This is a genomic window from Duncaniella sp., assembly GCF_029056165.1.
GTDB lineage: Bacteria > Bacteroidota > Bacteroidia > Bacteroidales > Muribaculaceae > Duncaniella.
In genome coordinates this window covers 1-57,671 of record NZ_JAIDBW010000024.1, presented here as the reverse complement: position 1 = coordinate 57,671, position 57,671 = coordinate 1, and the positions used below count along the sequence as shown (strand labels likewise).

The window sequence follows — 57,671 nt, the reverse complement described above, 5'->3', positions numbered from 1 at the left end:
AGCTAATGAGAACGCGATGAAACTTGCATCGTTCCATACCGGCAAGAGCAAGATCCTCGCATTTGACAAGGCTTTCCACGGCCGCACATCAGGCGCGGTAGCCGTAACTGATAATCCCAAGATCCAGTCACCGTTCAACTCTACCGAAAATGTTGAGTTCGTACCCCTCAATGACATCGAAGCTGTCGAAGCTAAATTTGCCACCGGTGAATTTGCAGGTGTAATCGTCGAAGGGATTCAAGGTGTGGCCGGTATCCGTATGGTTGACGACTCCTTCCTCCGTCGTCTCCGTGAGCTTTGCACCAAGTATGGGGTAGTGATGATCCTTGATGAAATCCAGTCGGGCTACGGCCGCACCGGTCGTTTCTTTGCTCACCAGTATGCAGGAATCCGCCCCGATATCATTACCTGTGCTAAAGGTATCGCCAATGGCTTCCCGATGGGAGCGGTGATTATTTCTCCGGCCATCAAGCCGGTCAAAGGAATGCTCGGCACCACCTTTGGCGGAAGTCATCTTGCCTGTGCGGCCGCTATTGCCGTGCTCGACGTGATGGAGACAGAGAACATGATTTCAAATGCGGCGGCGGTTGGCGAGTATCTCATTGAAGAACTCAACGGGCTTGCAGCCGATCATCCGGAGATTATGGAAGTCCGCGGACGTGGCCTGATGATCGGTATCGAGATCAAAGGCTCGGCACCTGAGCTGCGCAAGCGTCTGCTTTTCGACAAGCATATCTTCACTGGTGGTGCCGGCGAACATACAGTGCGTCTTCTTCCTCCCCTGTCGCTTCCGCGCAGTCATGCACGCCGCTTCGTAGAAGCTTTCAAGGAAGTCCTTGAAGGAAAATAATCCATCAATATAGTTGAATCCTCACAACCTCTAAAATCCCTCCCGAAAAAATGCGCAATTTCACTAACGTCTCCGATATAGGACCTCTTGATCTCGCTGTCAAGGAGGCTCTTCAGGTCAAGGCTGACCGTTTCGCCTATTCACATCTGGGCAAGAACAAGACCCTGATGATGATTTTCTTCAATTCAAGTCTCCGCACCCGTCTAAGCACGCAGAAGGCTGCCATGAATCTCGGAATGAACGTCATTGTACTCGACGTGAATCAGGGCGCATGGAAACTGGAGACGGAGCGTGGTGTCATCATGGACGGTGACAAGGCCGAGCATCTTCTCGAAGCCGTTCCCGTCATGGGTTCTTACTGCGACATCATCGGTGTGCGTTCCTTTGCCGGTCTTAAAGATAAGGCCGAGGATTACGAGGAGCGTGTCATCAACCAGTTCATCCGTTATTCTGGCCGTCCCGTATTCAGTATGGAAGCAGCCACACGCCATCCTCTGCAGAGTTTCGCCGATCTCATAACCATCGAGGAATTCAAGACCAAGGAACGTCCCAAGGTGGTCATGACATGGGCACCGCATCCCCGCGCGCTTCCGCAGGCCGTCCCCAACTCCTTCGCTGAGTGGATGAACGCTACGGATTATGATTTTGTGATCACTCATCCCCACGGCTACGAGCTTGCTCCTGAATTTGTCGGCAAGGCACGTGTGGAATATGATCAACGCAAGGCTCTTGAAGGTGCGGACTTCGTCTATGCGAAGAACTGGTCAGCTTATGCTGATCCTAACTATGGCAAGGTGCTTTCGACTGACCGCGACTGGACTGTCGATACGGAGAAAATGGCTCTTACGGACAACGCGTTCTTCATGCACTGTCTCCCTGTGCGCCGCAACATGATTGTGACGGACGATGTTATTGAATCGGAACGCAGCATCGTGATCCCCGAAGCGGCCAACCGTGAGATCTCCGCACAGGTGGTTCTGAAGCGTATTCTTGAAAGTCTCTAAGATCGGTTATGGAAAGCATCAAGGTTATAAAGATTGGCGGTAACGTCGTTGACAATCCCGAAGCACTCGCGCGCTTCATCCGTGATTTCGTCAGTCTCCCCGGCAAAAAGATACTTGTCCACGGAGGAGGTAAGGAGGCCACTCGCATGAGTGCGAAACTCGACATCCCGACAACTATGATCGAGGGACGACGTGTCACTGACCGCGCCACGCTGGATGTAGTCACGATGGTCTATGCCGGTTTGGTCAACAAACGCATCGTGTCGATGCTTCAGGCTGCCGGTTGCAACGCCATAGGTCTTACCGGGGCGGATGGCAATGCCATCACGGCTACCCGCCGTCCGGCAAAACCGATAGACTACGGTTTCGTTGGCGATATTGCTCCCGAAGGAGTCAATTCCGGACTCATCGCCTCACTGCTTGACGCGGGAATCACTCCGGTCTATTGCGCGATTACGCATGACGGTGCTGGGACATTGCTCAACTGCAATGCGGACACGATCGCATCGTCCGTTGCAGTCGGTGCTTCCCGTATAGCTCCGACAGATCTGATATTCTGCTTCGAGCAACCGGGTGTAATGGAGGACATCGAACGTCCCGATTCCCTGATCAGCAGCATTACTCCTGCTGTCTATGCTGATCTCCGCGAACGTGGCATTGTCAATAAAGGAATGATTCCAAAGATCGATAATGCTTTCAAGGCTATTGAGCGCGGTGTGGCAAGTGTCACCATAAAGCATTCCGATGCTCTCACCATTGACCGTGGAACTGTCATAACTGCATAAAAGGATAGTATCACTGATTAAATAAATCTGTAGCCACTCTGCCGGATGAAACCTACGCACGCAATCGAACTCCTTTCCGGGATGATAGCCATTCCTTCTCTGTCAAGACAGGAGGAGGGGACGGCTGCACTCATTTTCGACTATCTCGCTGCCAACGGTGCTTCACCGCATCGTTTCCGCAATAATGTCTATGCTTTTTCGGAAAATTTCGATCCGTCGCGTCCTACTCTCCTACTAAACTCCCACCATGACACGGTGAAGCCGGCGGCTTCATACACGCGTGATCCGTTCCTCCCCGTCATTGAGGACGGACGGCTCTACGGACTCGGTAGCAACGATGCCGGTGCATCTGTCACGTCGCTCATACAGACATTTCTTGACATGCGCACACTCCCTTTGCGGTTCAATCTCCTCCTTGCAATAACCGCAGAGGAGGAGGTAGGAGGCGAAAACGGTATGCGGGCTTTCCTGCCGCATATCGCCGAAGAGGGGGTGAGGATCGATTGTGCGATCGTGGGTGAACCGACGGGTATGCAGGCGGCTGTGGCTGAACGCGGACTGGTGGTCCTCGACTGCCTTACTCCCGGAGTGACCGGCCATGCGGCACGTGGCGAGGGTGTCAATGCGATCTATCGTGCGATCGCTGATATCAATGCCCTGCGCGATTTCCGTTTCCCGACCGAATCAAGCATCCTCGGTCCGATAAGTGTCAACATCACCCAGATCAATGCCGGCTGGCAACACAACGCCATCCCCGATGAATGCAAGTGGGTGGTGGATATACGCACTACGGATGCCTATACCAACGAGCAGACGGTCGATCTCCTCCGCGAAGCAGTGAGCTATTCGACTCTCACGCCCCGGTCAACGCGCGTACGCGCATCGGTCATCACCGACACGCACCCGCTTGTCAGGAGCGCGATAGCTCTCGGATGCGAGACATTCGTATCGCCGACCACAAGCGACATGTCGCTCATGTCTGATTTTCCGTCGCTTAAGATCGGACCCGGACAGTCGTCGCGCAGCCATTCGGCTGATGAATTTATACTCCTCCCCGAAATCGAAGCTGCAATTCCTCTTTACCGCCGTTTGATCGAATCGCTTCAGCTGTAATCGCTAAAGTAGTGACATACTGACATAACGGCAAATTCAAATCATCCTAAAAAAACTCACCACACAGATATATGAAACTCTGGAGCAAGGGCTTCGAGCCCGATAAAATGATTGAGGAGTTCACCGTCGGCAACGACCGTGAACTTGATCTGCGCCTCGCGCGTTACGATGTCCAAGGCTCTATGGCCCATATCAGAATGCTTGAAAGCATCGGGCTACTTACCTCTGAGGAGCTTGACGTGCTCCTGAAGGGTCTCGGAGAGATCGCTGAGATCATCGAACGCGGCGAATTTACCATTGAGCCGGGTGTCGAGGATGTCCATTCACAGGTGGAGTTCATGCTCACGGCAAAACTTGGCGATGTTGGTAAGAAGATCCATTCAGGTCGCTCGCGCAACGATCAGGTGCTCGTGGATCTGAAACTTTTCATGCGCGATGAGCTGCGCCATGTAGCCGAAGCTGTCAAGCGGCTCTTTGACCGCCTGCAGACACTGAGCGAGGAGTATAAGGATGTCCTTATGCCGGGCTACACTCATCTGCAGGTTGCCATGCCCTCATCATTCGGACTATGGTTCGGTGCATACGCCGAATCGCTTGTGGATGACATGCAGATGCTCGTGGCCGCCTACAACGTTGCCAATCAGAATCCCCTCGGATCTGCTGCGGGCTATGGGTCGTCCTTCCCTCTTGACCGTGAGATGACCACCCGTCTGCTCGGTTTCGAGACACTTCATTACAATGTCGTTGCGGCTCAGATGTCGCGCGGAAAGACCGAGCGTGCGGCCTCGATGGCCATCAGTGCTATTGCATCAACCCTCGGACATCTTGCAATGGACGTGTGCATGTGGATGTGTCAGAATTTCGGATTCATTTCTTTCCCTGATGAGCTTACGACCGGGTCATCAATCATGCCCCATAAGAAAAATCCCGACGTGTTCGAGATCATGCGCGGAAAGTGTAACCGTCTCCAGTCCATTCAGAACGAGATCGCACTACTTACCGCCAATCTCCCACTCGGTTATAACAGGGATCTCCAGCTGCTCAAGGATATCATCTTCCCGGCTACGACAGAGATGATCGGCTGTCTCGACATGGCTGATTTCATGCTCCAGCACATACGTGTGAAGCGCGACATAATCGATGATCCGCGTTACGACTATCTCTTCACCGTCGAGGAGGTCAACCGCCTTGTGCTCGATGGGATGCCTTTCCGTGAAGCTTATAAGAAAGTGGGGCTTGAAGTGCAGGATGGTACTTACAAACCTGTCCGCAGTGTCCACCACACCCATGTGGGATCGATCAATAATCTCTGCACCGCACAGATAGCCTTGAAATTCCAGAAGCTCTACGATAAAATCGCAGAGTGAATCATTCAATAAAAAAACTTGTACGTGAACAATAGATGTCTGTGAAAAGTTATTATTTTTGTAACTTGAAAACTGTAACACATCACTAACATCATTAATATTTTCACACTTATGCTAAACAACAAAGTACAGGACGCACTTAATGCGCAGATCAACGCTGAGTTCTGGAGCGCGTATCTCTATCTTTCAATGGCACTTCACTTTGAGGCAGAAGGTATGCCCGGTGTAGCCAACTGGTTCAAAATCCAGTTTCAGGAAGAACAGGCCCACGCTACCATCTTCATGAACTATGTCAATCAGCGTGGAGGCCGCGTAGAGCTCAAGGCTATTGATGCAGTCCCCACCTCATGGGAATCACCCCTTCAGGCATTTAAGGATACACTCGAACACGAAAAGCAGGTGACCTCACTCATCAACAACCTCTATGCACTTGCTGAGGCTGAGAAGGATTACGCTACCCGCGACCGTCTCAACTGGTTTGTTAGCGAACAGGTTGAGGAAGAGGATAACTGCCGCACACTCATCGACAAGTTCTCTCTTATCGGTGACAACGGCATGGGTCTCTATATGCTCGATCAGGAGCTCGCATCACGCACATACGTTGCTCCCGCCGCCCTTGCAGAATAAATTTCCCGCCTATAGCTTATTACTGTAAGTAATAGGCTTTGTATGAAATAATAAATCCAAGTAGAATGTCAAATGAAAGGTATTTTGATATCCTACTTGGATTTGCTATTTGTAATATCGTAATCTTTTATTATTTTTGTTAATCAGAAAAAAATACGTCCCTTAGACACAGGTTTTTATTATATCCTCCATTTATGTACGAACGCGAAAAATATAATCTTCTTATAGAGGCAATAAAAGCTAAGGCCGGAGAGATTCTTCCGGCGGGATCGCAGGTGGCTTTATATGGATCGCGGGCAAGGGGAGATGCCCGCCATGATTCCGACTGGGATATTCATATTCTCATTCCCGGAGAAGAAAAGCTTTCCCTTGATACGATTGACAGATATGCGAGCCCGATTGAACAGATCGGCTGGGAATTCAATGAATTCATCTGTGCACGTCTTTATTCATTTGCAGGATGGTTAAGACGAAGCTTTATGCCGTTCTATAAGAACGTAGAACAGGATAAAATCATAATCTTCCAAAACTGATTCATAATGACTTTATCTAACGAAGATCGTAAAGCTATCATAAGCTATCGCATAGAACGCTCACATACGGCATTGACAGAAGCTGAATATGTGGCCAAAGGAAACTTTTGGAATCTTGCGGCAAATAGATTGTATTATGCGGCATTCTATATTTGTGAGGCTCTGCTTTTGGACAATCAGATATCTACTTCAAGTCACGCAGGAGTCAGTAGGATGATAAATCTTCACTTCATAAGAAACGGAATACTGACAAAAGAAGATGGAGTGCTGCTTGGACGACTATTCAGAATGAGGCAGACGGGTGACTATGATGATCTCTCCGATTGGACGGAAGAGGAAATATTGCCTATGTTTTCTGATGTGAAGGATCTAATATCCAAAATACAGAACTTGATTAAATTCGTATAGAATTTTCAATCCCGCACCATATTCAATCGATTGGATATTACGCATGGGATGGTTTATTATGCGGGATTGCATACCGGGATTTCACGTTTTGTCGGCTGTGGGATCTTGAATCCGAGGCGGGCCACTATTATACTCATTATAGGAGTGAGGAAATTGAATATACAGCAGGGAAAATAAGCCAGCGTGCTCACGCCGAGCACTGTCGATTGGGTCAGACCACATGAATTCCACGGGATTAGTACTGATGTCACGGAGATAGAATCCTCCATCGAACGGCTCAGCAGACGGCTTTCAAGACCATTGCGGCGATAAAGTGAACGATACATATTTCCTGTGATTATAAGCGACAGGTACTGGTCTCCCGTGCAGCAGTTCATGGCAAGTCCGCTGCAGACAGTCGCACCGACTATGCTCGTATGGCGACGCAGTCTGTGTGTGAAAGCGTCAGTGAGCTTGGCAAGCATACCTGTGCCTATCATCACACTTCCGAAAAACATGGCACTGAGCACAAGATAGACTGTCGGGAGCATACCGAGTACACCCCCGGTGCTGACAAGATTATCGAGGGAATCGTTACCGGTCTGTAATGCCACTCCGCTCCATAGGTTTGTCAGAAGTGCAGTAACACCCATTCCGTCATGCGACTGGAACACAAAGATCCCTATCGCTCCCAGCATGGAGGCAGCGAGAAGCACGATCAGTGTCGGCAGGCGGAGTATAATCATTATCATGGTTATGGCCGGAATTACAAGCGTCCAAGGCGATAGATTGAATGTCGAGCCGAGTGCACCGAGCATCGGGCCGGCCTCGGCCGTGTGCTCACCACCATTGGTCAGACCAACCGTCAGGAACACAATCAGGGCTATACCCATCGCCGGGACAGTTGTAAACATAAGATAACGGATATGCTCGAAAAGATCCACACCGGCGGTGGATGATGCCACAACTGTCGTATCGCTCAGTGGCGACACCTTATCACCGAAATAAGCTCCGGAAATGATTGCTCCGGCAATCCAAGGATCGCTGTAGCCCATCACCTGACCTATACCCATGAACGCCACTCCAAGAGTTGCGATCGTGGTCCACGAGCTTCCGGTCAGCACGGATATGACCGAGCATACCGCGCATGTGATCACCAGAAATAGCTTGGGGCTTAATACTTTTAGACCGTATGATATCAGGGTAGGCACGACGCCTGACAACATCCATGTGGTAGCCACCAACGCTATGCACAGCAGTATAGGTATTGCAGGGAGGATCTGCGAGGCACTCCGTTTGAATCCAACTGAAAGACCACGGCGTGAAGCCACACCTCCGACCATTGAAAGTCCGAGTGCAACCGCTGTAGATGACAGTAGGATAAACGGTCCGATTTCAGAGACTGCGTCAGCACCGCTCGTGACTATGACAGTGATGAGGGCGACGAAAAGAAAACTTACGGGGATAAGTGAAATCAATAATGACGGTCGGTTCACACCGCCGAAGACACGCTGTCTGTTCAAGGTCTGTCGTAATGTATGATAATTATTGATAATACAAGTGACCCGGATCAATAGATGGAATAAGGGTTGTACGGGGCACTTGCTTGATAAATTCATTACAAAGTTACAGTAATTCCTTGAAATCCCCTACAATATATTCAACAAAACACCCTAAAACCTTTAAATACTTGTTAAAATCATATTATTTTGAAGAGGTGGCAACCTTAACTTTGCAGAGATTAACTCCGGATATCGGGGACGAGGATAACATCGGTTGCGGATTTCAAGAGAAGGTAAGCATTATTCCGTAGATTACTGGGAATTTCTTGTAGAAGAGGATATAAAAAATCATTCTCTTCAAGAGTGCAGAATGAAGAGAATGATAGAAGATTCATAAGATAGCCGCAAGCCGGAAGCGGTTTACAATTGTCCCAGTTCGACCATTGTGGCTACGCGCTCTACGATTGCATCCTTGCGGTCGGTCTCCGGTTTATAGGAGGTCTTGAGATTGACACCGAAGAAACGTCCGAATGTCTGCCAGAAGCCTGCTCGGAATGACCCGAGAAAAGCTTTGAGGATGTTGTAGCTCGACTGGTTCGTCTCGCGGTTGATGAGCTTGATCAACATCTGGGCTTGCGATTTGGTGAATTTTTTAAGCGCAGGTTTGTACTGCTCGAACACTGCACCCTCCATCTTCTTCAGATGTTCCTCACGCTCTTTCTGAGTCGGAAAAGTCTCGATATACTCGTAGGTCTCGATCAGGGTCTCGCAGATGAGCTTTGCGTAGGGGAGGGTTTTCTTGACATCGCGCACGGTCTTCCAGTAAAATTCCTCCTCCTTCTTGTTTTTGAACTTCAATGGAGGATAGACGGTCACGTCCGCAAGTACAAGCATGAGTGTGTTTTCCCCCTCGTCGCCATCAAAATAGTAATAGCCCTGAAGGGGTTTCACACGGCCTGAGCCGACTTTCACCGGCCCTAAATCTTCGGGATCATCCACAGGCATGGCAGGATTGCCGTATGCGCCGAGCGCACACAGAGCCGTGAGGATGATGGAGATTATGTATTGTCTATAGGATTGTGTCATACAATATTATAACACACGAGAGCGAATTTTTATTGTTGCACGAGGCGCGAACTTCCAAAATCATGCTTCTGATGGTCCGTGGGGCACGGGAGGATAATCTACGGTGTAGTGCAGACCGCGGGATTCCTTACGTTCCTTAGCCTGACGCATGATGAGGTAGCCAACGTTGATAATGTTGCGCAGCTCGCATATCTCGCGTGAAGCCTTGGACTGCTTGAACAGTTTCTCGGTCTCCTCATAGAGTATGTCGAGTCGATTCCATGCCCTGTCGAGGCGCAGATCCGAACGCACGATACCGACGTATGTTCCCATGATCTGATTGACCTCCTTGATACTCTGTGTGATCAGCACCATCTCCTCGGTGTGGCGCGTGCCCTCGTCGTTCCATGCCGGGATATCCGTACGGAAATCATAGTGTGGAGCGTTTTCGACTGCATGGCGTGCGGCGGCGTCAGCATAGACCACAGCCTCGATGAGTGAATTTGAGGCCAGACGGTTGCCTCCGTGGAGACCGGTGCATGAGCATTCGCCGACTGCATACAGACGTTTGATGGACGATTCGGCATTTCCATCCACCTTGATTCCTCCGCAGAGATAGTGGGCGGCCGGGGCAACGGGTATATAGTCCTTCGTAATGTCGATGCCCAGTGACAGACACTTGGCATAGATGTTGGGGAAGTGCTTCTTGGTCTCCTCCGGATCTTTGTGTGTCACGTCGAGATAAACGTGGTCATCACCGGTAAGCTTCATTTCGGAGTCAATGGCACGGGCCACGATGTCGCGCGGAGCGAGTGAAAGGCGTGGATCATACTTGTGCATGAATTCTTCACCCTTGAGGTTGCGCAACACTGCGCCGTAGCCTCGCATGGCCTCAGTGATAAGGAAGCTGGGACGGTCACCGGGATGATAGAGCGCTGTGGGGTGGAACTGGATAAACTCCATATCCTTTACAGTTCCCTTTGCACGATAGACCATGGCGATACCGTCGCCTGTGGCGACGAGAGGATTTGTCGTGGTCTGATACACCGCCCCGACACCGCCGGTGGCGATCAGGGTGATGCGTGAGAGGAAAGTATCCACTTCTCCAGTGTCGGTATTTAGCACGTAAGCTCCGTAGCAGGTGATGTCCGGAGTGCGGCGGGTGACTATCTTACCTAAATGGTGCTGTGTGAGGATCTCGATGGCGAAATGATGTTCGAAAATATCGATGTCCGGATTAGCCTTGACGGCCTCGATGAGTGATTCCTGAATCTCGAAGCCGGTGTTGTCGGCGTGATGGAGAATACGGAATTCAGAGTGTCCGCCCTCGCGATGCAGATCGAAAGATCCGTCAGCCTTCTTGTCGAATTCGACACCCCAGCCTATGAGTTCGCGGATCTGCGCGGGAGCTTCGGTGACCACTTTACGTACAGCTTCGGGATCGCTGAGCCAGTCACCTGCAATCATGGTATCGTTGATATGTTTGTCGAAGTCATCCACTTCGAGATTTGTGACAGAAGCCACACCGCCCTGAGCAAGAGCCGTGTTGGCTTCGTCGAGCGTGGTCTTGCATATAAGGGCCACGCGTCCCTTTGAAGCGACTTTGAGGGCAAAGCTCATACCTGCAATGCCTGAGCCGATTACAAGATAGTCATATTTTCGTGTCATTTCTTCCGAGAAACGTGAGTGGAGTTGATTATAATTGTTGCTAAAATTCAGTAAGGGTCCTAATCCCCCATACTTTAATTTTTATAATGCTTACTTTATCGCCGCAAGTCCGCCCTGCGCGGTTTCCTTGTAGATCGAGGGCAGATCGTGACCGGTCTGCTTCATCACTTCAACAATGCGGTCGAAGGATACGGAGTGACTTCCGTCCGAGAATGATGCATAGAGATTGCTGTCGAGCGCGCGGGCTGCAGCGTAGGCGTTGCGTTCGATGCAGGGGATCTGCACGAGTCCGCACACGGGATCACATGTCAGTCCGAGGTGGTGTTCGAGACCCATCTCTGCGGAGTATTCGATCTGTGCCGGCGTACCTCCGAAAAGCTGACTGGCAGCGGCTGCAGCCATCGCACAGGCTACGCCTACTTCTCCCTGACACCCTACTTCGGCACCTGAGACAGAGGCGTTGTACTTGACGACGCTTCCGAATAGTCCGGCTGTGGCAAGTGCGCGAAGAATGCGCTTATCGCTGAAATTTTTTGAGGTGGAAAGATGATAGAGCACAGCAGGAAGCACTCCGCATGATCCGCACGTAGGTGCGGTCACGATCATGCCTCCGGAGGCATTCTCCTCACTGACAGCAAGAGCGTAGGCATAGACAAGTCCGCGACTGCGCAGACTGTCATTGTGGCCGGCGGCATGGAGATAATAACTGACGGCCTTGCGACGCACTCCAAGTCCACCGGGAAGCACGCCTTCGGCATCAATGCCGCGTTCGACGGCTTCCTTCATCACCCGCCACACTTCAGCGAGATAGTCCCACACATCGCTGTCGTCATACTCCTCGACATATTCCCAAAAACTTTTGCCTGTCTGTCTGGTCCATTCAAGTATATCGTTGATTTTGGTCATAGGATATACTTTCTTGGCTTGCGGACGCTCCTCGCCTTCATGGACTATGTCGCCGCCGCCGATTGAATATACCGTCTGGCATTCAAGTTCCTTGCCCTCGGCATCAAACGCACGGAAGGTCATCCCGTTTGGATGGAAAGGGAGAAAAATGTCGGGTTGCCACAGGATAGTGGTGGGAGCTATGGGTTCGAGCTCTCCGAGAATAGCCACATCAGTCATGTGACCCTTTCCGGTGCCGGCAAGGGCGCCGTAAAGGGTCACGGTGAATGATGCGGCGTCCCTGTGACGGGAGCCAAACTCTTGGGCGGCTTTCAGAGGACCCATCGTGTGAGAACTCGACGGGCCGTGGCCGATCTTATAGAGTTGTTTGATTGATTCCATCAAAAAGATTATCAGTTGATGAGGGCGTGGCCGGTCATCTCCTTGGGTTGGGGAAGTCCCATGATCTTGAGCATGGTGGGTGCGACGTCGGCAAGTTTGCCGTCCTCGACCGTAGCGTCCTTGCGCTCTGTCACGTAGATGCAGGGCACGGGATTGAGCGAGTGGGCGGTGTTGGGAGTGCCGTCGGCATTGATGGCATTGTCGGCATTACCGTGGTCGGCTATGATGATGACCTCGTAGCCGGCGGCCTTTGCAGCCTCGACGGTATCCTTTACGCATTCATCGACGGCCTTGACAGCCTTGCAGATAGCCTCATAGACACCTGTGTGACCTACCATGTCGCCGTTGGCATAGTTGACCACGATGAAGTCATATTTCTCCTCCTTGATTGCCTCCACGAGTTTGTCTTTCACCTCATAGGCACTCATTTCCGGCTTGAGATCGTATGTGGCAACTTTGGGTGAGGCCACGAGTATGCGCTCCTCGCCTTCGTAGGGAGCTTCGCGTCCGCCGTTGAAGAAGAAGGTCACGTGGGCATACTTCTCGGTCTCGGCTATGTGGAGCTGCTTCTTGTCGAGGCTTGAAAGATATTCGCCGAGTGTGTTCTCTACATTCTCTTTGGGGAAGAGGATATGGACACCGGTGAATGAAGCGTCGTAGGGGGTCATGCAGTAGTACTGGAGGCCGGGGATAACCTTCATGTCGGCTTCGGGAATGTCATGCTGCGTGAGGGCTACTGTAAGCTCCTTGGCACGGTCGTTGCGGTAGTTGAAGAAGATAACGGCATCATCCTCTTTGATAGTTCCGTCGATCGTAGCATTGTTGATAGGCTTGATGAACTCGTCGGTGACATCTTCGTCATAGCTTTCCTGAACTGCAGCCACCATGTCGGTTGCCTGCTTGCCTTCGCCCTTGACGAGAAGATCGTAGGCCACCTTGACGCGCTCCCAGCGTTTGTCGCGGTCCATTGCGTAGTAGCGGCCGATGATCGATGCGATCTTGCCGGCTGACTTCTCGCAGTGGCTTTGGAGAGCTTCGATGAATCCTTTACCGCTGTGGGGGTCGGTGTCACGGCCATCCATGAAGCAGTGGATATACACCTTTTCGAGCCCGTAATGCTTGGCTATGTCGCAGAGGGCATAGAGGTGATCGAGTGATGAGTGTACGCCGCCGTCGCTTGTAAGACCCATGAAGTGGATGGCCTTACCGTTGTCGCGGGCGTAGGTGAAAGCGTTTACGATCTCAGGGTTGGAGAGGATAGAGCCATCCTCGCACGCCTTGTTGATTTTCACGAGGTCCTGATAGACCACTCGGCCTGCGCCGATATTGAGGTGACCCACTTCGGAGTTGCCCATCTGACCGTCGGGCAGACCTACATTTTCTCCTGAAGCCTGAAGCTGGCTGTGGGGATAGGTGTTTACGAGATAGTCCCAGTAGGGAGTGGGAGTGGATGAGATGGCGTCGCTCTTTGAGTGGTTGCCGATGCCCCATCCGTCAAGAATCATTAACAATGCTTTCTTTGCCATGATGTTATAGAAATTGTAATGTTATTTTTCGAGATTGCAAAGGTACATAAAAAACGTGAGAAGTGAGCTCTAAAGCGTGTAAGAGACCGGATGATAACAAAATTTAGTCTTTCCGGCAGATCTTATTCGCTCAGAGTGCCACCTGTATGCCTCCGAGATTGAGTGATGCAGGGATACCCATAGCCTTGAAGGCCCTTGCCATAGTGGATATCGTAATGTTGTGTCCGTTCTCGATCTTTGAGACGCGCGCTTTTTTTACGCCCATAAGCTCTCCAAGCTGTTCCTGTGTCATCGAACGCTCCTGACGGGCTTTGCGTATTGCCTCACCGATGTGGTAGGCGCGGATTTCCTCTTGGACAGTGGATTCAAATGCATCACGCTGAGGAGTCCCGATTTTACCGAGATCTTCGTCAAGCATTTCGTCCAGTGTGTAATATGTCTTTTCCATGATTCAGTATGAGCTAAGTTACGACCTGAAGGCCATATTATTTGAGCTTTGTATGATCTCTAAGAGACCGTTATTTTTAGGAATTATTTTTTGCAAGGTATTCTTTTCTGATCTGTTCGGCTTTGGATATTTCCTTCAAAGGTGTTTTCTGAGTTTTCTTTATGATTCCGTGAGTAGCGATCACAAACGTTTCCTCAGTTTTATCCCAAAAGGCAAACAACCGATAGCAGCTACCTTTATATATTGTTCGAAATTCCCAAATTTCAGTGCCTTCTAACTTTTTAAACAGTTCACGATCCTTTATGCCTCCGCTCACTTTGCGTATGTTGTAATATACTTTCTCACGTATTTCAGGCATAAGAGACCGAATGAACTCTCTGGCCTCAGGCAACGCTATGAATTTAAAATAGATCTTATCCATCTGGGAACTTGAATTATACCGCAAAGATAACTGAAAGTTTCCTTTTATGCAAACATCAGATGCGGTATTTTGGTTCTGCGCCAACGGATGGCTTCTGTGGATTCTTGTCAGATCTTCTCCAGAATTTTTGTATTCGTGACAGTTGTGGGGATTTCGCGGGTGTAGTGGGTGACGAAGATCAGCGATGAACCGTTGCGGCTGACAAGAAGATCGATCACACTGCGTACCCGCTCTTTGCGTTCGGCGTCGAGACCGTGGAGCGGCTCGTCGAGAATCAGCAGAGGAGGCTGCTTAATAAATGTACGCGCGAGAAGTACGAGTCGCTGTTCGCCAGATGACAGTTCCTGAAATTTTTTGTCAGCCAGATGGCTGATATCGAGAAGTCGCAGCCATGTACGTGACTCATCGAGTTCCTCCGGAGTAGGCTTACGGAATTGTGACAGCGAATTACGTAGGCCTGCCGCTACGATTTCATCTACAGGCAGGGATGACTTGAAGTAGAGCTGCATTTCAGGACAGACGTAACCTATGCGGTCCTTTATCTCCCAGATGCTTTCACCTGAGCCGCGACGGCGGTCAAAGAGGGTGATGCGGTTGGCGTAGGCTTGCGGATTGTCAGCGCAGACGAGGCTGAGGAGCAGGGATTTTCCCGATCCGTTAGGGCCGGTCAATGCCCAGCGTTCACCTGAACGGACAGTCCAGTTAATTCCTTCGAGCACGGAGCGTGAACCATAGCGCACATGACCGTCCTCGATGGAGAATGCTATCGTGAACTCCTGTGCATCACCTCGCATCGGGGGCAACTCATTTTCAGTGATTACATTATCTATTGTAGCATTATGAGTCCGTATTGAATTTATTTCTTCCGAACCTGTTACAGGCATTGAGAGCGTGGAATCTTGGAGAGTGAGTATGGATGTGGTATAGTCCGGTATATCTATTGCATCGCAGAGTAGCAGGATTATTCCTACACCATTTGCAGCGATACCGCTGATGGCGTTGTCGAGTTCCGAGCGTGAACGAGCGTCAAGACCGATGTATGGATTGTCGAGTATGAGTATGTCCGGGGTATCGATGAGGGCATGTATGATCAGCAGCTTGCGCAGTTCACCGCTTGAGAGATAGTTGATACGCTTGGTCTCGACATCATGCAAAGAGAATGAATCGCAAAGATCACGCCAACGCTCCGAGGATGCTTTCTCTCCGAGGATCTCGCCGACGGTAGGCACGAGATCGTTGACCGTGGCCTCAAGACGCTGGTCATAGCGGGTCACCTCTATACCGGTGAGTGAGTGGATGTCAGTGAAGGCAAGCATCTTTACTTTCATGTCCTTTAGGGCAAATTCCAATCGGTTGCCGTAGGCATAGCGTCCTTTCTCGATGACGAGACCGAGTGTGGATTTTCCCGCGCCATTTCGTCCGAGCACGGCGCATACTCCTGAAGGGATATATGAATGATGTGGATTCTGAATCACGACATTGCCGTAGCCAAGCCGCGGACTGTTGAACCTCACCATGAAATCTGCATTATTGTCATTTGTCTCCATAATTCTGACTTCTTCTAAAATATCTGCAAAATTACAAAATTTAGCTCTTGAAGGCCGGGAAAATCAAGGAGAATAGAGGGTTGCAATGACGATTTATTAAAAAAAGATGAAAAATCAAAATCATTTTCCTCTGCTGAAATGTTTCTATATTAGAAAATAATCAATAAAATGTAAATTCAGCCGGCTATGATTTGAAAATGCTGGATCACGTTCAACATTTGAGATTCCATCTATCCGTCTCCAACACACGAGCTATGAAAAGAATCACACTCATCATCATTTATGCCTTCATCACTTGCTGTTGGCTTGCAGAGGCCCGGACGCCGTCAGATTCGGTTTCGGTTCGCTTCCGCCAGTCTGTTTCAGCTATTGATCCGGCATTGGACGACAACGGACGTCAGTTGTCAGAGATGGTGACGCATTTGCTCTCAGGCCAAGGCAACGACAGTTGCGGACACCTGAAGGGTGTGAGGGTCATAGGCGGTGCTTCACCCGAGGGATCGGTAGGAATCAACAGACGGCTGTCCGAGCAGCGTGCCGCAAACCTTTTCGGTTATTTTTCCGAGCGTGCGGGACTTCCTGACTCACTGGCATCATTCTCTTATATCGGACGTGATTGGAAGGGGCTCTATACAGAGGTGCTCAATGACTCCGCCGTGCCTTACCGCCAAGAAGTGATCGGACTTCTTGATGACGTGATAGGTTCAATGGACGAGTCAACGACACCCGACGAGCGTAATGCCGTCAGCGACAATGGTTACGTCAGGCTTCGTAAGCTTCACGATGGTGAACCATACCGCTACATGTATGCAATGCTCTTCCCTTCACTTCGTGAATCAAGGCTTTATGTAGATTACTACCGCTGCCCCCAACGGATAGCTGTCGGGCCTGCTAACGGGCTTTTTACTGATGCTCCTGCCGTGCCTCCGACCGACATGTCACCGCTACTGCCGGATTTCGGACAGGAAGATGGATGTCTGTGCCGTCCGTTCTACATGGGCGTAAAGACCAACCTTCTTTACGATGCGCTCGTGATACCGAATATCGGTGTCGAGTTCTATCTCGGAAAGAACTGGTCAATCGCCGCCAACTGGATGTATGCTTGGTGGGATACCGACAGGACTCATCATTATTGGCGCACCTACGGCGGCGATATCACCCTCCGGAAGTGGTTCGGGCATAAAGCAGCCGAAAAACCGCTCACCGGCCATCACGTCGGGATCTATGCAGGAGTCATCACCTATGATTTCGAGTTTGGTGGCACAGGTTACATGGGTGGTCTCCCCGGACGCACGCTGTGGTCGCGCTGCAATTTCATGGGCGGTGTGGAGTATGGCTACTCCCTCCCTGTTGCCCGCAGGCTTAATCTCGATTTCACTATCGGAATCGGCTATCTTGGCGGAGAGTATATGAAATACATTCCGGAGGACGGTCATTATGTATGGCAATCAACTCACAAACTGAAATGGTTCGGCCCGACGAAAGCTGAGATTTCATTAGTCTGGCTTATCGGATGTGATAACTTCAACCGGAAGAAAGGAGGGAGATCATGATTACGAAAAAACTGTTTCCGCTGCTGACCCTGATTCTAACGGTCACATCATGCCATCACAAGGATCTCTGTTTCGATCACACCCATACTCTCGAAGTGAACGTCGTGTTTGATTGGCGCAATGCTCCGGATGCCGATCCGGCTTCAATGAGTGCGTATTTCTTTAACGCCTCCGGTGAAACCGCACCGTTGCGCTATATATTCACCGATCGCTACGGTGGTCACATCGACATCTCACACGGACAGTACAGTGCTCTTTGCATGAATGCCGACGATACTGACTGGGCTCATCTGCGCAATATGTCCGATATTGAATCCTCTGAAATCTATACTGCAGAGACCGATGAACTGTCGGTTTACGGACTTTCGGCCCGCTCTGTCCCCCGTGCCGAGGGTGCGGAGGATGAACGGATTGTTGCGACACCCGGAATGCTTTGGGCTGACCGTCAGGACAGCATAGCGATCCCCTACACGGACTCCGACGATGTCAGGACCATCACGTTATATCCGGAAGAATGCGTCTGTCACTACACCGTCGATATCCTCGACGTTGAGAACCTGAAATATGTCAGCGGCGGCTCGGTCGATGCGACTGTTTCAGGTATGTCCGAGGGTTTCCTGTACGGTAAGCGAAAGACTACAGATACACGGGTGACACTTCCGTTCACAATGAAAGAAAACTCCGGAAAGGATGCTCTCCACGGTGAGTTTCTCACATTTGGCGAGAGTCAGGACCACGATTACCGACACGTATTGTCAGTCTATATGTATCTCACCGATGGCAGTAAGTGGTATTACAATTTTGATGTCACCGATCAGATACACAATGCACCTGATCCCCGACATGTCCATATTGTGGTCAGCGGACTCAAACTTCCGCATCCCATATCGTCGGGTGGCGGTCTGATACCTGAAGTAGATGACTGGCAGACCGAAAAGATCGACATAAGTATGTAGGCCACACCACCTTCCTTCGCACACAGAAATAATGCAATTCTTAAAATATTAAATGTTCAACCGTAAAAAATAAGATCTACAATGAAAAAGACACCTTTACTGCTGGCTGTGGCTGCATTAGCCCTCGTATCGTGCTCACAGGACGAGCCTGTCAGCATCAACGAAGGACGCGCGATAAGTTTTCGACCCGCAATGGGTTCGCGTGCCACTGAAATTACAAACGATAACCTTAGCTCCATCAATGTGACCGCCTTCCTTGGCACGCAGACATTTTTCGGTGATCTCGACTTTGTGAAGGACGGAACATATTTCATCTCGACACCCGAATATCACTGGCCCGGCGATGACAGCGAACTTACATTCTACGCTTATGCCCCCTCTGATCCGGGAGCGACAGTGACCCTCACCAATTCAAGCAAGACAATGGCCGACTTCTCGCCTGCGACCTCGACCGCTGATCAGGTGGATTTCATCACCGCTACCGCTACCGGCAAAAAATCACTCAACGAAGGTACAGGCGTTCCTCTGACTTTCAACCATCAGCTCTCACAGATAGAAATCCTTGCGAAAGCCGACAATGCAGCCTACACATTTAAGATTTCCGGTATGCGTATCGGCCAACCGATTTCAAAGGGTTCATTTGATTTCGACGGCCCGTCTTGGTCTCTGGCAACTGACAAGACAATCTATGAGGAGAGCTGCGATGAAGTGACCCTTACTCCTGACGCCGTGTCCGTGATGGGCAATGGCGGCAATGCTATCCTTATTCCGCAGCAGCTCACCGCATGGAATGTAACCTCTGATGCTGCCAATGCCAACAAGGGAGCTTACCTTTCAGTCAAGCTCCAGATCAACACCGCAGCAGGCGCGCAGGTCTATCCCTTCCCTTCCAATACCGATTGTGATTGGGCTGCAGTGCCTATCGATACTGATTGGCAACCCGGTAAAAAATATATCTACACCCTCGACTTCTCACACGGTGCGGGCTATGTCGATCCGAATGATCCCGAACCCGGTACACCTGTCCTCGGTGGTCCTATTAAATGCACGGTTGATGTAGTCGAATGGGTGGATCAGAATGTCGATGTTCCCATGACCACGTCAGATGACACCAAATAAGCAAGAAGAATCAGAATACACACATACAGGCCGTAAGGGGTTGAATGTTCCCCTTACGGTCACCAAAAGGCTGATGGCAGGGAGAGATATATCCTCATCCATGTCCCCTCTCTTTCAGCGACAGGAATAATGAGATTATGAAAACCAAGCGTTACAACAGACATATCCTTTCAGTCGCCATGCGCTGTGTTATCTGCACGGGAGTGCTGTCAATGGTGACGGCATGTGCGGACGACGTACCCTCGCCTGCAGTTGATGGCGGCAAGACGATCCGTTTTGAAGTCACATCCACAGGTGACTGGAACACATCGCGCGGAGGAAATACGGTCGTTGGTTCTTCTTCGGGGCAGGAGCGTCTGAATGTAATCACGCTAAAGTCCGTGACAGACAATTTATATCTCATTCCTGAAGTGACCGACGGGATAGGCGCGGTCAGGGATTCCAACTCCGATATTTCAAGGGCAACAGGCGTATCGACTTCGACCATAAGCGATTTCGGCGTTTTCGCGTCGATGAATTCCGGCAACAGCTCTGCTGCAAGGACACCGGACTACATGTATAATGTCGATGTGACCCGTAGCAACAACTGGACTCCGGAGGCAGAGTACCTATGGCCGGGCAGTGGCACGCTCCATATCAATGCCTATTCACCATACTGCGATCTGTCGGGAAGTGTTCCGGAAGAGGGGGTGATCTCTCTGCCGTCGCCGGATGCTACCGGTGAGCTTAGCCTCACTTATGTCACACCTGCAGAAGCTACTGCCCAGACCGATCTTCTGTGGGCTACTCCACGCGACGCGTCATCATCACCCTGTGCCATGACCTTCAATCATGCCCTTACGGCTGTGAGATTCACTACAGGTCAGGTAATGACACCTTGTACAATTAAAAAAATAGAAATAACCGGGGTCAGCACTCACGGTAGTCTGAACCTTGAGACCGGTGTCTGGTCTGACCTGTCAGTGGCCGCCGACTTCGCGGTTGAGCCAGAAATCGAACTGACAGCGGCCACGGGCAGTACAAGTGTCAGCCCGGATACGCCCATGACCTCCGATGAGCAGACTTTCCTGTTCATTCCGCAGGAGTTACCGGCTGATGCGACCCTCACTCTTACCATTGACATAAACGGTAAGGCAACTACCTACACGTCATCTCTTGCCGGACAGAAATGGACCGCCGGGAAAACGGTCACCTATCGTCTGTCGGTCAATTCTTCAGCCTCGTCATTTGAAGTTGATGGCGTTTTCGAGACGAATTATACCGGAGGTAAGGTGAATTTCACAGTCACAAGTCATGGAAGCGACTCTGCTTCTCCACTGAAATGGACAGCTGAATTTATTGATGACGCCGGAAATGTCATTCCTCGTCCCAACTGGATAACGGATTTTCCGGAAGCAGGCTCAGGAGATTCCGCCTGTGTGGCACAAACCCAGCTTCAGGATTTCGAATGGTTGGCTATGAGTGAAGGGACAAAGACTCTGCAGAATGCTGCGGATATTAACGCATCAAGCGGTAATAATCCCTACAACCTGTCAAACAGCACAGGTGCATCCTCCGTGGAGAATACAGCCAACAGTTACATAATCAATGCTCCGGGCACTTACAGCCTCCCGCTCGTATATGGCAATGCCGTGAAAAATGGCGTTGCAAATACTTCAGCATACATCTCCACTTCGCATAACAGAACTGCATTAAAGACATTTATCAATCATCTTGGAAACGATATCACAGATCCTTACATTTATAATAACTCCGGATGTGATCCCGACAAGGCTATCCTCGTGTGGGAAAGTCAGCTTAATCTTGTGAGGAATGTGGCTCTTTCCGAGGATAAAAGATCTGTCATATTTGACATACCTCATGCCTCCATTCGTCAGGGAAACGCACTCGTGGCTGTCCTTGACAAAGACAGCACTGTGATGTGGAGCTGGCAGCTATGGGTGACTGACTATGTGAGCGGTACAAATCTAAACGATGTGCCCGGAAGCGGCACGGCTACCTACAGCTTCATGCCCAGAAACATTGGTGAGATCAATGGCGGTGACGAGACCGATTTCAAGGAGTGCTCTGTCAAGATCCGTTTCACGCAGGAAAGCATTGACGGCTCAGAACCTGCCACACAGATCATCACCTTTAATCAGTCAGGCAAAAAAGTGCTTACCCCGACCAACAGCAGTTTCTATCAATGGGGTCGTAAAGATCCTAAGATGGCTGCGATCGACCAGTGGTATAGAGCCGATCATACGGAAGTCACCGCCTTGGCGACAAGTCAGGTCACCGGCACTACAACCGGCAACGACATATTGGTGACATTTATCAGGACTCCTGACGTGTTCTGGTGTATGACTGCAACTCCCAGTTTCTCATACACCAATCTATGGAACTGTAATCTCTCTCAGACAGCACCTGTAAAGACGGTCTATGATCCGTCGCCTGTCGGCTATAGAGTACCTGACAGAAATGAGACAAGGGCATGTTCGACTCTTAAACCGGTCCGCTATGTAGCCGGAACGGGAGTGACTCAACCGCCATGTTATTATCTCCCGCTTCCTGACGGAAGTGAAATGCTCTTCTACGGATTAGGCTACAGAGGAAATAAAGACGGTGAAATAGGCAGTGGAATGTCATTATGTTGGGATAGTTTCGCCTCAGCCACCAGTGGTGGTCGTTTCGTACTGTATCGTACGGGTACCAGCGGCAACATAACAGATGAAGAGAATGCGTTCGATCGTCTTGCCGGATTCGGAGTCCGTCCGGTCAAGGAATAGCAAAGCTTTTTGAACGGTTGACAACACATATTGTACTTGATGCTGAAGATGTGTCGGAAATTCGATTAGTCCGACATATCCTCAGCTTTTGTCATAAACGGAATATGCAGACAGGTCTTTCCGGCACGCCTCCCCGCATCGAACACTTTTAAACCCGTTTAAAGATTTTATTTTAGTTCATTTTTGATACGTGATAGAGGAATTTAGGCATATTTTTTGTATTTTTGCGGAAACTCTCTCCGCCACACAGTGCAAGTTACCTATAAATTAATACCCTCACGAAGCTTTCAACGCTTATAACCGAAAATTTTATATCCATTATGTTCAAAGACCAACCTAAAGGCCTTATTCCCGCCGCTCTTTCAAACATGGGAGAGCGATTCGGCTATTACATCATGAACGCAGTGCTGGTGCTGTTCCTATGCTCGAAATTCGGACTCAGCGAGGAGACCAGTGCTCTTGTCTATTCATTCTTCTATGCCGGCATCTATCTGCTCAGCCTCGTGGGCGGCACGATCGCTGACCGTACCCAGAACTACAAGGGGACTATCATCAACGGCCTCATCATCATGACCATCGGCTATATGATCCTCTCGATTCCCATCCTCTCGACTTCCGACAATATCTCATGGCTGCTTCCGATGACTTGCTTCGCGCTCTTCCTCATCGCTTTCGGCAACGGTCTTTTCAAGGGTAACCTTCAGGCCATTGTCGGTCAGCTCTACGACAACCCCAAGTACTCATCCAAGCGCGATTCAGGTTTCCAGATCTTCTACGTGTTCATCAACGTTGGTGGTCTCGTCGCGCCCTTCGTCGCTCCTATGCTCCGCAGCTGGTGGCTCGGCACACATAATCTGGCCTATAATGCCAAGCTTCCCGCACTCTGCCACGAGTACCTGAGCGTCACTGACTCAATGAACTCCGAGAATCTCAATAACCTCTATGCCCTCATCACAGAGACCGGTGGAAATGCCGCAGGTGACATTCAGGCATTCTGCTCGCAGTATCTCGATGTGTTCAACACTGGTATCCACTACTCTTTCATCGCCTCTGTCTGTGCCATGCTCCTCTCGCTCCTCATATTCGTGAGCGTGAAGAACACTCTCCCCACCCCCGGAAAGAAAGCCAAGACCGAGGAAGTACGCATCTCTGACGAGGAACGCCGCGCAATGGCCAAGGAGATCAAGCAACGCATGACCGCCCTCTTTGCAGTGCTCGGCGTAGTGATCTTCTTCTGGTTCTCATTCCATCAGAACGGCACTTCGCTCTCGCTCTTCGCGCGTGACTTTGTTGATACCTCATCCATCGCCCCTGAAATCTGGCAGGCCGCCAACCCCTTCTTCGTAATCATCCTTACCCCTGTGATCATGATGATGTTCGGAGCTTTGAGCCGCGCAGGCATCGAGATCTCCACACCCCGCAAGATCGCTATCGGTATGGGTCTCGCAGGCATGGCCTTTCTCTTCCTCGCCCTCTATTCCTATTGCGAGCACTATCCCTCCGGAGTTGATTTCCGCGCTCTCCCCAATGCCGTAGCCGCCACCATGAAGGCCGGTCCTTGGGTGTTACTGCTGCTCTACTTCTTCCTCACCGTGGCCGAGCTTTTCATCTCGCCCTTAGGTCTGTCGTTCGTGTCGAAGGTAGCTCCCGCCCACATGCAGGGTCTCTGTCAGGGTCTCTGGCTCGGTGCTACCGCTCTCGGTAATCTCCTGCTCTGGATCGGCCCGCTGATGTACAACGCTTGGCCTCTATGGATCTGCTGGAGCGTGTTCCTTGCTGTCTGCCTCATCTCGATGGGTGTGATGTTCGGAATGGTCAAGTGGCTCGAACGTGTGACAAACGCTTAAAACCGTAATGTCATTTCTAATTTTTATAGTTCATGGAGGACATTGCCAGAAATGATCGGCAATGTCCTTCTCATAATGTAATCTTATTTCACACTTATGTTCAAAAATCAACCGGCAGGTCTCTATGTGCTCGCGCTCGCAAATACAGGCGAACGTTTCGGCTACTACACCATGCTTGCTATCTTTCTGCTTTTCCTGCAGGCCAAATTCGGACTTGACTCCACCGTGTCGGGTCAGATCTACGCAGGCTTTCTCGCCCTTGTCTATTTCATGCCCCTCATCGGTGGTTGGGTTGCTGACAAGTGGAGTTTTTCAAAATGTGTCGTCACCGGACTCTTCGTCATGTTTATCGGTTACCTCATCATGGCGATCCCGACAGATATCCGCAGCACATCTTCGCTCGTTATCCTGTTCTGTGCGCTACTGCTGATTGCCTGCGGTACGGGTCTTTTCAAAGGCAACCTTCAGGTCATGGTAGGCGATCTCTACAACGAGGCCCGCTACAGCGGTCAGCGTGACGCAGCTTTCTCGCTCTTCTACATGGCCATCAATATCGGCTCGATGTTTGCACCGATGGCTGCTACAGCAATGTGTAACCTCGCACTGAAATCTCAGGGACTGACATACGTGTCGTCACTCCCCACACTCTGTAACGCCTATCTCGACGGAGCTGAAAACGGTGCGGACCTTTCGGCTACAATTGCTGAAAACGGCATGACTGCCGGCAGTGACCTCACAGCCTTCGCAAATGATTATATCACAACTCTCTCGACCGGTTACAGCTATGCATTTGCAATCGCATGTGGTTCGCTCATCGTAAGCTTCCTCATTTACTTCCTCGGCCGACGGACATACGCACACATCCTTGTTGACAAGAAACAGCCGGCCACCGGAGCGAAGTCCACCGCGGCTACCGCCGGTCCCGAACTCACACCCGCACAGACAAAACAACGCGTCGTGGCTCTCCTGCTCGTGTTTGCAGTAGTGATTTTCTTCTGGATGGTGTTCCATCAGAATGGAGCGACACTTACGGAATTTGCTAAAAGCTGCACCTCGCCTGAAGCCGGTGGCTGGACACGAATCGGCTTCAATGTGTGGGCACTTCTAAGTATCGCAGTCGGTGTCTATGCGCTTTTCAATCTCTTCCAGTCAAAGGGTACTGTCAGCCGCGTGGTATCCGTAGTTATCCTCGCCCTTGTAGCTTGGGCGGTATGGTACTTCTATTCAGTGACACCCGATCCCCTCACCGGCATTCAGCCGCAGGAATATCAGCAGTTCAATCCGTTCTATGTCGTGGCCCTCACTCCGGTATCACTCGCATTCTTCGGCTGGCTTGCCAAACGCAATGCCGAACCGTCAGCACCCCGCAAGATCGGCTACGGAATGATCATGGCTGCGATAGCCTACGTGCTCATGCTCATCGGATCTCTCGGAATTGTCGGAACTAATGCCTCTGTATCTCCCAACTGGCTTATCTCTACCTATCTTCTTCTGACTTTCGCTGAACTCCTGCTTTCACCTATGGGTATCAGCTTCGTGAGCAAGGTTGCTCCTCCGAAACTCAAGGGCTCTATGATGGGCGGATGGTTTGCCGCAACCGCCATCGGTAACTATCTTGTGTCCATCCCGATGATCCTCTGGGGCAAGATCCCGACCTATATGGTATGGGGCATACTCGTGGTGATCTGTCTGATCTCGGCTGCATTCATCTTCTCCATCATGAAGAAACTCGAAGCCGCCACTTCCGACAGTACTCCCACTGAAGCAGATCCACTCGAAAATGTCGAGGACGACGCCATCTGATAAGCCCCCAAGAATCCCGTCCCGCTCTCATTAAATCTGTAGCAACACGGCGTGCCGTGTATGTCGGATGAAATAGTTATGACCTGTGCTTTCAGGCCTACGCATTTCATCCGACATACGCGGCACGCCGTACTAATATAATACGGTTTAGTGAATCTGCCAAAATCATTAATTCCCAAGAGTTATATAAAAACGACATACAAGGACACAAAAAAGCCCGGAAGGACGCTGGTTCCACTTCCGGGCGGGTGATAATGGCGGGGACGGGGTTTCGATGCCGTCCCCAAAGGTTTCTACGGCTTAGAAACCTTGAATCGGGGCAGAGAGAGTCTGACCGCGAGGGTCAGAACCCTGCTCTTCTTAATATAGCCCGTGGCATCTTGGCCAAAGACTACCTCTTGAACGTCTTATCTTTCGTGCGTTCATAAATAAAACATCCGGGGGGAGCAATGGTTGAACACAGAGCATTAAAAGAAGTAAAACCTTGTTAAGATTTCATCAAAAACGCGTAACTTTGCATCAAGTAATAACCAGTAGCAACAAGCGCACCAACCCATGAAACGAACTAACTCCAAAGCCGGACAGGGAGGCGATGTACGCCCCAAAAAGGCTCTCGGACAGCACTTCCTGACCGATGAGAGCATAGCAGCACGCATTGCCGACACACTCGCTCCTTATAAGGGTCTCCCCGTGATGGAGGTAGGTCCGGGTATGGGCGTATTGACAAAGTATCTTATCGCAGCCGGCCATGATGTGAAGGTAGCTGAAATCGACGGTGAGAGCATCGAATATCTGCGCTATAACTATCCCGAACTTGCCGGTCGCATACTCGATGCCGATTTTCTCCGGCTTGATCTCGCACAGATCTATCCCGACGGCCAGAAATTCTGTGTCATCGGTAACTATCCCTACAATATTTCCTCGCAGATATTTTTCCATGTGCTCGATTACCGCGATCAGGTGACTTGCTGCTCCGGAATGCTCCAGCGCGAGGTGGCCGAACGCTTCGCTGCTGCTCCGGGCACTAAGGCACGTGGAATCCTCAGCGTGTTGCTTCAGGCATGGTACGACGTGGAATATCTGTTCACAGTGGATGAAAACGTGTTCAATCCTCCGCCCAAGGTCAAGAGCGGAGTCATCAGGATGGTGCGCAATTCCGTGACAGATCTCGGATGTGACGACCGTCTCTTCAAATCAGTGGTCAAAACAGCCTTCGGCCAACGCCGCAAGACGCTGCGCAATTCTCTGCGCGGGATGTTTCCTGCAGGTGTCCCCTTGCCCGACACTCCTCTCATGGCCATGCGCCCCGAACAGCTTTCGGTGGCACAGTTCGTCGAACTGACCTTGATGATCAGCTCGGCAAGAGAAGGGAAGTAATTCTTAAAAATTAAACGCAAACAGTCACTCAAAGCAACTCCCTAAAGGATTCTAAGAGTGACTTCGTAAACGAGTCATCATTCTCCAACACCTCGCTCCTCCACGTAATAACTATGAAAGAATTCACCCCTGAATACCTCGAACATCTGCGCAACATCATCCATGATCACGCCGATGCAGCAGCGGCGGAAGAACTTGCCGACCTTCACCCCGCCGACATTGCAGAGCTTTATCAGGATCTGGATCTCGACGAGGCGGAATATCTGTTCAAACTCCTCGATGAGGAGATGCAGGCCGCTGTCCTCATGGAACTCGATGAGGATGACCGCGCCAAACTCCTCTCGAAGATGGATGCGGCCGACATCGCCAAGCAGATCGAACATCTCGACACGGACGATGCCGTGGATATCATTCAGGAACTCGACGAGGAAGAACGCGACCAGATCCTGAGCCACATTGACGACGTAGAACAAGCCGGTGACATCATCGACCTTCTCAAATATGACGAAGACACCGCCGGCGGTCTTATGGGTACGGAAATGATCGTGGTCAACGAGAACTGGAGTATGCCTGAATGCATCAAGCAGATGAGGATGCAAGCCGAGGATATGGATGAGGTCTATTATGTATATGTGGTAGATAACGAGGATCGTCTGCGCGGCACTCTCCCGCTCAAGAAACTGATCACACATCCATCCGTATCAAAAATAAAACACGTCATGGAGACCGACCCCGTCGCGGTAAAGGCTGAAACACCTATTGACGAAGTGGCACTCGACTTCGAGAAATATGACCTCGTGGCCATGCCTGTGATCGATTCCATAGGCCGACTGCTTGGCCGCATAACTGTCGATGACGTGATGGACAAGGTGCGCGATTCGAGCGAACGCGACTATCAGCTCGCATCAGGTCTCTCCGGCGATGTGGAGAGTGACGATAATCTCTTTACCCAGACCAAGGCCCGTCTGCCTTGGCTGCTGATAGGAATGGTCGGCGGTCTGTGCAACTCCGTCATACTCGGACGTTTTGAAAGCGGCTTCGTAGTCGATCCGGCTCTCGCCCTCTTCATCCCGCTGATCGGAGGTACGGGTGGTAATGTCGGCACTCAATCGTCAGCAATCGTGGTTCAGGGTCTTGCCAACGGTTCACTTGACATACAAAAGTCCGCCCGTCAGCTTATCAAGGAACTTGGCGTAGGTCTTCTCAACGGATCAATTATAGCACTGCTCGTGTTCATCTACAACTTCTTTACAATCGGCAGCGGGCATCAAGTGACCACGATAGCTGTTTCAGCCTCGATATTCTGCGTCGTTATGTTTGCCTCGGTCTTTGGTACATTCGTACCCCTTACGCTTGAAAAACTCAAGATTGACCCTGCACTTGCGACCGGCCCGTTCATCTCCATCACCAACGATATCATCGGTATGCTTATCTACATGTCCATCTCATCGTGGCTCATCATGTTGTTTGGAGCAGCCCACTGATCCGATAAACCTTAGTCACTGACTGAAAAAAGCAGTAAAAAACGAATGGGATGCGAAAGTTTTCGCATCCCATTCATTTTTTATTGCGACTTACGCCGGATCAGAGTCCGCGTCCGTGGCAGTTTTTATATTTCTTACCTGAACCGCAGGGACAGGGATCATTGCGGTTGATACGCGGACCGGCCTTTACAGGCTGGGGAGCAGGACGCTGTCCGGCATTCTGCGCGGCCTCACGCTGAGCATTCTCTCCGGGCAGATTCTCACGTGATGTACGGTACTGTGAATAATCGTTCGGTCTCTCAGGCATCGCACGCTCCACCTTAGGCTGAGGCTTGGGAGCAGGGGCAGTGGCGGGAGCAGGCTCAGGAGCTGCGGCAGTATTTTCGCCGGCTTCGACCTCCGTCTCAGTCACGGTCTCCTCAACAGCTTCCTCGGCCGGGGTTTCAGCAGGTCGCTGGGGTGCATCATTGTACTGGACATAGATCTGACCGCGCATGAGGGTTGACATAGCCTTCACATTGAGATTGTTGAGCATAGCCTCGAAGAGGTGGAACGACTCAACCTTATAGATCACCAGCGGATCTTTCTGTTCGTAGGACGCGTTCTGCACACTCTGACGCAGCTGATCGAGTTCGCGGAGATGCTCTTTCCAGAGTTCATCGATGGTGACAAGAAGGACAGCCTTATGCCATTCCTTGACGATAGACTTGCAACCGGTGCGGTAAGCCTCTTCGAGATTCACCACAAGGTTGAAGAAACGTTTGCCATCCGTCATAGGTACAGCGATACGACCCTTGAATCCGCGGTTCTCGACACAGTCGATGATCACCGGCTGAGCCACCTCGATGATGCGCTGGCTCTTGCGGTCGAAGGCAGCCTGTGCAGCAGCGTGGATCTTCTCTACCGCATCCTCCTTTGACATATTGCGATACTCCTCTTCAGTGAACGGAGCCTCGATGGTGAGCACGCGGAACAGTTCAAGCGAGAGATCCTGATAGTCGGCAGGACCGAAGTTATTGACGAAATTCTCGATCACGTCCCACATCATGTTTGCGATGTCGATACCGATACGCTCGCCGAGGAGTGCATGGTGACGGCGGTTGTAGATGTAGGTACGCTGCTTGTTCATCACGTCGTCATATTCAAGAAGACGCTTACGGATACCGAAGTTATTTTCCTCGACACGCTTCTGCGCGTTGCCGATAGCATTGGTCACCATGCTGCTTTCGATACGCTCGCCTTCCTCAAGGCCGAGGGTATCGAGCATCTTCATGACGCGGTCAGTGGCGAATAGACGCATCAGCTGATCCTCGAATGATACATAGAACACCGATGAACCGGGGTCACCCTGACGGCCTGCACGACCGCGGAGCTGGCGATCGACGCGGCGTGACTCGTGACGCTCCGTACCGATGATGGCAAGACCGCCCGCTTCCTTGACCTCAGGAGTAAGCTTGATGTCTGTACCACGGCCTGCCATGTTGGTTGCGATGGTCACCATACCCTTCTTACCTGCATGTGCCACGATCTCGGCCTCCTTCTGATGGAGTTTTGCATTGAGGACATTGTGGGGAATATGGCGCATGGTGAGCATTCGGCTGAGGAGTTCCGAGATCTCGACTGAAGTCGTACCCACAAGTACCGGACGACCCTGCGAAACGAGATCCTGAATCTCATCGATGACGGCTGCATACTTTTCCTTCTTGGTCTTATATACGCGGTCGTTCATATCGATACGGGCTATCGGCTTATTGGTGGGGATAGTCACCACATCGAGCTTATAGATATCCCACAACTCCCCTGCCTCAGTCTCGGCTGTACCGGTCATACCGGCAAGCTTGTGATACATACGGAAGTAGTTCTGGAGAGTGATAGTTGCGAATGTCTGCGTGGCGGCCTCGACTTTCACACGTTCCTTGGCCTCGATGGCCTGATGGAGACCGTCGCTGTAACGGCGACCTTCCATGATACGTCCGGTCTGCTCATCGACGATCTTGATCTTACCTTCGTCAATCACGTATTCCACATCCTTCTCGAAGAGGGTGTAGGCTTTGAGGAGCTGGGTGACAGTGTGGACACGCTCTGCCTTGACGGCATATTCCTGCATGAGCTGATCCTTGCGTTCCTGACGCTGTGCGGCATCTTCGATATGTTCTGTCTCGGAGAGCTGCGATGCAATGTCGGGGAGCACGAAGAACTGAGGATCGTCAGTCTTACCGGTAAGCTCATCGATACCCTTATCAGTGAGTTCGACGCTACGGTTTTTCTCATCGATGACGAAGTATAGCGGATCGGTAGCCTTGGGCATTTCGCGTTTGTTGTCCTGCAGATAGTATGCCTCGGTCTCAAGGAGCAGGTTTTTCATGCCCTCCTGTGAAAGGAATTTGATGAGGGCACCGTTCTTGGGCAGACCCTTGTAGGCACGGAAAAGCAGGAGCGCGCCTTCCTTACGCACCTCCTTGTCATCGGAAGCGATCTTTGTCTTGGCCTCGGCAAGAATCTTGGTGACGAGACGACGCTGAGCCTCGACCACCTTCTCAACGTTGGTGCGATATACATCAAACATCTGATCCTCACCCTGCGGAACAGGACCGGAGATGATGAGCGGTGTACGGGCATCGTCGATAAGCACTGAATCGACCTCATCGACGATGGCATAGTAGTGCTTGCGCTGTACCATATCGCCGGGCGACATGGCCATATTGTCACGCAGATAGTCGAAACCGAATTCGTTGTTCGTACCGAAAGTGATGTCACAGTTATATGCTGCACGGCGTGCGGCAGTGTTGGGTTGATGCTTGTCGATACAATCCACTGTCGAACCGTGGAACATGTAGAGCGGCCCCATCCACTCGGAGTCACGCTTTGAAAGATAGTCATTCACGGTCACCACATGGACGCCACGGCCTGAAAGCGAACGGAGGAATACCGGGAGGGTCGCAACGAGAGTCTTACCTTCACCGGTAGCCATCTCGGCGATCTTTCCCTGATGGAGCACGATACCGCCGATAAGCTGTACACGATAGTGAACCATGTCCCATTTAACCTCGTTGCCTCCGGCAACCCAATGGTTTTTCCAGATGGCATTGTCACCGTCGATGCTGACGAAGTCCCTGCCCTGAGCAGCAAGCTCGCGGTCAAGTTCGGTAGCCTTTACCACGATGGTTTCGTTGGCTGCGAAGCGGGCGGCGGTCTCGCGCACTACGGCAAACACTTCGGGAAGATGCTCGTTGAGCTTATCCTCGATGGTATCGAGCATCTTTTTCTCATTTTCGTCGATCTTATCCCATACGGGCTGACGCTCGTCAAAGGGTAGTTCCTCCACTTCGGCACGCAGACGGGTGTTTTCCTCCTGCTCGGCCGAAATAGCCTGATTGATGTCAGCACGGACGTTGGCTATACGTTCGCGGAGCTGATCGATGGTGAGTTGCTGGACTTCAGGCTGGAGAGCCTCGATTTTCTTCACGATAGGTTCGATTTCCTTCAAGTCGCGGGTTGACTTGTTACCGAAAATCTTTGTGAGAAATGATTGAAATGACATATTATGGTTATGGTCTTTTTTACTTGTTTTGATAATTAAGGATTTTATTCGCGGAGAGAGGTATGGATCGGAATCGTCTGCCGATATCGTCCGGAAGCCGGGCGACAAACTGCAGCGGGCCATGCGGATCAGCGTTTACCGAGACGCAGTGGCGGGAGCGACGCCGCGTTGGGCGACCGTATGCGAAGAATCCTTGATATTGTCGGAGCAATTACGCGGGCATCCACGGGACCCTCTATCTTGGCGGGTGCAACGGATGGTGCGAGTATATAGACGGGCGAGGTATTGGCAACATTCCTTATCACAGGAAGATGAGATCCACCCTCGCTTTCGGAAGAGCCGTCAGAGATTTCCCAACCGGGATTGACGGTAACGAGTATGTCACCGGCATGCTTTATGGATGTGTTGCGCTGAAGAGCCTGTGGATTTTCACCTGCACGGCGTTCAAACACATCATCAATAGTATATGCAGCTGTCACACCGCTCATTCTCGCAAGGAACTCGGCACTCTCCCGGCGTATGAGACGCTCGTCGAGATTACTTTCTTTCAGGAACTTGCGGTTGAGGAAAAAATATCCGTCATGGTAGCCGGTGACGTATTCGCCGTTGCCATGCAGGGCTATCAGATAGACGTTGAGCAGAGAGACGGCCCGTTTCGGCGAGAACTGTCCGGCGGGAATGTTCCATTTGTCCTCGTCGCGCTTGCTGCCCGACGGGCCGGGAGTTCCGGCAATGAAAATGACCGAGTTGGCCATGCCGGGATGCTTCTCGACAGCCTTGACTATGCTTGCGATGTCAGAATCGAGACGTAGATAGGCATCCATCGTCTCCACACGCGTGTCGGCTTCACGTCCGTAGGGGTAAGGACTGACATTGAAGCCGAGATTAAGCATATCGGTGACTCCGCGACCTCCGAGATTGAGCGAAGATATATAATCCACGCCGATCTGCGCCACCTCATGATTGCCGGGTGCAGAAGCCTTGAATGCTCTGTAACGGTTGGGGTCACGGGCGGGGAAATTATATCGGAAAGGGAAGAGTTTCTTATATTCGGGAAGATCAGGATAATCCTCAAGCGGAATCGAGGGTGTCCAGCTGATGGTGTCGAGACGCGACGAAAGCGTCACACCATAATTGTGCTTGGCAATGGCCGCGGGAACATCACGATAATACGTGGAGGTGCTCCACTTACCGTTAAATTCATTGAGCCAGAAACCACTGTTGCCGGCATGTCCCGCAAGCACTATGGCCACCTGTGCGTCAGGCGCGACGGAGTGAACGAGACCTATACCTCCGTCAGCAATACGGACCTCGTCGCCTATAGTCGATACTTTAAGTGCAGCCGGTGAGAATGTCTCGTCCGTAAAATTACCGATATTGGCCGGATCAAGGAGTATTGGATAGTCGGATCGAGTCTCCGAGTCCCACACTCGTGAGGCGGGAATACCGTTGACCGACGGAGCTGCACCTGTCACAAGCATGGCGGTAGCGGCTGTCGGGTCGATATCAGTCCCGTAGTCGATATCCTCGATGGTGACACCGTTGTTGATGAAACGGTTGAAGCCGTCCTTTCCGAAATTGTCGCGCAGAAGGTTCACATAATCGGCATCAAGTCCCTCAACAAAAATTCCGACCACGAGAGCGGGACGTGTGAGCACGTACTGACGGTCGGTATCCTTGCTTTTGCTGTCGGGGGCTGCTGCCGATGGACGAGCGGCAAATACAGGCGTAAACGCACCGATACCCATCGTCACAAGCGAGACAACGAGCACACTTGCCAGACGGGAACTTAACGGATGTGGTTTGCGTGATGACATCGGGCGTTTCTTTTGGTTAATATACATGACAAAGCCCGCACTCCGTCAGCCGCTATCAGCGGGATGAAGGCAGGATTGGGTGATTGCACTCCACAGACAAAGAGCACAAGGAGCACAATAAGCAATGCAAAGTTAAGCATTTGATAGGAAATCAACAACTTTTCCAACTTTTTTACCCACACGGCCACAACCGGGATGAAACAGAGCGGGTTGAGCCAAAGCAGAAGCCAGTTGGGCGACGTCGCTTCATGGACTGAAATGACCACGAGGAATACAATGACACATCCGGCCAAGCCCATGAGGAGGTAAAACAACGTATCGAAAATCATGCCACCTCTGCCGGCGGAACCACGCCTGAGCTGACAAACTGAGAAAACAATGGACAGGAGGAGCACTACGCAACTCCAGAACATAGGAGTCAGATACCACGGGGTCGGGCCGAGAACCGGGCTTGAATCCTCCGAGCCTGTCAGAATGACAGTACCGGAAACGGCGGGAAGACCATCATGACGTTTCGCGTCCGCCATCATCATCTCAAGTGCCTCCGGTGAAAAAGACACCTCACGCATGGTTATCGGACGGTCGATGCCGCTACCGAGAGCGAGATCGATGCCGAACTGATACCATGGATAGTTGACATGATAGTGACGCATGGCATTGCGGAAAGTCGAAGCAGCCTCTGCCGGAAGTCCAGAAGTGCCGAGGAGCAACGAATCGTCCATAGCCTTTTCAATGATGGCAAGGGGACGCGTCGCACAGTTGTCAAGCACATAATTGTAGCGATAGACGCGGTTCTCAGGGAGAAGATTCGTGTCGGTCAGACGGATTATCCGCTCTTTTTCCTCCGGGGTAAGGTTAAGTTCCTGTTCGACCACCATACGGCCTTCACGCGCATAGATCGCAAGAAAACGGTCAGTGGGAGCAGCTCCGGCCATATAATCTGTCTCACCCTTCACGAAACGATACACGAAATTCGGAGCTGCGAAATCAAAAAGCCCCCAGTTGACCACATAGTCGCCCCTCTGCGGAGTCTGAATCCGTAGGGCGGTGTGGCCTTCGAGCTGATATATGTCAGCACCGGCGCGTGCGGTCAACAGCGAGATCCTCACATCATCCATCTCTCCGGCTTCGGCTTTGGCTTGAAAGCCAAACACGACACAGAGCACAACGAGGACAATGCGTGCTGATATCTGTTTAATTCTGAACTGACTGAACATTATTATTCTAAAACAGTGGGGACGGACAGCGGAATATCATCCGAGCATTCCGGCTATGTCGTCAAGACTGACTATCGTAAAAATCACTTTGCCGTCAGGCGTACGTGCGGGGGTCGGGAGACGGAACAGATCACTGATAAGCTTATCCATCTCCGCCGACGAAAGTACCTGACCGCGCCTGATGGCACTACTGCCGGCCATCGAGAGGGCTATGCGCTCGTGGAGCGACGAAGCAAGATCCTCGCCGGTCTCGGTGACACACTCGATCATGCCGAGGAGGGTGTCACGCGGATTGACTCCGTTAAGGATCGAGGGGACACCGGTGATGCTCCATGAATTGTCGCCGAGAGGAGCTATGGCAAAGCCGAGTTCCTCCAGAGAGGAAGCGATATCCGTCAGGACTGCATTCTGAGCGGGAGACAATTCCAGCACCTCCGGGAACATGGTGTTCTGACACACCATTGATTTCTCCCGCACCTTTTCGAGATAGCTGTCGTAAAGGATGCGCTTATGGGCACGATGCTGATCGATGATCATCAGCCCGTCACGCGAGGAGGTAAGGATATATGAATTTTTCAGCTGCAAAGTAGCGTTAGCCGGAGCTTCGCTCTCCATCTGCAATTCGATCTCAGGCATGTTGACCTTACTCTCGACCATGGAGGCGTAACCGTCGTCACGCTTGCGCACGAAATCATCGTAGAGTTTCTCCCAGTCCTGAAAACGTTCGGAGGGACGGGAAAAGTTCATCGAGGAAGCAAAATCATCGCCATCTCCGTAATCCGCAACGGCCGAGAGGGACGACTGACGCGTAGCGCGTGTAGGTGGAGCGAAAGGATTGTAGTCATCGTCAAGCTCCACATCATGGTCAGCGGCACTGTCGGGGGAAAATACCGGAATCTCAGGCGCATCCTCGACATCGAAATCAATGGCAGGAGCTGCATTGAACCGTCCGAGTGACTCACGCACGGCGGCTGTCAGTATCTGCCATATAGCCTGCTCGTTCTCAAACTTGATCTCACTCTTGGTGGGATGTATGTTGACATCTATCGTCTCAGGATCGACGGTCAGATTTATGAAGTAATTAGGCTGGACGTCAGGAGTAATCAGACGTTCGTAGCACTGCATGATAGCCTTATGGAAATACGGATGACGCATGTTGCGGCCGTTGACCATCAGGTATTGCAGCTGATTTCTCTTTCGGGCATTCTCTGGCAGACCGATGAAGCCGTTGATACGGACAATGGACGTATCGGTGTCGAGCGGTATGATCTGTTTCTGGAGCGATTTGCCGAAAAGATCGGTGATGCGCTGTTTGAACGATGCACGCCGAAGCGAGTGGAGTGTCACATCATTGCTGATGAGGGTGAAATCCACCCCTATGTTGACCAGTGCAAGGCGTTCGAACTCACGCATGATATTGCTTAGCTCGACCGAATCCTTTTTCAGGAACTTACGGCGGGCAGGGACGTTGAAAAACAGATTTTTCACCATCAGGTTACTGCCCGGAGCACAGGCTTCCGGCTCCTGACTCTCAACTTTCGAGCCATTTATTATCAGACGTGTTCCGATGCTCTCTCCTTTGAGCATTGTACGGAGATCCACCTGTGCGATAGCCGCGATTGAGGCAAGAGCCTCACCACGGAATCCCATTGTGGAAAGCGAGAAGAGATCGTCAGCCTTACGGATCTTGGATGTGGCATGACGCTCGAAGGCCAGACGCGCATCCGTATCGCTCATGCCGCAACCGTTGTCGATCACCTGAATGAGCGTACGGCCTGCATCCTTGAGAATGATGGTTATGGAAGTCGCACCGGCATCAATGGAGTTTTCGACAAGCTCCTTGATGACTGATGCCGGACGCTGTATCACTTCACCCGCCGCAATCTGATTGGCCACAGAATCGGGAAGAAGACGTATGATGTCGCTCATGCGGCCACCTCCTTTCCTCTATTCAGACTGATCCTGTCAGGCAAAAGGCAAAGTTCGTCACGGAGATCCACCCCACTCTCTTCTACAGGAGAATCCGGAGCTTCGGCAGGCGTATCGGCTGCATCAGGCTCATCGATTGTTTCAGGAATCTCAACGCCGGATGGCGAGACTGCAAGACTATCCGTCGTCAAACGCAGGCTGTCATCAATCCGCTCAAGTGAGTCTGCAACATGAGGCTTAACCAGTTCATCCTCAATACCTGCGATGGAATCACCGGTCAGTGCGGCCCCCTTAGGGAGGGCATTGCGCGGATCAGGCGTAGGAGGCTGCTGGGGCTTAGGTTTGCCGAGCACCGTTCCGCGTACCGTGTAGGCTTCAGGATTCACCTTTGAGAAGAACTGCATTCCTTTCAGTCCATCCATCTCCGGCGGATAATCAAAAATTTCATCGGGCGACATCGGACGCAAAGGCTCGAACCAACGGAACTGATCGAGATAGTAGGACGAACGCTTGGCAAGGTACAGTGGGGTAGCCTTACCCGTTGTCTCCGGCCACATGACCAGATGTTCGACTTTATTATCTAAAAAGAAAGCATCCATATAGCTGCTCTCATTGAATATGAATTTGTTATAGGTGGAGTCATTCTCCATCGGGAACATGATCTGCTGCACATTACCCTCGACATAGAGCCGACGGATAGTTGAGTCGTTGAACCATGCGGTCATGTCAGCACCGGCGAGCTGATCGTAGCAGTCCTCACCTACATGCTGCGCCACCATACCTGATTCCGGCAGTCTGGCCCAGTCAGTGGTCGAGTCGTTGAAGTGAACGTAGATCACATTGCCGGCGATCTGGTTCTCGCCGTTCCAGATAATGGGATGATAGTACATATATATAATAGAGTCACGCTCCACGGAGCTGAGTGAGTCACACAAGCCCTGCAGGTCGCGGCGGAAGAAACGCACCCGGTGATAGACATTGGTGACTTTCGTAGAGTCGGGAAGCATGTATGCCTGAATGGTATCGCCGTGGAGATAGAGCGTATCGGCTTTGGAATACTCCATGCCGAGTGCGTTACCGGTGACGAAAGCCGAATCAGTCAGTTCATTGTAATATCCATAGTCACCTCGCAGTTCCGACTGTCTGACCGAATCGGTCAGCACCATATTGCCGAAAGCCTCGCCGAAGCCTTTCTCACGGTCATAGAAGAGTGTGTCACCGGTCAGATAGTTGCCCCGGCGTGTATGCACACGCGAACGGTTATAGAGATCCGCCAGTCCGAGGTTTGTGTCATAGAAACCCGATGAGGAATTGATCTCACCATCCTTGTTGACTATGAGCGTAGGACACATCAGCTGTGCGATCCTTGTGGCCGTATTGTAAGTGAGTGAGTCGGTGTACATCCTCAGCGTGTCATTCTCACGCGGACCTTCCAGATCAACATTGAGATAGAAGAACGCATCTTTTGTGGATGGATAGTAAAATCCCTGCAGTGAGCGGAGAGTGTTCTGCTTATCTGTGAGAGTACCGCCGGTCTCATAGTAGCCCACCTCGGCAGCCATGTCATAGAAAAACACGTCGGTCGTAAGCGACACGTCACGGTTGATAAGACGGACTCTGTTTCCGGGATAGGATCGGAGTTCGGCAAGCTCCTGAATGCCGTCATAGTACAGTTCGTCGCCATAGACAAACAGAGTGTCGCCCTGCTCCATGTGGACATTCAGATATGCGTCAAGCGACGATGTCGATTCGTTGAAACGCGCGCTGTCGCAGTACATGAACATATCGCCTTTGCGGAACAGGACATTACCGACCACAATCTGCACGCCGGAGTCACGGGCCTGATCAAACATCAGCCTGTCTGCCCGCTCAAGGAATACCTTACCCGGCTCATGGCGGTCAGCCGTGGGAATGGTCGGACGTATCACACTCTTGCGCGGCTGAGGCGCGCTTTTTGGTGCGGGAGTGTCCTTGTCGGCAGGAACCTGAGCAAGCATGGCCGGGAGGGTTATGAACGCTACGGCCAAGAGTGCGAGGATAGGTGATTTCTTCATGAAGTCAACAGGAAGCGAATATCGGATCGGGTATGTGTGTCAGTTTTTTCAGGGCCGGAAGGAGTACTTATTTGATCCAACCTTTGTTTTGGAACTCGCAGTCGCGCCAGCCATCCTCAATGCGGATATATGTATCCTTGATCTTCTTGGCGAGCCATGTTTCAAGGATCTCCTGACGGCGTGAGTTTTCATACATGTTCTTGACTAGCTGGAAGTCATCCGAGATATTGGCCTTATGGCCGGGGATACGGTTGGTGAGCTTCACCATAGCCACCACCTCATGATTTGTCTTGGGGTTGATCATGATGAAAGGCTTCGAAATCTCACCGGGCTCCATAGTGTCAACGAGTTTGGCCACTTCCTGCGGAAGCTCCGACATCTGGAAGCGTGTCGAGCCGGTGTTGTCGTTGACCATGTGACCCTTGTTGTAGCGGGTATCCTTATCCTGAGAGAGGAAAGTCACCGCCTCTTCAAAAGTCACCTTATCGTCAAGGATGTCCATACGGAGTGAGTCCATACGGTTGACAGCTTCCTCAAGATCCTTCTCGGCAACTTTCGGTTTCAGAAGTATATGGCGCACGTTGATGCGGTCACCGCGCTTCTCGATAAGCTGGATGATATGGAAGCCATACTCCGTCTCGACGATCTTAGATACCTTCTTGGGATCATTAAGGTTGAAAGCCACCGCCGAAAATTCAGGGACAAATTCCGCACGGCCACTGAAACCGAGTTCACCGCCGCGCGGCGCACTGCCGGGGTCTTCGGAGTAAAGGATAGCAAGCGTGGAGAAGGTACTCTCGCCCTTGTTGACCTGCTCGGTGAAATTACGCAGACGGGACTTGACATCCTCCACTGCCTCGCGGGGAATGGCGGGAGCTACCGTGAGGATCTGGGTTTCAACCTGAAGGGGGACCCAAGGCACACTGTCCTCCGGGATCTTTTCAAAGAAGCGGCGGATATCGGCGGGAGTCGATTTGATAGAGCCTGTGAGACTGCGCTGCACCTCCTGCACGCGCGCACGGTTACGCACCATCTCGCGGAGCGACTCGCGCATTTCCGGAATGGACTTGTTGAAGTACTGCTCAACCTTCTCCTTTGAACCGAGATTCATGATATAATTGTTGAGCGTAGCTTCCACCTGCTGAAACACCATTGCGTCAGGGATCTCCACAGTGTCCATATCGGCCTGATGGAGATAGAGCTTCTCAATGGCAAGTTGTTCGGGCACAACACAATAAGGATCGCCGGCGATGGGCACACGCTCATAGAGCATATTCTGATATGCCTCCTCGATCTCGGATTTCCATATAGGCTGGTCACCGACCACCCATGCAACTTCTTCGGCCACATTATCTGTTCCAGCCGACATATAGGCAGCTCCGGTTAGAAGGAGCACGCCCAGCAATATGATTGATTTGATTTTCACGCGCTTAAATGAATGATAAATGTAAGAAATGCGAATATCAGCCCCAAAGTTACTAAAAATTCTCCCAACCCTGTCAAAATCAACGCGATTTAAAGAAAATTTCACACTCTCCATCCACCGGAAGTGATCATGAGGTGCAAAAAGCCGCAAAGTCACGCCAATCTTAGGGCAATAAGGACCGCTAAAACTGACAACTTATCATTTTTATGGTAAAAAGTAAGGCTATCTGCAGGATTTTTGCTACTTTCGCTTGTTAAATATGTAAGTTCGGCTGCTACGTTCCTGCAAGCCGCTTTCTTTGTCATCATTTTTCAACTATTTTCCCCAACCGACACAATTCCTTCTAAGATGGAACATATCAAGGTAAAAATCATCAATGATTCCTCCAATCCCCTCCCCGCATACGAGACGCACTCGGCTGCCGGAATGGACGTGCGTGCCAAACTCGACTCTCCGGTGACACTCGGACCGCTCGAACGCGCCCTCATCCCCACCGGTCTGCGCATACAGCTTCCGCAAGGCTACGAGTGTCAGGTTCGTCCGCGCTCAGGTCTCGCGCTCAAACACGGTATCTCACTCGTCAACACTCCGGGCACAGTCGATGCCGACTACCGTGGTGAAATAGGAATCATCGTCATAAACCTCTCCAACGAGCCTTACACCATCACCGACGGCGAACGCATTGCCCAGCTCGTCATCAAGGAGTATGTCCACGTGAGCTGGGAACAGGTGACCCGTATCGACGAGACCGAACGCGGTGATCAAGGATTCGGACACACAGGTGTCAATTGAGAGACAGCATACCCCATCAAGCATAATGAAACAACTTCCCATCCTCATACTGACCATCATTGCCCTCGGCACGTTCTCGCTCATGGCCAAAGGCCGTGTGAAGGGGACTTCCGCTGAAGATGTCCGTAAAGCGGACTATATATACCTCGAAGCCCTGCGGGCAAAATCGCAGGACCAGCATGATGCCGCCTACTCCCTGCTGCAAAGAGCCCACGAACTCAATGCGGACGACAAGGATGTCGGGGCGGAGCTTTCGCTCTACCTTCTGCGCCTTTCGCAGACCGATTCCACCCTTATCGGCGAGGCTATGGACATGTTGCGCGACTACAACGAGGCCAATCCGTCGGATCTCTACAACGGTAGCCGTTACGCCATGCTCAACGAACAGTTGCTCAACCGAGGAGAGGCTGTCAGGACTTGGGAAAGACTTCACACATTTTACCCCGACCGGCTTGAGATCACCTACCGCTATGCCAACGCACTCGGCATGGGCGGTTCGGAGACTGACCGCGACCGTGCAATAGCCGTCTATGACTCCGTGGAGATAGCCGAAGGTATGAGCATCCCGCTCACCACCAAGAAAATCCAGCTATATTTCACCCGTCAGGACACGGCATCAATCCTATCGGAGGCTGACCGTCTGCGCGAATCATCACCAAAAACCGTGGAATATCAGGTGTTTTCCGGCGACATATACTCGATGTTCGGACGCAACGACGAAGCGAAAGCGTTCTATGACAAAGCCTGCGAGACAGATCCGTCCAGCGGACTCGCTTACTACTCCCGCGCACAGTTCTACAACACTCTTGGTGACAGCGCGGCTTTCAACCGCGAGGTGTTTCAGGCACTCCAGCAGAAAAGCCTCGACGTGGAGACCAAACTCGCAATACTCCGCTCCTACATTCAGGAGATGTACAATGACTCGACGCAAATCCCGCGCGTAGGGCAGCTGTTCAATGTGCTGATCGACCAACACCCCCATGAGCATGACATTCACTCGCTCTATGCGCGCTATCTTATCGTCACCAAGGACTATACCAAAGCCGCCGAGCAGACCGAACGGTCGCTCGACCTTGATCCCGCCGACGAAGAAGGCTGGGAAATGCTGACGTCGCTTTATCTTCAGGAAGATCAGCTCGACAAGGCGAAGGCTGCGATCAAACGCTCGTTCCGCTATTATCCGGAGAATGGCCGGCAGTATCTGGTGCTCGGATCAATCTACGACCAGAGCGGCGAACGCGAAAAAGCACCTAAAGAGTATGCGCGCGCCCTCGAACTCATCGACTCCACCGACATAAAGACGATCTCACGCATCTATGGCGCGATGGGCGATAATCTTTATGCCCGCGAACTCACCGACAGTGCCTTCACCCTCTACAAGAAAGCCCTCCTCTACGATCCGGAAAACTATATGGCTCTCAATAACTGTGCCTACTATCTCGCCTGTGAGGGACGCGATCTGGACGAGGCTCTTTCGATGATTGAGACCGCTACCGCAGCCGAACCGGAGAACGTCACATCGCTCGATACATACGCTTGGGTGCTCTTCAAACGCAAGGATTACGCAAAGGCACGCGAGATAATTGACCGCACTCTTGAGCTTTCCGACGAAAATTCAGCGGAAATACTCGAACACGCAGGCGACATATATTTCATGGACGGAGATCCTGACGGTGCACTCGAATTCTGGAAAGAGGCCCTGAAACTGACTCCTGACAACCAACTTCTCGAAAAGAAAGTCAAACATAAGACATATTTCTTCAAATGACAGAGACCCATCAGCGGCACATCCGCTTCACCCATATCTACGCCACGTTCATCATCGCGGTAATGGCTCTCCTGACCGCCGGATGTCACTCTTCCAGATCGGGAGTGGTGACCGGTGGCGGCTACAACATCCCTGATTCAGAGCCACTAAGCAAAAAGACTCTTGACGAGCTGTTTGTCAATCTTGAGAACAGCTACAGCGAATGGGACGGCGTGAAGATGCCTGTTACCCTCAACCTCATCAGCCCGAAAAACATGAGCATCGGCGGTACTCTGACAATGGAACGTGACCGCTCGGTCCATCTCTCATTCCGCTTCTTCGGCATGGAGGTAGCCTCGGTGATGGTTACTTCGGATAGTATCTACGCTGCATACAAGGTCGAGAAGATCTATTTCGCTGAAAGCATCAGCGATCTGCTCGGAGGTTTTCCGGCCACAGTCGGCAACGTGCAGGATCTGCTGCTCGGCCGTCCGTTCATGCTCGGTGAGAGCTCCATCAGCCGCGGGCTGTGTCAGTTAAGCGGGACAGGTGCGGCTTGGACCATAAGTCCCGACCGCAACCCGATGGGGATGAGTTATGATTTCACCATCGATACCCCGACCGGCAACGTAGAACTGCTCACTGTCAACCTGCCCTCACGTCAGCCGATCGTTGCCGACTATTCCGACTTCGCCATTTCCGAGACCGGACCAATGGCCGGAGTTACAGCGATCTCTGCCAAAAGCGGCAATACACGCTTCGCGGCAGAAATCACGCTCAATCCCCGGAAAGCCGAATGGGGCAAGGGTCTCGGAAAGACATGGTCAGTCCCCAAAGGTTACCGTCGGGTGCTTGCAGCCGATATTCTGAAAAAACTGAAAGTCGGATCGGCCAACTGATATGGCCATATCCCCGTCCGGACAATAATCTGAAACTCATCACATCATTAATCCACATTTCATACCCGAAAATATGTCAAAGTGCCTTGGATTCCGAATCCGCTGTATAGCCGCCATCCTGACGGCCATAATCATTGCGGTCTCGCCGTCCGATGCCGACGCACAGACCCGCAGAAAAAATACGGCTTCGCCCCAACGCACAACAAAGCAGACCACGAAGCGCACAAACTCAACCAAAACACCTGCGCGGACATTAGAGAGTGTGAAGAAGGATAAAAGCTCCACCGAGCGTCAGATTTCAGAGACCAGTACCCGCCTGCAGTCCAATGCCAAGGAGCTTAACCGACAGCTCAACCGGCTCAACTCGCTCAACGCCGACATCGAAGCCCGGCGGGAGGAGGCCGAAGGATTGCGCCGCCACATAGACTCCATCGGATCAGCCATAAACGTCACCGCCGACTCCATAAAGATTCTCGAAACCGAACTCGAACAGATGCGTCTGGCCTATTTCAAAGCTATGAAAGGACTTCAGCCACACGCAGGTGCGGCAAGCGATCTCTCATTCATCTTCTCGGCTGAAACCTTTGCGGAGGCTTACAGCCGCATCCGCTATCTGCGTCAGTTCTCGGCTTGGCGCGAACGCAAGGCCCGACAGGTGGAGGACGCCATCGACCGCATTGCCGAACGTCGTTCCCATCTCACGGCTCTCCGTCACAGTCAGGACAAGGCTTATCGTCGGGCCGAGGAGAACCGCCAGACACTGGCACGCGAACAGGAGCAGTCAGCCCAGATGGTCACGCAACTCCGCAAAGAGGACACTGCCCTGCGCCGTTCACTCGACGAGCAGAAGAAAAAAGCAGCTGCACTTGACCGTGAACTCGACCGGCTCATAGCTGCCGAACAGGCACGCATAGCCCGCGAGGAGGAAGCCGCCCGACGAAAAGCCGAAAAAGAATCGGCCCGCAACAGCCGACAGACGGCAACCACAGGAAAATCCACCTCGGTCACGGGCAAATCCAACTCCGGAAATGAAAGTCCCGCCACAGGTCCATCCGCCAGGGAAGTCGCCTCGGCCAACGCCCACACTCAGACCGCCGCCGCAACAAACGCAGCGGCACTCAGCGGGTCATTCGCCGCCAACAAGGGGCGACTACTCTTCCCGGTAACAGGAAAATATAAGGTGGTCCGTCGTTTCGGACGACAGCCCCACCCCACCCTGCCACACGTGGAAACAGAAAATTCAGGTATTGACATAGAAGTATCCTCCGGATCAGCAGCCCGCGCGGTGTTCGGAGGCAAAGTCTCAGCCATATTCAAGCAAGACGGGTTCAATTCCATCGTAATGATACGCCACGGCCAGTACATCACTATCTATGCCGGTCTGGATAATGTCAATGTTAAGCAGGGTGACAATGTCACCGCCGGCCAGTCAATCGGCAGAATACATTCCGATCCCGATGACGGAAACCGGACCATTCTCCACTTCGAGATACGCAACGAGCGTCAGAAACTCAACCCTTTGCTTTGGGTAAGATAAAAAACCTTAGCTATGGTAAAGCGTTATATATAGAAGTGGAATTAATATAAAAATTAGATATATGAAAACATTTGAAGAACTCGGCGTCAGCGAACCGCTGCGAAAGGCCGTGGAGGAACTTGGTTTTGAATACCCTATGCCCGTGCAGGAACGCGTGATCCCACGTCTGCTCGGTGATGCTCACGATATCATCGCACTCGCACAGACCGGTACAGGCAAGACTGCAGCATTCGGTCTGCCGGTGCTCCAGCGTATCAATCCTGACCTTAACAAACCGCAGGCCCTTATTCTCGCGCCGACGCGCGAACTCTGTCTCCAGATCGGCAGTGACCTTGCGGATTTCTCAAAATACGTTCCCGACGTAAAGGTGCTCCCTGTGTATGGAGGTTCAAGTATCGAAAGTCAGATCCGCTCGCTCAAGAAAGGCGTGCAGATCATTGTGGCAACTCCGGGCCGACTCATCGACCTCATCAAGCGAGGAGTCGTGAAGCTTGACGACGTCCACACCGTGGTGCTTGACGAAGCCGACGAGATGCTCAACATGGGCTTCCTCGATTCGCTCGAAGAGATCCTCTCATACGTCCCCGCCGAACGCAAGATGCTCCTCTTCTCGGCAACCATGCCGGCCGACATTGCCAAGATAGCCAAACGCTACATGAAGGACTATGAGGAAATAGTAGTCGGCACACGCAACGAGGGCGCACAGAACGTCCGCCACATATATTATATGGTAAATGCGCGCGACAAGTATCTCGCACTGAAACGTGTCGTCGATAATTCGCCTAATATCTACGCCATCATATTCTGCCGCACACGCCGCGACACTCAGGAGATCGCCGACAACCTTATCCGTGACGGCTACAACGCCGAAGCCCTTCACGGCGACCTCTCGCAGCAGCAGCGCGATATCGTGATGAAAAAATTCCGTGACCGCGTCGTCACCCTCCTCGTTGCCACCGACGTGGCTGCCCGCGGTCTTGATGTCGATGACCTCACCCATGTGATCAACTTCGGTCTGCCGGAAGACACCGCCGTCTATACCCACCGTTCAGGACGTACGGGACGTGCCGGCAAGTCAGGTGTCTCCATCGCCATCATCCACTCGCGCGAGAAGGGCAAACTGCGCGAGATCGAGCGCATCATCGGCAAGACTTTCGAGCGCAAGGACGTACCTACACCCGAACACATCATCGAAAAGCAGCTCTACAATCTCGCAGACCGTCTCGAACGTGTCAAGGTCAACGAGGAGGAGATCGCTCGTTATTTGCCCGGTATCTCCCGAAAACTCGAATGGCTTTCAGAGGAGGATCTGCTCAAACGCGTCATCTCACTCGAATTCAACCGTCTTCTCGACTACTACAAGGATGCGCCGAATATCGATTTCATCGATGCCAAACCTTCGAAAGCTGACCGCAAGGGACGCAAGGGCGAACACGAACGTCCGAAAAACGACAAGGAGAAGGATCGCCGCACCGCAGAGCGCGGCATGGAGCGCGTATATATCAACGTCGGTAAGCGCGACGGCTTCTTCGCCGGCAACCTCATCGATATGCTCAACAAACTTATTCCCGGCAAGCGTGTGGATGTGGGCCGTATAGATCTCCTGCCCGGCTATTCACTCTTTGATGTGAAGAAGTCCGATGCCCGCAAGGTCGTAGGCGCGCTAACCGGATCAGAATTCTACGGCAAGCGCATACATAGCGAGATCGCCGACGCAGACCGCGATTATTCGAAGATTGCCGAAAAACGAAAGAACAAGAAATAAACCATGACGATAAATCCGAGTCTTACATGTATGGACACAGGCTGTATAGTCCCGTTTGCTCCTTACATTAAGGACGGATATATCGCCATAAGCATTAACACCACAGACAATGAAAAAGCAACTACTGTCATTAACCCTTATGCTCGGTGCGCTCGGCGCATTCGGCCAGACCACGGCCGCCGACCTCTTTACGTCGGCACCGCAGAGCGTCTTTCCACTTCTTGACCACAACACCCGTCTTGATATGGTGGACTACTACCGCAACGGGATGAGTAATCCGTCGCAAAATCAGCTTGACGGTCGTTCCTCCATCACTGAGATGACCCCGGAATCACTCACCGTCAAGATGACGGATTCATCGGCGATGCAGATCGTGGATCTCAAAGGGAGCAATGGTGACGTAGTGGCTGTCATCAGCACTGTGGCAACTCCCGGACTCGACTCAACTATAAAGTTTTTCGATACGAACTGGAATCCACTCCCCACAGAGCAATATTTCACCAAACCAGATCTCAAGGGCTGGCTTACGGACAGCGGAAAACAGCACGAGATGGACATCGACATGCAAGTTCCCTTCATGCTGGCATCCTACAGGATAGATCCCACCACATCCACGCTCACCCTTACCAACAATCTCTCCCATTTCCTCGATAAGGAGATCTACGATGATCTGTCGGAATATTTCATCCCGACCCTTACCTACTCTTGGACAGGCAAAGGATTCAAGGCTGTGAAGTAACGGATTCCACTTCCACCCGGAAATTCAATACACAAAAGCAACTGTATCAAAATTCAATCGGTTGTAGGGCTTGCGTTCGTGCAGACTCTACAACCGATTTAATAATTCTGACTGAGCTACTTTTCAGGCTCTCATCTGCCGACAGGGGACTGCTGTCAGCCATATAAAAATCTGTCCTGTTCCAAGGATTTAGTCGATGAATCCGCGCAGGCGCAGATAAGTCTTCACCAGTTCGACATTCGCTTCCATCGGTAGCAGCGATGAATCGAGTGTCAGATCATAACTTTTGGCATCGCCCCAAGTCTTGTCAGTAAAGAAATTGTAATAGTCAGCCCTCCATTTATTGGTCTTTTTAGCCATAGCCTCAGCCTTGACGGCATCAATGGCATCATTGCGTCCGGTGATGCGTTTCACACACTCTTCCATGGGAGCATGGACGAAGATATTGAAACAGCGCGGATGATTGCGCAGTATGTAATCCGCACTTCGACCAACGACCACAAACGACTTTTCCTGCGCGGTGTGCTGGAGGAAATCACTTATACTTTTGTAAAGGCCGTCGTCCGTTATGGATGATGCGCCGGTGTAGTAACACATCGGTGTTACACCCATCGAGAAGCTGAAGAGGCCCTGAAGAAATGTAGGGAAACGCTCGTCCTTTTTCTCAAAGAAATCCGGATTCACTCCGGCATGTTTGGCCGACTCGACGAGGAGTTCCTTGTCATAGTAGGCAATTCCGAGCGACTCGGCCAGAGCCTTTGCAAGCACACGGCCGCCGCTGCCGAACTGGCGTCCGACGGTGATCACGAAGGGGGGACGTTCACCGTGAACGGTGGATGTCGGGTTATCGTCGTTTTTCATTGGTGACTATAGTTCAATGTATTACTCTTATGATAGGAATATAATTTGGAGGAAAGATGAACGCCGGGATCACACTTTCACGGTGTAAATGTAGTGAAAATTTTAATTCTTCGCCAATTTCGGACGTTAAACTTTTATCATTTCCCGGAATTGCCACATGACACCGACAAGTTTCATAAGTAAAATTTTGAAAGTTTAACCCTTAGTCTAATGGATTTTTGTTAACTTTGCGCTTGATAATTACGCATATTATAATCTGTAATCTATCTTACAGACATCGCATCAGAGATGCACGTCAGTGACATAAATAGGAAAATTATGAAATTTTGTTGAGGCTTACCCTACCCTGTTTCTACGGTAACGATGGCCTCGCAATCGAAATAACAAATACGCTCCAAACAGATATGGCAAAAGTAACAAAAGAAATGGCGCTGGACTACCACCGTTATCCGCGTCCCGGAAAAATCGAAGTAATTCCCACCAAGCCCTACGCAACTCAGGCTGATCTCGCTCTGGCCTATTCGCCCGGCGTAGCCTATCCCTGTCTTGAAATCAAGGATAATCCTGACGATGTATATAAATACACCGACAAGGGAAATCTTGTGGCCGTGATCTCCAACGGCACAGCCGTGCTTGGTCTCGGTAACATCGGAGCTCTTGCCGGCAAGCCTGTAATGGAGGGTAAGGGTCTCCTGTTCAAGATATTCGCCGGTCTCGACTGTTTCGATATCGAAGTAGATGAGACTGACCCCGACAAGTTCATCGAGATTGTCAAGGCCCTCGGCCCGACATTCGGCGGCATCAACCTTGAGGACATCAAGGCACCCGAATGCTTCAAGATCGAGGAACGCCTGAAAGCTGAAATGAACATCCCCGTGATGCACGACGACCAGCACGGAACCGCCATCATCTCAGCCGCAGCCCTCCTCAACGCCATCGAGATCCAAGGAAAAAAGATCGAGGATGTGCGTCTCGTGGTCAATGGTGCGGGTGCTGCAGCCGTGTCATGTACCAAACTCTACTGCGCCCTCGGCGTGAAGAAGGAAAACGTGGTGATGTGTGACAGTAAGGGTGTCATCTCCACCAGCCGTACCGACCTCAACCCGCAGAAAGCACAGTTTGCCACCTCGCGCCCCATCACCACTCTCGCCGAGGCCATGAAGGATGCCGATGTGTTCCTCGGTCTCTCGGTCAAGGATGTGGTTACCCCTGAGATGGTCAAGAGCATGGCACCGAAACCCATCGTGTTTGCCCTCGCCAACCCTGATCCCGAAATCGCTTATGAGAAAGCCATCGCTGCCCGTCCCGACATCATCATGGGCACAGGCCGCTCTGACTATCCCAACCAGATCAACAATGTGCTCGGCTTCCCCTACATCTTCCGTGGCGCGCTTGACTGCGGAGCATCGGAGATCAACGAGACAATGAAGATATATGCTGTCCACGCTATCGCCGACCTCGCCAAGAAGCCTGTTCCCCCGGTCGTAAGTGCAGCCTACAACCGTTCGGATATCAAATTCGGACGTGAATACATCATCCCCACTCCCTTCGATCCCCGCCTCCTCACGTCGGTATCGCCCGCTGTGGCCCGTGGCGCGATGGACAGTGGTGTCGCACGCCGCCCCATCACTGACTGGGACGCATACGATGAGAAACTCCGTCAGCTCAAGGGCAATGACCGCAAGTTTACACGCCGCATCAACGAGGCTGCCCGCACCAACCCGAAGCGTGTTGTGTTCGGCGAAGCCAACACCGACAATATGCTCCGTGCCGCCGCCATCGCTGCTGCCGACGGACTCTGCATACCCATCCTGCTCGGCAACGAAGAGATGATCGAGAAGCGTGCCCAGCGTCTCGGACTCAACATCGAGGGTATCGAGATCGTCAATCTCCGCCACGACCGCGAAGCTCCGCGCCGCGAACGCTATGCAGCCATGCTTTCGACCAAGCGTCAGCGTCAGGGCGAGAACTTCGAAAGCGCGCTCGACAAGATGTTTGACCGCAACTACTTCGGCATGATGATGGTGGAGACCGGCGACGCGGACGCTTTCATTGCCGGCACACGCGCAGCCAACAACGACGTGGCCAATATTGCCCGCGAAGTTATCGGCACACGCGACGGATTCAAGAATTTCGCCTCAATGCACGTGCTCGAAACCACCAAGGGCACATTCTTCCTCGCTGACACGATGGTCAACGACACCGTGGATGAGGAAACCCTCATGGACATCACACGTCTTGCTCACGACGGAGTGAAATTCTTCGCCCACGATCCTGTCATGGCTCTCGTCTCCTACTCCAACTTCGGTTCAAGCTCCGAGAAAGAGCCTACGATGGTCCACAACGTTGTCAGCCGTCTGCACAAAGATCACCCCGAAATGATTGTCGATGGCGAGATGCAGGTCAACTATGCCCTCAACAAGCCCGTCCGCGACAAAGTCTATCCTTTCACCCGTCTCTACGGCAAGGAAGTCAACACCCTCGTGTTCCCCAACCTCAGTGCAGCCAATGCGGCTTACCGCATCATGCTTGAGATGGGTGTCGGCGAGTCGATCGGTCCGGTACAGATGGGACTCAAGAAACCTGTCCACTTCATCAATGTCGATGCCGATGTCCGCGACATCATCAACCTCATCGGTGTAGCCGGCCTCGACGCCGCAACAATGGAGGCGATGAATAAATAAAAAATAATCCTGACAGACAGCAGGACATCCTACAGCCTTGCCCGGTGAAGCGGAGCGGGAATAATCACCCGATCTACATCACCGGGCAAGGTATTTTTACACTCCCCTCACAAAAAAATCCTCCGATCCACCCCGATAGTTCCAAATTTTTCATAAGTTTGTAGATGTTTTATAAAAGCAGTAATCGACCTTGATCCAAGAACTATTTATCCGTCTCCGTAACATTACCGATAGGAAAAGGATAGGTAAGACTTCCAGTGCCACGCATACGGTTCTCCCAAGCCTGTTTAGCGAGGGTTCTTTGACACAATTCAATTGAATTAAGAAACTCTTAACATCCTATTGAACTGTATATCCTCTTTTTTAGTTAATTTTGTATCATCACTTTGTTAACAATTCTCTTTTGTTTCTTCAACACTTCGATTAATATGAAAAAGATATTTACGATCCTGCTCATGGCCATCGTTGGCCTGACAGTAGCTGCGAAAGGCAAGCCGCAGATTACATTTGATTCGACCTCACATGATTTCGGAACCATAAAGGAGAACGGCGGAAAGGTGACAGCCGTCTATAGTTTCACCAACACCGGTGACGAACCTCTGACAATCATCACCGTGACCAACGGTGGCTGTGGCTGCACCAAACCTGATTTTCCAAAAGCTCCTATAGCTCCGGGAGCGAAAGGCGACATAAAAGTCATATTTCAGCCCAAAGGACGCAAAGGTGAGTTCAATCGTTCTGTAAAAGTAAAGACCAATGCCGGTTCGGGTCGCAAAACCCTGACATTCAACGGTGTCATCATTCCCTAATCGATAGGTGTGATAGACCGGGGGCGATATGTCAAAATCAAGACACATAACTGCCTCCACGTCCTACCGCTACACCTCCCATTTTTGAAACGACAGAATGCGATTTTCATCCATATTTTCAGTTATAGCTCTCGGTCTCACGGCCTTCAGTGCGTCGGCAGAGGGCAGAGCCGTATGGCTCGAACAGAAACACGATTTCGGTGCTTTCGATGAAAGTATCGGAAAGGTGTTTTGTGATTTCCGTCTCGTCAACACCGGCGATGAGCCGATAGTCATACTCAATGCCCGTGCCAACTGCGGATGCACACGGCCGGAATATTCACGCGAACCGATTGCTCCCGGCGATACAGCCACAGTGCGCGTCGGCTTCGATCCGACAGGACGACCCGGCCGATTCATGAAGTATGTCAACGTAGATCTGGACGGCAAACCCACCCGCACGTCGCTCACTATTCAGGGAACGGTGATCGGGACGTCCAACACATTGAAATCGCGTTTCCCCGTGACGCTCGGTCCGATGAAACTCCGCTCGAAAATCATCCCTTACGGTGAGGTTCTGAAAGGTCATACAGGCGCACAATTCCTCGAAGGTTACAACGCATCGTCCGACACCCTCCGCCCCGTAGTAGCCGATCTCCCACCCTACATAAAAGTCCTTGTCGAGCCGGCCGTAGTGCCTCCCGGCGACGGATTTGTAATCTCAACCGTCCTCAATGCAAGCGAGATTGACAGTTGGGGAGTCGTTACAGACTCAATGACCGTGTCACCCTCCGCTTCCTATCCCGAAAAGATCACGGTCGAAACCGTAGCAATAATCGGAGAAGATTTTTCGGGTCTGACTCAAAAGCAGCGTGAAAATGCACCGAGAATCGACACGGATGTGACAGCCATAGATCTCGAACGCATCAGCCCATCGGCCGCTCCGGTCAAACGAAACCTCACTATCACCAACAAGGGCAAGAGTCCTCTGATGATCCGGCGTATAAGCTGTCCCGACAAGGCGGTGGATGTAAAGCTGAAAACCACCGAGATAAAACCGGGCAAAAGCACGAAAGCCGAAGTAACGGTTGACCCATCGAAAGTCGAAGGAGGAAAACTGCTGAATGCACGTATCAATATCGTTGCCAATGATCCCGATCATCCATCGACTATGGTGAGAGTCGTAGCAGAAGTCAAGTAAGCCTTCTCCCCTACCCGACATGACATGAAATGATACGAATTCATCCAAATGAAATAACTGAATATAATTCTATCGCATAACGAATACAGTTCCCGACAACTGACAATTATGAATTATGCAGCAAGAATTATGCATTATGAATTAACAAAGTCTTAACCCCATGGAACATATAGAAAACGATGAGCAGTTCGGCGGCCTGACCGTCAATCAGGGTGTGGCCCAGCCTCCGGTGGTGAATCCTTATCTGCGAGCGCGTCGCCGGCGTGTGCTCCCCTCTGCCGGCGAACTCGTCGAGGGAATACTGAAAGGCGACATAACCACACTCGCCCGTGCGGTCACGCTCGTCGAGAGCCTATCGCCCGATCATCAGGCCATAGCACAGGAAGTAATCGAAAAGTGTCTCCCACATTCCGGTAAGTCGCGCCGCATAGGCATCACCGGTGTGCCCGGAGCAGGAAAGAGCACTTCGATCGACGTGTTCGGTCTCCATGTGCTCCGCCGTGGAGGCAAACTGGCGGTACTCGCCATTGACCCGTCGAGCGAACGTACCAAGGGCAGTATCCTCGGCGACAAAACCCGTATGGAAAAACTCTCAGTACACCCCGATGCCTTCATCCGCCCCAGCCCCTCGGCAGGATCGCTCGGAGGCGTGGCCCGCAAGACGCGTGAGACCATCGTGCTTTGTGAAGCGGCGGGTTTTAACAATATATTCGTAGAGACGGTCGGCGTGGGTCAAAGCGAGACAGCCGTCCATTCGATGGTAGATTTCTTCCTCCTTATTCAGCTTGCAGGTACAGGCGATGAGCTTCAGGGTATCAAACGCGGCATCATGGAGATGGCCGACGGTATCGTCATCAACAAAGCCGACGGCGATAACATCCAGCGTGCACAGCTGGCACAGACGCAGTTCCGCAGCGCGCTTCACCTCTTCCCCCCGACGGCTTCGGGCTGGAGTCCGGAAGTTCTCACCTATTCGGGTTACTTCGAGCTTGGCATTCCGGAAGTATGGGATATGATTGACCGCTATTTCGCTTTTGTCGATGCCAACGGATATTTCGAGCGTAAGCGTAGCGAACAGGCCCGTTACTGGATGTATGAGACTATAGACGAGCAGCTCCGTGCCAATTTCTACAACAATCCTGAGATCGAGCGTATGCTTGCCGAACGCGAAGCCCGCGTCCTCAGCAACCGTCAGTCATCCTTCATCGCCGCCCGCGATATCCTCGACCAATATTTCGGCAACAAGCTCTAAGGCTGATTCCTTAAAACACTGATTTTCAAATCGAATACATCAAGAGTTAAAGTAGGTTAAATATCATGGTATTTAGCCTACTTTTTTTGCATGACCTTAATATTTTTCATAATATTACGCAAAATATTTAAAAACTCACGTTTATGAAAAAGATTTGGTTTATACTTTCAGCCATTACCATTTTTGTTCTAACATCTTGTTCACAGCAGACCGAAATACCGATTGCTGATGTTCTTACCGCAGACGAGCAGGCTAAGTATGATCTGATTTGCAAAAAGGTCATAGCTTCAGGCGGAAAAGTCAATGATAATGTTTCAGTTGAGAAAAAACGTGAGGTAATCGCCAAGGGAGTAGAATTCTGGGATGATTTCATCAATAATTATATTGGACAGGACTCTGTTGGACAACAATAATAGTTTCCCTATACTCAGTCAGAGAAAATCTAACCAATAAAAAGTGACGGCATGAGGAAAAGATGAATCCGGATCATCTTTCTCCATACCGTCACTTTTTATTAGATACATCGGTTCGAATATATCACCGGGCCAGATGAGCCGGGCGGAGGATGAAGGGCAGAGGCTCACGAAGCACAATCGACTTATCGTCCTTGACTTTGCGGAAAGCCTCGGCAGCCTCCTCAGGAGTCTGACACGTCGTCGTGCAGACATAGTAGAGCGGTTCGCGCGTATGGACGATGAATGCATCAGCATAGCCCGAAGCCTGAAGGCGCGCACGCATCTGACGGGCGTTGAACACCTGCTTGAACTGACCGACAACGACATTGTAGCGTTTGACCGTCTCGCGTGACGCACCGCCATCTTCCGTATAGCCTATATACTCTGTCCTCATGGGCAGGGAATCGTTGCCCGCTTTCAGTTCCGACATCTGGGCACTGTTGCGAATACGGGCATAGATGGTTGAATCAACACCCGACGATTCACGGCTTTTCGCCACGGCCACTTCGTAAGCCTCACGATAATTCTTTTCATTGGTCTTGCACCCAACTGCAAGCATTCCAAAGAGTGCAAGCAGCAGGGGCAGACTGTGCATGGTCGATATATTCTTCATAGTATGTAATCTTTTTTTAATTCTCGGATTCTTACTGGCCTACCACATGGTAACCGGCATCTTCAAGAGCCTTGCGGACAATGGCGATATGCTCGTTGTTGCGGGTCTCGACTTCAATACGGATCAGACAGCCGTTAATGGAAGTGAGATGCGAGTTGCGCTCATGAGTGACGGAGATGATATTGGCACCGTTCTCTCCGAGCACGTGGCACACACCTGACAGCTGTCCGGGTTGATCGGTGAGGTCAAGCGTCAGCGTACAGTTACGTCCGCTCTTCACAAGGCCACGTGTGATCACGCGGTTGAGGATGGTCACGTCGATATTACCGCCGGAAACCACACAGACAGTCTTTTTGCCCTTGATGGGCACTTTGTCAAACATCGCCGCCGCAACCGACACAGCTCCCGCACCCTCGGCCACGAGCTTCTGCTGCTCGATCAGGGCAAGGATGGCTGCCGCTATCTCGTCCTCGCTGACGGTGACGATCTCATCGACATACTTCGAACAGAAATCAAAGGTGTTGACTCCCGGTTCTTTCACGGCGATACCGTCGGCAATCGTCGCTACCTTTTCCAATCGCGTACGCTCTCCGTCCTTGATTGATCTGAACATCGAGGGTGCACCCTCGGCCTGCACACCATAGACCTTCACATCAGGTTTAAGCTGCTTGAGGGTGAAAGCTATGCCTGCGATAAGACCTCCGCCACCTATTGGGACAATAACGGCCTCGACATCGGGCATTTCCTCAAGGATTTCGAGGGCTATCGTGCCCTGTCCGGCTATGACCTTCAGATCATCGAACGGATGTATGAAAGTATAGTTATGCTCCTTCTGAAGTTCGACGGCTTTCTGATAGGCATCGTCATAGACACCGGGAACGAGACACACCTCCGCACCGAGTTTCTTCGTAGCCTCGATTTTCGAGATGGGCGCACCCGCCGGGAGACAGATGAGCGACTTTATGCCGTTGCGCGTAGCGGCGAGAGCAACACCCTGAGCATGATTACCTGCCGAACAGGCTATCACACCATGAGCCTTCTCCTCCGGAGTGAGCTGAGAGATTTTATAGTAAGCACCGCGCAGTTTGAATGCGCCCGTATGCTGAAGATTCTCCGGCTTTATATAGACCTCGGCGTCGGGGTTGATCTTGGGGACGCCTATGAGGCGCGGATGACGCGCTACGTCGCGGAGCACCTGAGCCGCGCGATAGACTTCTGAAATTTCCAATGTCTCTGCCATATCTGATCTTTGATTTTGCATTAAATGGATCTGACGCAAAATTAAGCAATCCCCGCCTATTCACCAAAATAAAATTC

44 protein-coding genes (1 of these 44 running past the window's edge) are annotated in these 57,671 nt (G+C 51.5%); 27 read left to right on the top strand and 17 right to left on the bottom strand.

Annotation, left to right across the window (positions count from 1 at the left end; translation table 11 throughout):
• The 8 genes from K2G41_RS05515 to K2G41_RS05480 form a co-directional block, all read left to right on the top strand.
• A protein-coding gene (locus tag K2G41_RS05515) for an aminotransferase class III-fold pyridoxal phosphate-dependent enzyme (RefSeq protein WP_300116122.1) crosses the window boundary here: on the top strand, positions 1-850 show its 3' portion. 293 nt of this gene lie to the left of the window's left edge; 850 of the gene's 1,143 nt are visible here — the last part of the coding sequence; its start codon lies off the left edge, out of view; its stop codon occupies positions 848-850.
• A gap of 50 nt (positions 851-900) precedes the next feature.
• Positions 901-1,854, top strand: coding sequence for an acetylornithine carbamoyltransferase (locus tag K2G41_RS05510; protein ID WP_300116119.1), 954 nt, complete (start codon positions 901-903; stop codon positions 1,852-1,854).
• Positions 1,855-1,862: 8 nt separating this feature from the next.
• Positions 1,863-2,639 (top strand): acetylglutamate kinase, encoded by a 777-nt coding sequence (gene argB / locus K2G41_RS05505; RefSeq protein ID WP_300116116.1) that lies wholly within the window; start codon positions 1,863-1,865, stop codon positions 2,637-2,639.
• A gap of 45 nt (positions 2,640-2,684) precedes the next feature.
• The gene (locus K2G41_RS05500; RefSeq protein WP_300116109.1) at positions 2,685-3,752 is read left to right on the top strand and encodes a M20/M25/M40 family metallo-hydrolase; all 1,068 of its coding nucleotides are present in this window, start codon (positions 2,685-2,687) and stop codon (positions 3,750-3,752) included.
• A 71-nt stretch (positions 3,753-3,823) separates the two neighbouring features.
• Positions 3,824-5,119 (top strand): argininosuccinate lyase, encoded by a 1,296-nt coding sequence (gene argH, locus K2G41_RS05495; protein WP_300116095.1) that lies wholly within the window; start codon positions 3,824-3,826, stop codon positions 5,117-5,119.
• A gap of 111 nt (positions 5,120-5,230) precedes the next feature.
• The gene (locus K2G41_RS05490; protein ID WP_300116092.1) at positions 5,231-5,746 is read left to right on the top strand and encodes a ferritin; all 516 of its coding nucleotides are present in this window, start codon (positions 5,231-5,233) and stop codon (positions 5,744-5,746) included.
• A gap of 194 nt (positions 5,747-5,940) precedes the next feature.
• On the top strand, positions 5,941-6,279 hold the full coding sequence (locus tag K2G41_RS05485; RefSeq protein WP_300116089.1) for a nucleotidyltransferase domain-containing protein: 339 nt from the start codon (positions 5,941-5,943) through the stop codon (positions 6,277-6,279).
• A 6-nt stretch (positions 6,280-6,285) separates the two neighbouring features.
• A complete protein-coding gene (locus K2G41_RS05480; protein ID WP_300116081.1) occupies positions 6,286-6,687 on the top strand; it encodes a HEPN domain-containing protein in 402 nt (133 codons plus the stop codon).
• Positions 6,688-6,743: 56 nt separating this feature from the next.
• Here the strand turns inward: K2G41_RS05480 and K2G41_RS05475 are convergent, their stop codons facing one another.
• From K2G41_RS05475 to K2G41_RS05440, 8 genes are all read right to left on the bottom strand, one after another.
• Positions 6,744-8,189, bottom strand: a complete 1,446-nt coding sequence (locus tag K2G41_RS05475; RefSeq protein WP_300116068.1) for a Na+/H+ antiporter NhaC family protein — start codon at positions 8,187-8,189, stop codon at positions 6,744-6,746.
• 399 nt (positions 8,190-8,588) lie between these two features.
• Complete coding sequence (locus K2G41_RS05470) at positions 8,589-9,254, bottom strand: DUF4294 domain-containing protein (protein ID WP_300116066.1); 666 nt, start codon at positions 9,252-9,254, stop codon at positions 8,589-8,591.
• Positions 9,255-9,314: 60 nt separating this feature from the next.
• Positions 9,315-10,901 (bottom strand): L-aspartate oxidase, encoded by a 1,587-nt coding sequence (gene nadB / locus K2G41_RS05465; protein WP_300116063.1) that lies wholly within the window; start codon positions 10,899-10,901, stop codon positions 9,315-9,317.
• Positions 10,902-10,991: 90 nt separating this feature from the next.
• Entirely contained in the window at positions 10,992-12,188 is a 1,197-nt protein-coding gene (locus K2G41_RS05460; RefSeq protein ID WP_300116056.1) for an L-serine ammonia-lyase, read from the bottom strand.
• Positions 12,189-12,199: 11 nt separating this feature from the next.
• Positions 12,200-13,714: a 2,3-bisphosphoglycerate-independent phosphoglycerate mutase gene (gene gpmI / locus K2G41_RS05455; RefSeq protein ID WP_300116044.1), complete on the bottom strand. Its 1,515-nt coding sequence runs from the start codon at positions 13,712-13,714 to the stop codon at positions 12,200-12,202.
• 130 nt (positions 13,715-13,844) lie between these two features.
• Positions 13,845-14,162, bottom strand: coding sequence for a helix-turn-helix transcriptional regulator (locus K2G41_RS05450; protein WP_300116041.1), 318 nt, complete (start codon positions 14,160-14,162; stop codon positions 13,845-13,847).
• A gap of 76 nt (positions 14,163-14,238) precedes the next feature.
• Entirely contained in the window at positions 14,239-14,583 is a 345-nt protein-coding gene (locus tag K2G41_RS05445) for a type II toxin-antitoxin system RelE/ParE family toxin (RefSeq protein ID WP_300116038.1), read from the bottom strand.
• Between the two features lie 107 nt (positions 14,584-14,690).
• Positions 14,691-16,130 (bottom strand): ATP-binding cassette domain-containing protein, encoded by a 1,440-nt coding sequence (locus tag K2G41_RS05440; protein WP_300116032.1) that lies wholly within the window; start codon positions 16,128-16,130, stop codon positions 14,691-14,693.
• Between the two features lie 254 nt (positions 16,131-16,384).
• On the opposite strand from K2G41_RS05440, the gene K2G41_RS05435 reads away from it, so the two are divergent.
• From K2G41_RS05435 to mgtE, 8 genes are all read left to right on the top strand, one after another.
• Positions 16,385-17,683, top strand: a complete 1,299-nt coding sequence (locus K2G41_RS05435; RefSeq protein WP_300116019.1) for a DUF3575 domain-containing protein — start codon at positions 16,385-16,387, stop codon at positions 17,681-17,683.
• Complete coding sequence (locus K2G41_RS05430; RefSeq protein ID WP_300116016.1) at positions 17,680-18,639, top strand: DUF5119 domain-containing protein; 960 nt, start codon at positions 17,680-17,682, stop codon at positions 18,637-18,639. Before K2G41_RS05435 ends, K2G41_RS05430 begins: the two co-directional genes overlap by 4 nt.
• 81 nt (positions 18,640-18,720) lie before the next feature.
• Positions 18,721-19,758, top strand: coding sequence for a fimbrillin family protein (locus tag K2G41_RS05425; RefSeq protein ID WP_300116014.1), 1,038 nt, complete (start codon positions 18,721-18,723; stop codon positions 19,756-19,758).
• Positions 19,759-19,895: 137 nt separating this feature from the next.
• Positions 19,896-22,526: a fimbrillin family protein gene (locus tag K2G41_RS05420; RefSeq protein WP_300116009.1), complete on the top strand. Its 2,631-nt coding sequence runs from the start codon at positions 19,896-19,898 to the stop codon at positions 22,524-22,526.
• A 320-nt stretch (positions 22,527-22,846) separates the two neighbouring features.
• Entirely contained in the window at positions 22,847-24,373 is a 1,527-nt protein-coding gene (locus K2G41_RS05415) for a peptide MFS transporter (RefSeq protein WP_300115997.1), read from the top strand.
• A gap of 96 nt (positions 24,374-24,469) precedes the next feature.
• Positions 24,470-26,176: a peptide MFS transporter gene (locus tag K2G41_RS05410; protein WP_300115994.1), complete on the top strand. Its 1,707-nt coding sequence runs from the start codon at positions 24,470-24,472 to the stop codon at positions 26,174-26,176.
• A 555-nt stretch (positions 26,177-26,731) separates the two neighbouring features.
• Entirely contained in the window at positions 26,732-27,553 is an 822-nt protein-coding gene (rsmA, locus tag K2G41_RS05405; protein WP_300115991.1) for a 16S rRNA (adenine(1518)-N(6)/adenine(1519)-N(6))-dimethyltransferase RsmA, read from the top strand.
• Positions 27,554-27,666: 113 nt separating this feature from the next.
• Complete coding sequence (mgtE, locus tag K2G41_RS05400) at positions 27,667-29,037, top strand: magnesium transporter (protein WP_300115988.1); 1,371 nt, start codon at positions 27,667-27,669, stop codon at positions 29,035-29,037.
• 100 nt (positions 29,038-29,137) lie between these two features.
• Here mgtE and secA read toward each other — a convergent pair whose 3' ends face one another.
• From secA to K2G41_RS05370, 6 genes are all read right to left on the bottom strand, one after another.
• The gene (secA, locus tag K2G41_RS05395) at positions 29,138-32,578 is read right to left on the bottom strand and encodes a preprotein translocase subunit SecA (protein WP_300115981.1); all 3,441 of its coding nucleotides are present in this window, start codon (positions 32,576-32,578) and stop codon (positions 29,138-29,140) included.
• A gap of 128 nt (positions 32,579-32,706) precedes the next feature.
• Entirely contained in the window at positions 32,707-34,422 is a 1,716-nt protein-coding gene (locus K2G41_RS05390) for an alkaline phosphatase family protein (protein WP_300115966.1), read from the bottom strand.
• Positions 34,368-35,612 carry a DUF4105 domain-containing protein gene (locus tag K2G41_RS05385; protein WP_300115963.1) on the bottom strand — a complete coding sequence of 415 codons (1,245 nt, stop codon included), beginning with the start codon at positions 35,610-35,612 and terminating at the stop codon, positions 34,368-34,370. Before K2G41_RS05385 ends, K2G41_RS05390 begins: the two co-directional genes overlap by 55 nt.
• Before the next feature lie 36 nt (positions 35,613-35,648).
• Positions 35,649-37,541 carry a DNA mismatch repair endonuclease MutL gene (gene mutL, locus K2G41_RS05380; protein WP_300115960.1) on the bottom strand — a complete coding sequence of 631 codons (1,893 nt, stop codon included), beginning with the start codon at positions 37,539-37,541 and terminating at the stop codon, positions 35,649-35,651.
• The gene (locus K2G41_RS05375; protein ID WP_300115952.1) at positions 37,538-39,595 is read right to left on the bottom strand and encodes an OstA-like protein; all 2,058 of its coding nucleotides are present in this window, start codon (positions 39,593-39,595) and stop codon (positions 37,538-37,540) included. The genes mutL and K2G41_RS05375 overlap by 4 nt, the downstream gene beginning before the upstream one ends.
• Positions 39,596-39,662: 67 nt before the next feature.
• Positions 39,663-41,021 (bottom strand): peptidylprolyl isomerase, encoded by a 1,359-nt coding sequence (locus K2G41_RS05370; protein WP_300115940.1) that lies wholly within the window; start codon positions 41,019-41,021, stop codon positions 39,663-39,665.
• Positions 41,022-41,378: 357 nt separating this feature from the next.
• Here K2G41_RS05370 and dut point away from each other — a divergent pair, with 357 nt between their 5' ends.
• The 6 genes from dut (at position 41,379) to K2G41_RS05340 (ending at position 48,500) form a co-directional block, all read left to right on the top strand.
• Positions 41,379-41,813: a dUTP diphosphatase gene (dut, locus tag K2G41_RS05365; protein WP_300116200.1), complete on the top strand. Its 435-nt coding sequence runs from the start codon at positions 41,379-41,381 to the stop codon at positions 41,811-41,813.
• A 25-nt stretch (positions 41,814-41,838) separates the two neighbouring features.
• The gene (locus K2G41_RS05360) at positions 41,839-43,581 is read left to right on the top strand and encodes a tetratricopeptide repeat protein (protein WP_300115937.1); all 1,743 of its coding nucleotides are present in this window, start codon (positions 41,839-41,841) and stop codon (positions 43,579-43,581) included.
• Entirely contained in the window at positions 43,578-44,459 is an 882-nt protein-coding gene (locus K2G41_RS05355; RefSeq protein WP_300115930.1) for a DUF4292 domain-containing protein, read from the top strand. Before K2G41_RS05360 ends, K2G41_RS05355 begins: the two co-directional genes overlap by 4 nt.
• Positions 44,460-44,532: 73 nt before the next feature.
• Positions 44,533-45,996 carry a peptidoglycan DD-metalloendopeptidase family protein gene (locus K2G41_RS05350; protein WP_300115916.1) on the top strand — a complete coding sequence of 488 codons (1,464 nt, stop codon included), beginning with the start codon at positions 44,533-44,535 and terminating at the stop codon, positions 45,994-45,996.
• A gap of 61 nt (positions 45,997-46,057) precedes the next feature.
• Entirely contained in the window at positions 46,058-47,761 is a 1,704-nt protein-coding gene (locus tag K2G41_RS05345; protein ID WP_300115912.1) for a DEAD/DEAH box helicase, read from the top strand.
• Between the two features lie 109 nt (positions 47,762-47,870).
• The gene (locus K2G41_RS05340; RefSeq protein WP_300115905.1) at positions 47,871-48,500 is read left to right on the top strand and encodes a DUF3256 family protein; all 630 of its coding nucleotides are present in this window, start codon (positions 47,871-47,873) and stop codon (positions 48,498-48,500) included.
• Between the two features lie 189 nt (positions 48,501-48,689).
• Here K2G41_RS05340 and K2G41_RS05335 read toward each other — a convergent pair whose 3' ends face one another.
• Complete coding sequence (locus tag K2G41_RS05335; RefSeq protein WP_300115893.1) at positions 48,690-49,361, bottom strand: cytidylate kinase-like family protein; 672 nt, start codon at positions 49,359-49,361, stop codon at positions 48,690-48,692.
• Between the two features lie 404 nt (positions 49,362-49,765).
• On the opposite strand from K2G41_RS05335, the gene K2G41_RS05330 reads away from it, so the two are divergent.
• The 5 genes from K2G41_RS05330 to K2G41_RS05310 all read left to right on the top strand — a co-directional run bounded on the left by K2G41_RS05330 (position 49,766) and on the right by K2G41_RS05310 (position 55,699).
• Complete coding sequence (locus K2G41_RS05330) at positions 49,766-52,045, top strand: NADP-dependent malic enzyme (protein ID WP_300115891.1); 2,280 nt, start codon at positions 49,766-49,768, stop codon at positions 52,043-52,045.
• A 428-nt stretch (positions 52,046-52,473) separates the two neighbouring features.
• On the top strand, positions 52,474-52,854 hold the full coding sequence (locus K2G41_RS05325) for a DUF1573 domain-containing protein (protein ID WP_300115888.1): 381 nt from the start codon (positions 52,474-52,476) through the stop codon (positions 52,852-52,854).
• A 97-nt stretch (positions 52,855-52,951) separates the two neighbouring features.
• On the top strand, positions 52,952-54,034 hold the full coding sequence (locus tag K2G41_RS05320; RefSeq protein WP_300115882.1) for a DUF1573 domain-containing protein: 1,083 nt from the start codon (positions 52,952-52,954) through the stop codon (positions 54,032-54,034).
• Between the two features lie 160 nt (positions 54,035-54,194).
• Complete coding sequence (meaB, locus tag K2G41_RS05315; protein ID WP_300115870.1) at positions 54,195-55,286, top strand: methylmalonyl Co-A mutase-associated GTPase MeaB; 1,092 nt, start codon at positions 54,195-54,197, stop codon at positions 55,284-55,286.
• Positions 55,287-55,429: 143 nt separating this feature from the next.
• Positions 55,430-55,699 (top strand): hypothetical protein, encoded by a 270-nt coding sequence (locus K2G41_RS05310; RefSeq protein WP_300115868.1) that lies wholly within the window; start codon positions 55,430-55,432, stop codon positions 55,697-55,699.
• Between the two features lie 124 nt (positions 55,700-55,823).
• Here the strand turns inward: K2G41_RS05310 and K2G41_RS05305 are convergent, their stop codons facing one another.
• A complete protein-coding gene (locus K2G41_RS05305; protein ID WP_300115866.1) occupies positions 55,824-56,354 on the bottom strand; it encodes an SPOR domain-containing protein in 531 nt (176 codons plus the stop codon).
• Between the two features lie 31 nt (positions 56,355-56,385).
• The gene (gene ilvA, locus K2G41_RS05300) at positions 56,386-57,594 is read right to left on the bottom strand and encodes a threonine ammonia-lyase (protein WP_300115860.1); all 1,209 of its coding nucleotides are present in this window, start codon (positions 57,592-57,594) and stop codon (positions 56,386-56,388) included.
• Positions 57,595-57,671: the final 77 nt, after the last annotated feature.

Bases quoted from the DNA above. Each gene is read 5' to 3' on its own strand.
- K2G41_RS05510 (WP_300116119.1), top strand. From the start codon at position 901: ATGCGCAATTTCACTAACGTCTCCGATATAGGACCTCTTGATCTCGCT.
- argB (WP_300116116.1), top strand. From the start codon at position 1,863: ATGGAAAGCATCAAGGTTATAAAGATTGGCGGTAACGTCGTTGACAAT.
- K2G41_RS05500 (WP_300116109.1), top strand. From the start codon at position 2,685: ATGAAACCTACGCACGCAATCGAACTCCTTTCCGGGATGATAGCCATT.
- argH (WP_300116095.1), top strand. From the start codon at position 3,824: ATGAAACTCTGGAGCAAGGGCTTCGAGCCCGATAAAATGATTGAGGAG.
- K2G41_RS05490 (WP_300116092.1), top strand. From the start codon at position 5,231: ATGCTAAACAACAAAGTACAGGACGCACTTAATGCGCAGATCAACGCT.
- K2G41_RS05485 (WP_300116089.1), top strand. From the start codon at position 5,941: ATGTACGAACGCGAAAAATATAATCTTCTTATAGAGGCAATAAAAGCT.
- K2G41_RS05480 (WP_300116081.1), top strand. From the start codon at position 6,286: ATGACTTTATCTAACGAAGATCGTAAAGCTATCATAAGCTATCGCATA.
- K2G41_RS05470 (WP_300116066.1), bottom strand. From the start codon at position 9,254: ATGACACAATCCTATAGACAATACATAATCTCCATCATCCTCACGGCT.
- nadB (WP_300116063.1), bottom strand. From the start codon at position 10,901: ATGACACGAAAATATGACTATCTTGTAATCGGCTCAGGCATTGCAGGT.
- K2G41_RS05460 (WP_300116056.1), bottom strand. From the start codon at position 12,188: ATGGAATCAATCAAACAACTCTATAAGATCGGCCACGGCCCGTCGAGT.
- gpmI (WP_300116044.1), bottom strand. From the start codon at position 13,714: ATGGCAAAGAAAGCATTGTTAATGATTCTTGACGGATGGGGCATCGGC.
- K2G41_RS05450 (WP_300116041.1), bottom strand. From the start codon at position 14,162: ATGGAAAAGACATATTACACACTGGACGAAATGCTTGACGAAGATCTC.
- K2G41_RS05445 (WP_300116038.1), bottom strand. From the start codon at position 14,583: ATGGATAAGATCTATTTTAAATTCATAGCGTTGCCTGAGGCCAGAGAG.
- K2G41_RS05440 (WP_300116032.1), bottom strand. From the start codon at position 16,130: ATGGAGACAAATGACAATAATGCAGATTTCATGGTGAGGTTCAACAGT.
- K2G41_RS05435 (WP_300116019.1), top strand. From the start codon at position 16,385: ATGAAAAGAATCACACTCATCATCATTTATGCCTTCATCACTTGCTGT.
- K2G41_RS05430 (WP_300116016.1), top strand. From the start codon at position 17,680: ATGATTACGAAAAAACTGTTTCCGCTGCTGACCCTGATTCTAACGGTC.
- K2G41_RS05425 (WP_300116014.1), top strand. From the start codon at position 18,721: ATGAAAAAGACACCTTTACTGCTGGCTGTGGCTGCATTAGCCCTCGTA.
- K2G41_RS05420 (WP_300116009.1), top strand. From the start codon at position 19,896: ATGAAAACCAAGCGTTACAACAGACATATCCTTTCAGTCGCCATGCGC.
- K2G41_RS05415 (WP_300115997.1), top strand. From the start codon at position 22,847: ATGTTCAAAGACCAACCTAAAGGCCTTATTCCCGCCGCTCTTTCAAAC.
- K2G41_RS05410 (WP_300115994.1), top strand. From the start codon at position 24,470: ATGTTCAAAAATCAACCGGCAGGTCTCTATGTGCTCGCGCTCGCAAAT.
- rsmA (WP_300115991.1), top strand. From the start codon at position 26,732: ATGAAACGAACTAACTCCAAAGCCGGACAGGGAGGCGATGTACGCCCC.
- mgtE (WP_300115988.1), top strand. From the start codon at position 27,667: ATGAAAGAATTCACCCCTGAATACCTCGAACATCTGCGCAACATCATC.
- secA (WP_300115981.1), bottom strand. From the start codon at position 32,578: ATGTCATTTCAATCATTTCTCACAAAGATTTTCGGTAACAAGTCAACC.
- K2G41_RS05390 (WP_300115966.1), bottom strand. From the start codon at position 34,422: ATGTATATTAACCAAAAGAAACGCCCGATGTCATCACGCAAACCACAT.
- K2G41_RS05385 (WP_300115963.1), bottom strand. From the start codon at position 35,612: ATGTTCAGTCAGTTCAGAATTAAACAGATATCAGCACGCATTGTCCTC.
- mutL (WP_300115960.1), bottom strand. From the start codon at position 37,541: ATGAGCGACATCATACGTCTTCTTCCCGATTCTGTGGCCAATCAGATT.
- K2G41_RS05375 (WP_300115952.1), bottom strand. From the start codon at position 39,595: ATGAAGAAATCACCTATCCTCGCACTCTTGGCCGTAGCGTTCATAACC.
- K2G41_RS05360 (WP_300115937.1), top strand. From the start codon at position 41,839: ATGAAACAACTTCCCATCCTCATACTGACCATCATTGCCCTCGGCACG.
- K2G41_RS05355 (WP_300115930.1), top strand. From the start codon at position 43,578: ATGACAGAGACCCATCAGCGGCACATCCGCTTCACCCATATCTACGCC.
- K2G41_RS05350 (WP_300115916.1), top strand. From the start codon at position 44,533: ATGTCAAAGTGCCTTGGATTCCGAATCCGCTGTATAGCCGCCATCCTG.
- K2G41_RS05345 (WP_300115912.1), top strand. From the start codon at position 46,058: ATGAAAACATTTGAAGAACTCGGCGTCAGCGAACCGCTGCGAAAGGCC.
- K2G41_RS05340 (WP_300115905.1), top strand. From the start codon at position 47,871: ATGAAAAAGCAACTACTGTCATTAACCCTTATGCTCGGTGCGCTCGGC.
- K2G41_RS05335 (WP_300115893.1), bottom strand. From the start codon at position 49,361: ATGAAAAACGACGATAACCCGACATCCACCGTTCACGGTGAACGTCCC.
- K2G41_RS05330 (WP_300115891.1), top strand. From the start codon at position 49,766: ATGGCAAAAGTAACAAAAGAAATGGCGCTGGACTACCACCGTTATCCG.
- K2G41_RS05325 (WP_300115888.1), top strand. From the start codon at position 52,474: ATGAAAAAGATATTTACGATCCTGCTCATGGCCATCGTTGGCCTGACA.
- K2G41_RS05320 (WP_300115882.1), top strand. From the start codon at position 52,952: ATGCGATTTTCATCCATATTTTCAGTTATAGCTCTCGGTCTCACGGCC.
- meaB (WP_300115870.1), top strand. From the start codon at position 54,195: ATGGAACATATAGAAAACGATGAGCAGTTCGGCGGCCTGACCGTCAAT.
- K2G41_RS05310 (WP_300115868.1), top strand. From the start codon at position 55,430: ATGAAAAAGATTTGGTTTATACTTTCAGCCATTACCATTTTTGTTCTA.
- K2G41_RS05305 (WP_300115866.1), bottom strand. From the start codon at position 56,354: ATGAAGAATATATCGACCATGCACAGTCTGCCCCTGCTGCTTGCACTC.
- ilvA (WP_300115860.1), bottom strand. From the start codon at position 57,594: ATGGCAGAGACATTGGAAATTTCAGAAGTCTATCGCGCGGCTCAGGTG.